The organism is Vreelandella lionensis, assembly GCF_044543515.1.
GTDB classification, from domain to species: Bacteria; Pseudomonadota; Gammaproteobacteria; order Pseudomonadales; family Halomonadaceae; genus Vreelandella; species Vreelandella lionensis.
In genome coordinates this window covers 1-46,663 of sequence record NZ_JBITWC010000029.1, presented here as the reverse complement: position 1 = coordinate 46,663, position 46,663 = coordinate 1, and the positions used below count along the sequence as shown (strand labels likewise).

Annotated in this window: 39 protein-coding genes; 10 read left to right on the top strand and 29 right to left on the bottom strand. The window is 55.3% G+C overall.

Translation table 11 applies throughout. The annotated features are described in order from the left end of the window. Positions 1 to 177 precede the first annotated feature (177 nt). Together pssA and ilvC are read right to left on the bottom strand one after the other, a co-directional pair. Positions 178 to 1,065 carry a CDP-diacylglycerol--serine O-phosphatidyltransferase gene (pssA, locus tag ACIGG6_RS16150; protein WP_399845840.1) on the bottom strand — a complete coding sequence of 296 codons (888 nt, stop codon included), beginning with the start codon at positions 1,063 to 1,065 and terminating at the stop codon, positions 178 to 180. Between the two features lie 146 nt (positions 1,066 to 1,211). Beyond that, positions 1,212 to 2,228, bottom strand: a complete 1,017-nt coding sequence (gene ilvC / locus ACIGG6_RS16145) for a ketol-acid reductoisomerase (RefSeq protein ID WP_044630358.1) — start codon at positions 2,226 to 2,228, stop codon at positions 1,212 to 1,214. 194 nt (positions 2,229 to 2,422) lie between these two features. On the opposite strand from ilvC, the gene ilvY reads away from it, so the two are divergent. Continuing rightward, positions 2,423 to 3,310 (top strand): HTH-type transcriptional activator IlvY, encoded by an 888-nt coding sequence (gene ilvY / locus ACIGG6_RS16140; RefSeq protein WP_399845838.1) that lies wholly within the window; start codon positions 2,423 to 2,425, stop codon positions 3,308 to 3,310. 92 nt (positions 3,311 to 3,402) lie between these two features. On the opposite strand, the gene ilvN is transcribed toward ilvY, so the two are convergent. The 5 genes from ilvN to rluD all read right to left on the bottom strand — a co-directional run bounded on the left by ilvN (position 3,403) and on the right by rluD (position 10,496). Further along, positions 3,403 to 3,894, bottom strand: a complete 492-nt coding sequence (gene ilvN, locus ACIGG6_RS16135) for an acetolactate synthase small subunit (RefSeq protein ID WP_399845835.1) — start codon at positions 3,892 to 3,894, stop codon at positions 3,403 to 3,405. Next, positions 3,894 to 5,618 carry an acetolactate synthase 3 large subunit gene (locus ACIGG6_RS16130; RefSeq protein ID WP_399845844.1) on the bottom strand — a complete coding sequence of 575 codons (1,725 nt, stop codon included), beginning with the start codon at positions 5,616 to 5,618 and terminating at the stop codon, positions 3,894 to 3,896. Before ACIGG6_RS16130 ends, ilvN begins: the two co-directional genes overlap by 1 nt. Positions 5,619 to 6,077: 459 nt before the next feature. Further along, the gene (clpB, locus tag ACIGG6_RS16125) at positions 6,078 to 8,657 is read right to left on the bottom strand and encodes an ATP-dependent chaperone ClpB (RefSeq protein ID WP_399845834.1); all 2,580 of its coding nucleotides are present in this window, start codon (positions 8,655 to 8,657) and stop codon (positions 6,078 to 6,080) included. Positions 8,658 to 8,784: 127 nt separating this feature from the next. Continuing rightward, entirely contained in the window at positions 8,785 to 9,540 is a 756-nt protein-coding gene (gene pgeF, locus ACIGG6_RS16120) for a peptidoglycan editing factor PgeF (protein WP_399845831.1), read from the bottom strand. Next, complete coding sequence (rluD, locus tag ACIGG6_RS16115; RefSeq protein ID WP_399845829.1) at positions 9,537 to 10,496, bottom strand: 23S rRNA pseudouridine(1911/1915/1917) synthase RluD; 960 nt, start codon at positions 10,494 to 10,496, stop codon at positions 9,537 to 9,539. Before rluD ends, pgeF begins: the two co-directional genes overlap by 4 nt. Positions 10,497 to 10,677: 181 nt before the next feature. Here rluD and ACIGG6_RS16110 point away from each other — a divergent pair, with 181 nt between their 5' ends. From ACIGG6_RS16110 to ACIGG6_RS16100, 3 genes are all read left to right on the top strand, one after another. Then, the gene (locus ACIGG6_RS16110) at positions 10,678 to 11,490 is read left to right on the top strand and encodes an outer membrane protein assembly factor BamD (protein ID WP_083023252.1); all 813 of its coding nucleotides are present in this window, start codon (positions 10,678 to 10,680) and stop codon (positions 11,488 to 11,490) included. Positions 11,491 to 11,730: 240 nt separating this feature from the next. Continuing rightward, complete coding sequence (locus ACIGG6_RS16105; protein WP_399845827.1) at positions 11,731 to 13,446, top strand: methyl-accepting chemotaxis protein; 1,716 nt, start codon at positions 11,731 to 11,733, stop codon at positions 13,444 to 13,446. A gap of 194 nt (positions 13,447 to 13,640) precedes the next feature. Then, on the top strand, positions 13,641 to 15,686 hold the full coding sequence (locus ACIGG6_RS16100) for a putative bifunctional diguanylate cyclase/phosphodiesterase (protein ID WP_399845825.1): 2,046 nt from the start codon (positions 13,641 to 13,643) through the stop codon (positions 15,684 to 15,686). A gap of 17 nt (positions 15,687 to 15,703) precedes the next feature. Here ACIGG6_RS16100 and ACIGG6_RS16095 read toward each other — a convergent pair whose 3' ends face one another. Then, entirely contained in the window at positions 15,704 to 17,338 is a 1,635-nt protein-coding gene (locus tag ACIGG6_RS16095) for an NAD+ synthase (RefSeq protein WP_399845823.1), read from the bottom strand. 179 nt (positions 17,339 to 17,517) lie between these two features. Here ACIGG6_RS16095 and ACIGG6_RS16090 point away from each other — a divergent pair, with 179 nt between their 5' ends. Beyond that, positions 17,518 to 17,781, top strand: coding sequence for a PP0621 family protein (locus ACIGG6_RS16090; RefSeq protein WP_083023255.1), 264 nt, complete (start codon positions 17,518 to 17,520; stop codon positions 17,779 to 17,781). Between the two features lie 12 nt (positions 17,782 to 17,793). On the opposite strand, the gene thiO is transcribed toward ACIGG6_RS16090, so the two are convergent. Further along, positions 17,794 to 18,891 carry a glycine oxidase ThiO gene (gene thiO, locus ACIGG6_RS16085; RefSeq protein WP_399845821.1) on the bottom strand — a complete coding sequence of 366 codons (1,098 nt, stop codon included), beginning with the start codon at positions 18,889 to 18,891 and terminating at the stop codon, positions 17,794 to 17,796. Between the two features lie 125 nt (positions 18,892 to 19,016). Between thiO and ACIGG6_RS16080 the strand changes: the two genes are divergently transcribed. Then, entirely contained in the window at positions 19,017 to 19,553 is a 537-nt protein-coding gene (locus ACIGG6_RS16080) for a GspH/FimT family pseudopilin (RefSeq protein ID WP_399845819.1), read from the top strand. A gap of 31 nt (positions 19,554 to 19,584) precedes the next feature. On the opposite strand, the gene trxB is transcribed toward ACIGG6_RS16080, so the two are convergent. Then, positions 19,585 to 20,535, bottom strand: a complete 951-nt coding sequence (gene trxB / locus ACIGG6_RS16075; RefSeq protein WP_253503346.1) for a thioredoxin-disulfide reductase — start codon at positions 20,533 to 20,535, stop codon at positions 19,585 to 19,587. Positions 20,536 to 20,761: 226 nt separating this feature from the next. Here trxB and acnA point away from each other — a divergent pair, with 226 nt between their 5' ends. Then, complete coding sequence (gene acnA / locus ACIGG6_RS16070) at positions 20,762 to 23,509, top strand: aconitate hydratase AcnA (protein ID WP_399845818.1); 2,748 nt, start codon at positions 20,762 to 20,764, stop codon at positions 23,507 to 23,509. A 68-nt stretch (positions 23,510 to 23,577) separates the two neighbouring features. Here acnA and ACIGG6_RS16065 read toward each other — a convergent pair whose 3' ends face one another. Both ACIGG6_RS16065 and ACIGG6_RS16060 read right to left on the bottom strand, forming a co-directional pair. Continuing rightward, positions 23,578 to 25,257: an NAD-dependent malic enzyme gene (locus ACIGG6_RS16065; protein ID WP_058577287.1), complete on the bottom strand. Its 1,680-nt coding sequence runs from the start codon at positions 25,255 to 25,257 to the stop codon at positions 23,578 to 23,580. A 121-nt stretch (positions 25,258 to 25,378) separates the two neighbouring features. After that, positions 25,379 to 26,440, bottom strand: coding sequence for an RNA-guided endonuclease InsQ/TnpB family protein (locus ACIGG6_RS16060; RefSeq protein WP_399845816.1), 1,062 nt, complete (start codon positions 26,438 to 26,440; stop codon positions 25,379 to 25,381). 21 nt (positions 26,441 to 26,461) lie between these two features. On the opposite strand from ACIGG6_RS16060, the gene tnpA reads away from it, so the two are divergent. After that, a complete protein-coding gene (gene tnpA / locus ACIGG6_RS16055) occupies positions 26,462 to 26,878 on the top strand; it encodes an IS200/IS605 family transposase (protein ID WP_044630342.1) in 417 nt (138 codons plus the stop codon). A gap of 127 nt (positions 26,879 to 27,005) precedes the next feature. On the opposite strand, the gene ACIGG6_RS16050 is transcribed toward tnpA, so the two are convergent. The 17 genes from ACIGG6_RS16050 to ACIGG6_RS15970 form a co-directional block, all read right to left on the bottom strand. Next, positions 27,006 to 28,217, bottom strand: a complete 1,212-nt coding sequence (locus ACIGG6_RS16050) for a YeeE/YedE family protein (RefSeq protein WP_287148589.1) — start codon at positions 28,215 to 28,217, stop codon at positions 27,006 to 27,008. A gap of 193 nt (positions 28,218 to 28,410) precedes the next feature. Further along, positions 28,411 to 29,433: a tryptophan--tRNA ligase gene (trpS, locus tag ACIGG6_RS16045; RefSeq protein WP_399845813.1), complete on the bottom strand. Its 1,023-nt coding sequence runs from the start codon at positions 29,431 to 29,433 to the stop codon at positions 28,411 to 28,413. Between the two features lie 64 nt (positions 29,434 to 29,497). Beyond that, a complete protein-coding gene (locus ACIGG6_RS16040) occupies positions 29,498 to 32,089 on the bottom strand; it encodes a DUF7305 domain-containing protein (protein WP_399845811.1) in 2,592 nt (863 codons plus the stop codon). A gap of 7 nt (positions 32,090 to 32,096) precedes the next feature. Then, positions 32,097 to 32,576, bottom strand: a complete 480-nt coding sequence (locus ACIGG6_RS16035) for a PilW family protein (protein WP_399845809.1) — start codon at positions 32,574 to 32,576, stop codon at positions 32,097 to 32,099. After that, positions 32,573 to 33,004 (bottom strand): type IV pilus modification PilV family protein, encoded by a 432-nt coding sequence (locus ACIGG6_RS16030; protein WP_399845806.1) that lies wholly within the window; start codon positions 33,002 to 33,004, stop codon positions 32,573 to 32,575. Before ACIGG6_RS16030 ends, ACIGG6_RS16035 begins: the two co-directional genes overlap by 4 nt. Then, positions 33,004 to 33,408 carry a type IV pilin protein gene (locus tag ACIGG6_RS16025; RefSeq protein WP_253503323.1) on the bottom strand — a complete coding sequence of 135 codons (405 nt, stop codon included), beginning with the start codon at positions 33,406 to 33,408 and terminating at the stop codon, positions 33,004 to 33,006. Before ACIGG6_RS16025 ends, ACIGG6_RS16030 begins: the two co-directional genes overlap by 1 nt. A gap of 64 nt (positions 33,409 to 33,472) precedes the next feature. Then, positions 33,473 to 34,453 carry a 4-hydroxy-3-methylbut-2-enyl diphosphate reductase gene (gene ispH, locus ACIGG6_RS16020; protein ID WP_399845804.1) on the bottom strand — a complete coding sequence of 327 codons (981 nt, stop codon included), beginning with the start codon at positions 34,451 to 34,453 and terminating at the stop codon, positions 33,473 to 33,475. 36 nt (positions 34,454 to 34,489) lie between these two features. Further along, positions 34,490 to 34,933, bottom strand: a complete 444-nt coding sequence (gene fkpB, locus ACIGG6_RS16015; protein WP_044630334.1) for an FKBP-type peptidyl-prolyl cis-trans isomerase — start codon at positions 34,931 to 34,933, stop codon at positions 34,490 to 34,492. Between the two features lie 21 nt (positions 34,934 to 34,954). Beyond that, on the bottom strand, positions 34,955 to 35,500 hold the full coding sequence (gene lspA, locus ACIGG6_RS16010; protein ID WP_399845801.1) for a signal peptidase II: 546 nt from the start codon (positions 35,498 to 35,500) through the stop codon (positions 34,955 to 34,957). Further along, positions 35,493 to 38,324 (bottom strand): isoleucine--tRNA ligase, encoded by a 2,832-nt coding sequence (gene ileS / locus ACIGG6_RS16005; protein WP_399845799.1) that lies wholly within the window; start codon positions 38,322 to 38,324, stop codon positions 35,493 to 35,495. Before ileS ends, lspA begins: the two co-directional genes overlap by 8 nt. Positions 38,325 to 38,331: 7 nt before the next feature. Next, positions 38,332 to 39,366 (bottom strand): bifunctional riboflavin kinase/FAD synthetase, encoded by a 1,035-nt coding sequence (gene ribF / locus ACIGG6_RS16000; RefSeq protein WP_399845798.1) that lies wholly within the window; start codon positions 39,364 to 39,366, stop codon positions 38,332 to 38,334. Positions 39,367 to 39,488: 122 nt separating this feature from the next. Continuing rightward, the gene (murJ, locus tag ACIGG6_RS15995) at positions 39,489 to 41,066 is read right to left on the bottom strand and encodes a murein biosynthesis integral membrane protein MurJ (protein WP_137094893.1); all 1,578 of its coding nucleotides are present in this window, start codon (positions 41,064 to 41,066) and stop codon (positions 39,489 to 39,491) included. Between the two features lie 106 nt (positions 41,067 to 41,172). Continuing rightward, entirely contained in the window at positions 41,173 to 41,439 is a 267-nt protein-coding gene (gene rpsT, locus ACIGG6_RS15990; RefSeq protein ID WP_083024671.1) for a 30S ribosomal protein S20, read from the bottom strand. Positions 41,440 to 41,689: 250 nt separating this feature from the next. After that, positions 41,690 to 42,445, bottom strand: a complete 756-nt coding sequence (locus tag ACIGG6_RS15985) for an amino acid ABC transporter ATP-binding protein (protein ID WP_399845795.1) — start codon at positions 42,443 to 42,445, stop codon at positions 41,690 to 41,692. Further along, a complete protein-coding gene (locus tag ACIGG6_RS15980; protein ID WP_399845842.1) occupies positions 42,442 to 43,110 on the bottom strand; it encodes an amino acid ABC transporter permease in 669 nt (222 codons plus the stop codon). The genes ACIGG6_RS15985 and ACIGG6_RS15980 overlap by 4 nt, the downstream gene beginning before the upstream one ends. A gap of 80 nt (positions 43,111 to 43,190) precedes the next feature. Further along, complete coding sequence (locus ACIGG6_RS15975; RefSeq protein ID WP_399845794.1) at positions 43,191 to 43,958, bottom strand: amino acid ABC transporter substrate-binding protein; 768 nt, start codon at positions 43,956 to 43,958, stop codon at positions 43,191 to 43,193. Positions 43,959 to 44,588: 630 nt separating this feature from the next. After that, on the bottom strand, positions 44,589 to 45,044 hold the full coding sequence (locus ACIGG6_RS15970; RefSeq protein ID WP_399845792.1) for a helix-turn-helix domain-containing protein: 456 nt from the start codon (positions 45,042 to 45,044) through the stop codon (positions 44,589 to 44,591). Positions 45,045 to 45,332: 288 nt separating this feature from the next. Here ACIGG6_RS15970 and ACIGG6_RS15965 point away from each other — a divergent pair, with 288 nt between their 5' ends. Both ACIGG6_RS15965 and ACIGG6_RS15960 read left to right on the top strand, forming a co-directional pair. Further along, positions 45,333 to 46,295 (top strand): Rpn family recombination-promoting nuclease/putative transposase, encoded by a 963-nt coding sequence (locus ACIGG6_RS15965; RefSeq protein WP_399845790.1) that lies wholly within the window; start codon positions 45,333 to 45,335, stop codon positions 46,293 to 46,295. Between the two features lie 50 nt (positions 46,296 to 46,345). Next, positions 46,346 to 46,483, top strand: a complete 138-nt coding sequence (locus tag ACIGG6_RS15960) for a hypothetical protein (RefSeq protein ID WP_399845788.1) — start codon at positions 46,346 to 46,348, stop codon at positions 46,481 to 46,483. Positions 46,484 to 46,663 lie beyond the last annotated feature (180 nt).

Genomic DNA, 46,663 nt, shown 5'->3' with positions numbered 1-46,663 from the left:
CAGCGAGTGAAGCGAGCGATCTAAACGACAACAAGACGGCTCTAACTTCCTGACAAACCAGAGGTTTTTCAACCTCCTTCACCGCTGGTAACGCTGGGCGTCCCCGGCAGCGGATGCGTACTTTACGGATTCGCGGCCGGGTTGGCAAGGGCTAATATGAAAAAGTTTCAAAAAAGTTCAGCGTTTGGGTTTTGCCTTGCGCATAACGGCCAGAACAGGGCCTGAACAGACGTAAGCCGCAAATAGCAGCAGCAGCATGACCGAAGGCTCGACGGAGATCATCACGAACCCAAGCACTACCGCCAACAGCACAACGAAAGGTACGGGCTTTTTGAAGTCTAGATCCTTAAAACTGTAGTAGCGGATGTTACTGACCATCAAAATACCTGCCGCACCTACTACGACGAGCATCAACAGCTTGAAACCAAATGCATCGGCATCAAAACTATGGAACGTCCATACGCTGGCAGCAACCAGCGCCGCTGCAGACGGGCTGGGCAAACCGATAAACCACTTTTTATCGACACTACCAATCTGTACGTTAAAGCGTGCTAAGCGCAGCGCGGCACAAGCCACATACAGAAACGCGACCACCCAACCGGTTTTACCGATATCTTGGAGAATCCAGGTAAAGGCAACCAGGGCAGGCGCCATGCCAAACGAGATCATATCGGCAAGACTGTCATACTCCGCGCCAAACTCGCTTTGAGTATTGGTCATCCGGGCAACTCGGCCATCTAAGCCATCTAGCACCATAGCAATGAAAATGGCGACCGCTGCGGATGTGAACTCACCGTTAATCCCAGCCACAACCGCAAAGAAGCCAGAGAAGAGCGCAGAGGTAGTGAATAAGTTAGGCAAGAGGTAGATGCCTTTACGGCGAATTTTCTTGCCATCTTCGACAGCCTCTTCCACAACTTCCGTTTCGCGCAGAAAAGCGGCCGCTAGGTCTTCATTGCCGACAGCATCATCACTACTTGATGTTTGCTGGGGTGATTCACCGCCGGCCGACGTATCGGAAGGCTGCGTATTTTCGTGCTCTTGGTCGCGAGCATCCTGGGTCATAAGTGTCATCCATTTGAAGTGAAGTCACACGAAAAGTGATCTCTTCTCATTCTACACGGTGATGCCAAGGCAGCCAGCCAATTGCCGTAGACAACGAAAAACGCCCCGAGACAGAGCCTCGGGGCGTTAGCAAATCAGTTAATCGATTAGTTCTTGGACTTATCGACCAGCTGGTTGGCAGCAATCCACGGCATCATACCGCGCAGCTTGGCACCTACCTGCTCGATTTCGTGTTCCGCGTTCAGGCGACGACGTGCCGTCATGGACGGATAGTTAGTGTTGCCTTCCTGGATGAACATTTTAGCGTACTCACCGGTCTGGATACGCTTCAGCGCGTTACGCATCGCTGCACGAGACTGATCGTTGATCACTTCAGGACCAGTCACGTACTCGCCATACTCTGCGTTGTTAGAGATGGAGTAGTTCATATTGGCGATGCCGCCTTCGTACATCAGGTCGACGATCAGCTTGAGCTCATGCAGACACTCGAAGTAAGCCATTTCCGGCGCGTAGCCTGCTTCAGTCAGCGTCTCAAAGCCTGCTTTTACCAGCTCAACTGCGCCACCGCACAGTACCGCTTGCTCACCGAACAGATCGGTTTCGGTTTCGTCTTTGAATGTGGTTTCAATAATACCGCTGCGGCCACCGCCAACGCCGGCTGCGTAGGAGAGCGCCAGCTCTTTAGCACTGCCAGACGCATCTTGATGAATAGCGATCAGATCAGGGATACCGCCACCTTTTACGAATTCAGAGCGAACGGTGTGACCCGGCGCTTTCGGCGCGATCATGATCACGTCGAGGTCTTTGCGCGGCTCAATCTGGTTGTAGTGAATGTTGAAGCCGTGGGCGAACGCCAGCGTCGCGCCCTCTTTCAGGTTCGGCTCAACTTCCTGCTCGTAGATGGCTTTTTGGTTTTCGTCTGGCGCCAAGATCATGACCACGTCAGCGGTTTTGCACGCTTCCGGCACGCTCGCCACTTTTAAACCAGCCGCTTCTGCTTTCGCTGCAGAAGAGGAGCCTTTGCGCAGTGCGACAGTGACATCGACGCCAGACTCTTTCAGGTTGTTAGCATGCGCATGGCCCTGCGAACCATAGCCAACGATGGTAACTTTTTTAGCTTGGATCAGGGACAGGTCGCAATCTTTATCGTAGTAAACGTGCATGGCGAGACTCCAGAAGTCGGTAATATCAAATTTTTATAGCGTATAGGTCAGCGTTGATGGCCACCCGTGCCGTCTTATGCAGCACTGGGATTTGGCGTTGAGGTCACTCTACGATAGAGCAACCGTTGCGTAAAACGCTATGTTTGCAACATACTATTTCATATTATGAAATCACGCTTAGGATGTCGGCCTTTATGGATTTTCGTCTACTCAAACACGTGGTCACCCTGGCCGACACACTGCATTTTGGCCGTGCCAGCGAGCTTTGCCACATTAGCCCCTCGACGCTGAGCCGCTCTATTCAACAGGTAGAGAGCGAGCTAGGCACTCGCCTATTCGAGCGCGATAACCGCCACGTGACGCTAACCCCTCAAGGCATCACGTTCCAACACTATGCCAAAGAGACGCTAGAGCAGTGGGAAACCCAAAAACGCACCCTGGCCGCCACCACAGCGCAACTCAGCGGGGAGATCAGCATTTATTGCTCGGTCACGGCGAGCTACAGCTTTCTGTATGAATTACTCAGCGATGTACGCACCCGTCACCCTGGCATTGAGCTAAAGCTGCATACCGGTGACCCCGCCGATGCGATGTCGCGAGTGCTGGAAGGCGCAGACGATATGGCGATTACTCCTCGCCCGCGTATTCCGCCTAGCGCGCTGGCCTTCAAGTCGCTGACCCGCTCGCCACTGCTGTTCATTGCACCCACCGAGCCCCACGCGTGGCTGCCGCCTCAACCAGAAAGCTCCACCGCGGAGCAGTGGCAGCACGTGCCGATGATTTTGTCGGAAGCAGGCCTCTCCAGGGAATACGCCAACACCTGGTTCAAAGCCATGGGTATTGCACCGCGCATTTACGCCCAGGTAGCCGGGCACGAAGCGATTGTGAGTATGGTCGGGCTTGGCTTCGGTGTTGGCGTTGTCCCCAAGATCGTGCTGGATAATAGCCCGCTGGCAGAGCGAGTACAGGTCCTCAATGTAAAGCCAGAGCTGCCCCACTACGACGTTGGCCTCTGCGTGCTGAACCGGCGGTTAAAGAACCCGATGATTGACGCTTTCTGGGCGGCGGTTAATTCACGTTAACGCACTATTTATCACTAAAGCACAGTACACAAAAAAGCCGCCCAGCGAATGGGCGGCTTTTAGCAATACAAGTACTACTGTAAAGCGAACCTTTACAAGGACAGTACTTTATCGCCCCGGGCAATACCGGATACCCCGGTGCGCGCTACTTCGAGAATACCCACCGGCGCCATGGCCTGTAGAAAGGCATCCAGCTTTGAAGCGTCGCCGGTAATCTGCACCGTGTAGAGGCTAGGCGTCACGTCGACGATCTGCGCACGAAAGATATCCACCGTACGCTTAACTTCATCGCGGGCAGCGCCAAGCGCTTTCACCTTCACCAGCATCAATTCACGCTCAATGTGGTTACCTTCGGTGAGATCCACCAGTTTCACCACATCGATTAGCTTGTTGAGGTGCTTGGTGATCTGTTCAATCACCCGGTCGTCGCCAACAGTAGTGACCGTTAAGCGGGACAGCGACGGGTCTTCCGTTGGTGCCACGTTCAGCGTTTCGATGTTGAAGTTACGCTGGGAGAAGAGCCCGACCACACGTGACAGCGCACCCGGTTCGTTTTCCACCAGAATCGAGATGATATGACGCATCAGGTACGCTCCGTTTTAGACAGCAGCATGTCACGCATAGCACCCAGCGGTACCTGCATCGGATAGACGTGCTCATGGGGGTCGACCTTCACGTCCAGGAAGACCAGCTCATGCTTGTTGGCAAACGCACGCTCAAGCGCCGGCTCCAACTCGTCTAGTGTCGTCACGGTGATCGCGGTGAACCCGTACGCTTCAATCAGCATATGGAAGTCGGGCAACGACTCCATATAGGAGTGCGCATGGCGAGATTTATAGTTCAAATCCTGCCATTGGCGCACCATGCCGAGCGATGCGTTGTTCAGGTTGACGATCTTGACGCCCACGCCGTACTGCTTACAGGTAGAGAGCTCCTGCATCATCATCTGGAAGCTGCCTTCACCGGTGACGCAGACCACATCGTCTTCCGGGAAGTTCTGCTTAATACCCATGGCGGCCGGGAAACCGAAGCCCATGGTGCCTAGCCCGCCAGAGGTGATCAGGCGATTCGGCTTATCGAACTTGTAGTACTGCGCCGCAAACATCTGGTGCTGACCCACGTCCGTGGTGACGTACGCTTCGCCACGGGTCACGCGGCACAGCGCTTCGATCACTTCTTGCGGTTTCAGCACTTCGCCGGGGTTGGAAGGCTCGTAGAGCTTGCCTTCGCGATCGGCACGCCAACCGTCGATCTTCTGCCACCAATCGGTCAGTGCTTCTGGATGCGCAATGGAGTGCCCCTGCACCAAGCTAATCATCTCGTTGATGACGCTGGACGCCGGGCCAACAATCGGCACGTCTGCACGCACGGTTTTGGATACCGAGCTTGGGTCGACATCGACGTGGATGATCTTCGCCGTCGGGCAGAACTTCGACGTATTGTTGGTCACTCGGTCATCAAACCGCGCGCCAATGGCAATAATCAGGTCAGCGTGGTGCATGGCCATATTGGACTCATACGAGCCGTGCATACCCAGCCAGCCCAAACACTGGCGGTCGCTTTGCGGGTACGCGCCAATGCCCATCAGCGTGGTGGTAATCGGGAAGCCAAGCTGCTTCACCAAGTCGGTCAAGCCTTCGCTTGCCTTGCCTGTTACCACACCGCCGCCGGTATAGAACACTGGGCGCTTGGCCTTCAGCATCATTTCGACGGCTTTTTTGATCTGCCCAGTATGGCCACGGGTCACTGGGTTATACGAGCGCATCTTGACCTTTTTCGGGTAAACGTACTCGTAGCGTTCGGTGGGGGCAGTCATATCTTTGGGGATATCGACCACCACCGGGCCAGGACGACCAGTCGATGCCAGATAGAAGGCTTTTTTCAGCACTTCTGGGATTTCGGACGGGTGACGAATCGAGAAGCTGTGCTTCACGATAGGACGCGTCACGCCGACGATGTCGGTTTCCTGGAAGGCGTCGTCACCAATCAAGTGGCTCATGACCTGGCCGCACAGAACAACCATAGGAATGGAGTCCATGTAGGCGGTCGCAATGCCAGTCACCGCGTTGGTAGCGCCGGGGCCAGAGGTCACCAGCACCACGCCGGGCTTGCCGGAAGCACGGGCATAGCCGTCGGCAGCGTGAGTGGCTGCCTGTTCGTGACGCACGAGGATGTGCTTCACTTTATCTTGGCGGAACAGCGCATCGTAAATATGCAGCGCCGCACCACCGGGATAACCATAAATGTACTCGACGCCCTCATCTTGCAAGAAGCGGGCGATCATATCTGCGCCGGAAAGCAGTTCCACTGTGTTTCTCCCCTGGAGGTCTCGAGTGCGATCCGCAGGACATCCTGCGGGGTCGAGTGCGGCGGTATGCCGCTGCCGGCCCATGCCGGCACCTGATGCCAAACCCTGGCAATATGGCCCGGTTAGGGCCTGCACTCTCATCGGGAATGCTCATTTATGGCAACCATAAAGAGCGGTTCCCTTACACGGCGGTTTGCCGTGTCGGGGCGTTGGCCAGGTCAGGCGGTTAGCCTAAGCCCGGAAGTCCTTCGGCGGGTAGAGGCGTGAGCCTACCCTTCGCGCGGGGATCAGGGGTTGCCCGTTGGTTCCGCGCCCGCAAATCAGGAACCCACAAGATTCCATTAGCGCCCTTAGCCTGTCAACCTCCGATCCCTTCAAACGCAACAAAGGTCGCAGTAAGCGCAAAAAAATGCCCCGCCAGCGGCGCTGACGAGGCATTTGCCCTATTTCATTGCGCAATTAACTAAACACTAGTTTGCCTTCATTGGCGCTGATGTGAATGGTATCGCCTGGGACATACTTGCCTGCCAGCAGGTCTTGAGCCAGCGGGTTTTCAATGCGGCTTTGAATGGCACGCTTAAGTGGCCGCGCCCCAAATACAGGGTCAAAACCCACCACCGCTAGCTGCGCCATGGCATCGTCACTAATCTCCAGGCTCAGGTCGTGTTCCGCGAGCCGCCCTTTCAAGCGCTCTAACTGAATACCGGCAATGGCCTGAATCTGCTCTTGGCCTAGCGCATGAAACACCACCACTTCATCGATGCGGTTGATTAATTCTGGGCGGAAGTGATTACCCACTACCTCCATCACCGCGTTTTTCATCAGCTCGTAATCATTATCATCCCCGCCCATGCGCTGAATAATGTCTGAGCCCATGTTAGAGGTCATCACAATCACGGTGTTACGGAAGTCGACGGTACGACCCTGACCATCGGTTAAGCGGCCATCTTCCAGCACTTGCAGCAGGATGTTGAACACATCCGGGTGCGCTTTTTCTACTTCGTCCAGTAGCAGCACCGAGTAGGGCTTGCGGCGCACTGCTTCGGTTAAGTAGCCACCCTCTTCATAGCCGACGTAGCCGGGAGGCGCGCCGATCAGGCGAGCCACGGAGTGCTTCTCCATAAACTCCGACATATCAATGCGTACCATGGCCTCTTCCGTATCGAACAGGAAATTGGCCAGCGACTTACACAGCTCGGTTTTCCCCACCCCGGTCGGGCCGAGGAATAGGAACGAACCGTTGGGGCGGTTGGGGTCGGCAAGGCCCGCCCGGGAGCGGCGCACCGCGTTGGCGACGGCCTCGACCGCCTCGTTTTGGCCAATGACACGCTCGTGCAGCGCGTCTTCCATACGTAGCAGCTTGTCCCGCTCGCCTTCCAGCATTTTAGAGACAGGAATGCCTGTCCAGCGAGAGACCACTTCCGCAATCTCTTCTTCCGTGACGTTGGAGCGCAGTAGCTGGTGGCTGGCGGTATCCGCTTCGCCTTCGCCCGCTTCGCTGATCTTCTTCTCCAGCGCAGGAATTTTGCCGTACTGAATTTCCGACATGCGGGCTAAATCGCCCTGGCGGCGCGCTTGATCAAGATCAATACGCGCCTGCTCAAGCTCCGCCTTAAACTGCGCCGCACCTTGGATACTGGCCTTTTCCGCCTTCCAGATCTCATCCAAGTCAGCGTATTCACGCTCTAAATCGTGAATCTGGTTATTCAGCGCTTCCAAGCGTTTTTTGGTAGCTTCGTCGGTCTCTTTCTTAAGCGCTTCACGCTCCATCTTGAGCTGGATCAAACGACGATCAAGGCGATCCATCTCTTCAGGCTTGGAGTCCAGCTCCATGCGAATCCGCGACGCCGCCTCATCGATCAAGTCGATAGCTTTATCTGGCAACTGGCGGTCGGTGATGTAACGCGTCGAGAGCTTGGCAGCGGCAATAATCGCCGAGTCGGTAATATCGACGCCGTGGTGGACCTCATAGCGCTCTTTCAGGCCACGCAGAATGGCCACGGTGTCGGCTTCAGAGGGCTCATCCACCAACACTTTTTGAAAGCGGCGCTCCAGCGCGGCGTCCTTTTCAATGTACTTGCGGTACTCATCCAACGTGGTGGCACCCACACAGTGCAGCTCGCCACGCGCTAGCGCTGGTTTGAGCATATTGCCCGCATCCATGGCGCCTTCAGCTTTGCCTGCGCCCACCATGGTGTGCAGCTCGTCAATAAACAGAATGACCCGCCCCTCTTCTTGAGAGAGCTCTTTCAGTACCGCTTTCAGGCGCTCCTCAAACTCACCGCGAAACTTAGCCCCGGCTAGAAGCGAGCCCATATCCAACGAAAGCACGCGCTTCTCTTTTAACCCTTCAGGCACCTCGCCGTTAACGATACGCTGGGCCAGGCCTTCGACGATGGCGGTTTTACCCACGCCGGGCTCGCCAATCAGCACTGGGTTATTTTTGGTACGACGCTGCAACACCTGGATGGTGCGTCGGATCTCGTCGTCGCGGCCAATCACCGGGTCGAGCTTGCCATCCAGCGCGCGCTGGGTCAGGTCAAGGGTGTACTTATTGAGCGCTTCGCGCTGCTCTTCTGCATTGGCATCATTGACCTTGGCGCCACCGCGCAGGCTGTTAATCGCCGCCTCTAAGCTTTTACGGCTCAGCCCCGCCTCTTTCATCAATTTGGAGATGGCGCTGTTCATTTCCAGCGCTGCCAACAGCACAAGTTCAGAGGCAATAAACTGATCGCCGCGCTTCTGCGCTTCGCGGTCGGTGAGGTTAATGAGTTTGACGAAGTCTCGAGAAGGCTGAACATCACCATCGAACTGGCTGACTTTAGGTAGATCGTCCATTTGGCGCTGCAGGCCGTCGCGCAGGCGCGAGCTGCTGCCTTCGGCTTTTTCGACCAGCGCTTTAATACCTGTGTCTTTGGTGTCAATCAGCGCCAGCAGCAGGTGCGCTGGATCAAGCTGATTATGGCCGTGGCCTACCGCGAGTGATTGCGCCTCAGCAATGGCGGCCTGTAATTTGGCAGTGAATTTATCAAATCGCATGGAGTGCCTCCTGGGGTAGCCGTGCGTTTGGACCCACGGCGCTTCCCGATAACCTGTCGTTGAACGTGCTAAAGTCGATTAGCTTGACAAGTTAAATGGCGTCATATCCACGTATTTCAAGTAGCCCTTATTTGATCCAGATCACGCTTGCCATGCGGCCGGTATTGCCGTTGTCACGGCGGTAGGAGTAAAAGCGCGACTCACAGGCGGTACAGAAGTGCCCGCCGCTAATATGGTGAATGCCTAATGCCTCTAGGCGAAAGCGCGCTAGCCGATACAAATCAGCCATATAGTGGCCAAGCCGATAAGGGCTGTGATCAAAAGCATCGGCGGTATCAGGATGTACCGCGACAAAAGCGCCGTACACTTCCGGGCCCACTTCAAACTGCGCGTTAGAAATCGCCGGGCCTAGCCATACTAGGATGTCGTCCGGGTCGCAGTTCATCGCGGCCACCGTAGCTTCCAGCACGCCACCTGCCAGGCCACGCCAACCCGCATGAGCAACCGCCACCTGGGTGCCTTGTCGGTTGCAGAGCAGCACCGGCAAACAGTCTGCGGTGAGGACTACACAAGCGTACTCGCTGCTGCTGGCAAGAGCGGCATCCGCTTCCGGCGTGTCACTCTGATACTCCTGCTGCACCCGCGCACCGTGGGTTTGGTTTAGCCACAGCAGCGGACGCTCATCACCGATCTCTTTCTGCATTAGCCGCCGACACAGCGCCACATGGTCAGCGTTATCACCAACGTGGGTTGCCGGGTTGAAGGCAGCAAAGTCGTTCTGGCTTGGCCCGGTTTCACGGGTGGTCACAAAGGCCCGCACGTTGGCGGGCGCGGGCCAATCCGGTAGCAGTAGCGTCGGGCGCAGGTCAATGGCATCGCTCATCGCATGGTCTCGCTATCTTCGCGCAGGTAGTCCAATAACATTAGTAGATCATCGGGCAGATCGGCTTGAAAAGTGAGGGTTTCGCCACTGACGGGGTGCACAAAGCTCAGCTTGCGAGCATGCAGCGCTTGGCGAGGAAACTCGCGCAAAATCTCTTTTAACGGCCCGGCAGCCCCCGGCGGAAGTTTGGCACGGCCACTGTAGAGCGGGTCGCCAATCAGCGGATAGCGGGCGTGGGCCATATGCACGCGGATTTGGTGGGTGCGACCGGTTTCTAGCTGGCAGCGTACGTGGGTGTGAGCACGAAAGCGCTCTACCACGCGAAAATGAGTCACGGCAGGTTTGCCGGACGCCGTGACCGCTTGGCGTTTACGGTCTTTCGGGTGCCGACCAATCGGCGCATCAATGGTGCTGCCCGCCACGGGCTTGCCAATCACCACCGCATCGTATTGGCGGGAAACGGTGCGCGCCTGAAGCTGCTCTACCAACGTCGTTTGAGCGGGCAGGGTTTTGGCGACCATCATCAGCCCGGTAGTATCTTTATCCAAACGGTGGACGATCCCCGCGCGCGGCACCTCCGCCAGTGCCGGATGATGATGCAGAAGAGCGTTTAACAGAGTGCCATCTGGGTTACCCGCGGCCGGATGAACGACCATACCCGCCGCCTTATTAATAACAATCACGGCCTCGTCTTCATAGACGATATCTAGCGCAATGTCCTGGGGCTCAAAACGCGTATCCTCTTCAATGGACGCGTTGAGCGCCAGCACTTCATGGCCGTGCAGCTTGGCTTTGGGTTTTACTTTGACCCCATCGACGGTGAGCTCACCGGCGTTGATCCACGCTTTCAAGCGCTCGCGGGAGTAATCGCTGAACAACTCCGCCGCCGCTTGGTCCAAGCGTGCACCAGCTAATGATGCGGGCACCCGCTGCGTGGCTTCAACAATACGAGACATGAATAACCTCTCTAAGACGCTAACCGCCCAACTGCGTCACATAATACGCTTAACGTGTCGCTAAGCCTGCGTTTTGCGTCTAGGTGTTTTATAGTGGGCTAACTGCGACCTATTCTACCATTTCTACTTATGGCCATCGTCGCTTTTCGGTGATTGAGGCTTGTTTGCAACGAGGATGATGATGCGCGTTTTTTCCGCTGCCAACCGCTTTGGCGCCCTAGCCTTAAGCCTTGCCCTTCTGGCGGGCTGCGCCAGTAACGACACGACCCCGGAAGAGGAAGATGAGTTTGCGGGCGTTCAAGAGCGCGAGCTGTATGAACTGGCACGCACCGCGCTCGATAGCAACCGCTATCCGATTGCTATCGAGCGCCTTGAGGCTCTGGACACCCGCTATCCGTTTGGCCCTCATGCTGAGCAGGCCCAGCTTGAGCTGGTTTACGCTTACTACGAAAACAGTAACTGGGAAGAAGCGCGTGCTGCCGCCAGCCGCTTTATCCGCCTTCATCCAGACCACCCGCAGGTCGATTACGCCTACTACCTACGCGGGCTTTCCGCCTGGCAGGCGGGCCGCTTTAGTCTGGAGCGCTTGCGCCTGATTGATATTTCCAAGCGTGACCTGGGCGCCTCGCGGGATGCCTACAACGATTTCCGCGAGCTAATTCAGCGCTTCCCGCAGAGCCAGTACGCGCCGGATGCCCAGCAACGCATTGTTTATCTGCGTGAGCTATTAGCCCGCCATGAACTGCATGTGGCTGACTACTACCTGCGCCGTGGTGCTTTCTTGGCCGCCGTTGAGCGGGGCCGCTGGGTCATTGAAAATTACCCAGAGTCCAGCGCCACTCGTGATGCGCTAGCCACGATGGTGGAGGGCTATCAAGGCTTAGGCATGGACGACCGCGCCCGCGAGGTGCTCACCGTGCTGCGCGAAAACGCGCCGGATCACGAGCAGCTTCAAAACGGCCGCTTTACACCCAAACATGGCAGCAGCGATTAAGCGTTGAATCAGGCCACTAGCGGCCGCCACGTTTAAGCTGTACAATCCATGCATCAATAAAACCACGCTTCGGCGTGGTTTTTTCGTTTATGGCTAATAAAAACTTATTTAACAGAAGCTTAAAAAAGCCAGACAATACCAATAATCATACACATATTGTACAAATTATTATCCAAGCGCTATTATCACCTCAGCCTAACATAATAAAGCGCCTGCACGGCGCCTAAGGAGCCTCACTGAATGCTGTCCCTGATGAAACGACTCTCTGGAACAAAAATAAGTACCCGCCTTGCCGTCGGGTTCTCTATTCTGCTAGCACTACTTGTACTGTTAACTGCCGCAGGCATTCTCCAGGTCAACCAAATTGACCGAGGATTGACGCAGATCAACGATGTACACGGCGAAAAGCAAGGCTACGCCGTTGATATGCGCGGCAGCGTTCACGACCGAGCAATCACACTACGCGATATCGTGATCACCGCTGGTGATGGAATGCTCAGTGATCTTCAAGCGGATATGCGTCGACTTGAAGACGCCTATCAGGTAGCCACAAGCGGTATGGAGCAAATTAACCAAAACACCACCGCTTCTGCTGAAGAACAGCGCCTACTCTCACTCATCGCTGAACAGGCCACTACCGCTACCAACCTCACGGAGCAAGTGCTTACCGCTCGTGAAGCAAGTAGCAACGTGCAGGCACAAGCACTTTTATTAGAACAAGCAGGGCCGGCTTACACCGAATGGCTCAACCGCATCAACCAGTTTATTGATCTCCAAGAGCGGATTAATAACGCTATAACCGCCGATGCCCGCGCAACAGCCTCTGGCTTCCAGCTGCAAATGCTGGGATTAACGCTATTTGCGCTGCTGATTGGCGGGCTGATTGCCGTATTCTTGTCTCGCCAGCTGCTGCGCGAGTTAGGCGCAGAGCCCTACGAGGTAAAAGCCTTTGCCCAAGCCATTGGACGGGGCGAACTGACCACCAAAGGGCGGCTTAAGAAAGGCGATAAGCGCAGCATTATGGCCTCGCAGGTGGAGATGGCGAAGCACTTACAAGATATCGTGGCGCAAGTGCGCGCCTCAGCAGAAGCCGTAGCTTCCAATAGCGAACAAATCGCCGAAGGCAACAATGACCTCGCCTCGCGTACCGAAGAGCAAGCCAGCGCCCTGGCAGAAACGGCTTCGGCTATGGAAGAATTGAATAGCACCGTCAAGCAGAATGCGGATAACTCCGAGCAAGCCAGCCAAGAAGCATCTAGCGCTTCTACAATAGCCACTCAAGGCGGCGAGGCGGTGAATCAAGTAGTAACCACCATGAATGATCTCAATAAAAGCTCACAAGAGATCGCGGGCATTATTTCCACCATTGACTCGATTGCGTTTCAGACCAATATCTTGGCGCTAAACGCGTCGGTGGAAGCAGCACGAGCAGGAGAGCACGGCCGCGGGTTTGCAGTTGTTGCTGAGGAAGTACGCAAGCTGGCACAACGTAGCGCCGATGCCGCCCGTGAAATTAACAACCTCATTACCAGCAATCTTGAACGTGTGAATCATGGTAACGAGCGGGCTGAAGAAGCCAGCAAGTCCACCGAAGAGATTGTGGCAGCCATCGAGCGCGTTACCCAAATCATGCAAGAGATCAGCAACGCCAGTGCCGAGCAGAGCGCAGGTGTACAGCAAGTGGGCCAGGCGGTAACGGAAATGGACCATGTAACACAGCAGAACGCCTCTCTTGTCAATGAAAGCGCGACAGCTGCTAACAACCTGCGCCAAAACGCTCATCAGCTACTGCATTCCATGGGGGCTTTCAAACTTCCGGCCACTGCGTCAACGGGTGCAGACCGCCGCCGCGTCAACCACGCGACCGAACAGCAATCACATAAACCCCAAAAAGCACCCGCGCTACCGGCTGCCAAACCTTCCACTGCTCCTGAACCCGAATGGGAAAGCTTCTAAATAAAACGTCTTGCCTGCCGTTAACTATTTAGGAGGGCCGTGGCGTGACACGCTGCGGCCCACTGCCTTCCCTTGAGGTTACTATGAAACCTTCCCAAAGCTTATTCATGGTGTTTTTGTTACCGGTATTGATAGTAGTGCTGCCCGTGCTGCTATTGCTGGTGCTAGCTACTCAGGTTATCAAAGAGTAGTCATTGCAGAACTATCAACTGCAATCTGATGACTTGGATACGTTGGTGCAAATGGCCACCTTCGACCGCCAAATGGGTGATCTTCACCAGCGCATGACCGAAGTATTTAGCCGCGCCGAAGAAACCAGCCTAAGTGCAATGCAGCGCTACTCCGAATATGGCCTGATCAATCAAGAGCTGACAGCCATCGGAGAAAGCATTGACCAATTAGCAGCCTCGCCACTTATTTTTGACCTTAGCAAAGGGAGTGCCGACACCCTGCAACGTGCTTTTCACCAGTATCAGCGCTTTGTCAGTATGGCAAACGAATCGGCGACGCTTAATCAAGGCGACCCAGGGTTTTATCTTCAAGAAGCACAGCGCCACTACAATACGTTTAGCCTATTCTCACAGCAGATTTTTGAGGCACTTACCCAGCGTGCCAGCGACCGCCATCGCGAGTCTTACGCAGACCTCATCCACTCACGCGACTCCACGCTATGGATGGGTGTGGGGCTATTTGTACTGTTGATTAGTGCTGCTTTTCTGGCCGCATGGCGGATCAACCAGCGCCTTGTGACGGTAGGTGATGCCATTTTGGCGCTCTCCGATAGCCGCCAGGAACTACCTGATATGCAGGCGATAGAGCGTTTAAGCCAGAAGCACAGCGGGCCACTTAAGCGTATTGCACTTGCCCTGCTCTCTTTTCGTGTTACCGAACAGCAACGTCGCGCTGCGGAGCGCCAAGTACATCAACTGGCCTACTACGACACGCTCACCGACCTACCCAACTGGCGGTTAATGAAGGAGCACTTACAGCACTCCCTGGAAACTAACAGCCAAACCGACACCTATGGCGCGCTGGTGTATGTAGATGTGGATGAGTTCAAACGCATTAACGATGGCATCGGCCACCAAGCGGGGGACGATCTCCTTAAGCAGATGGCAACACGGCTTAAAACCCTTGAACAACAAGGCTGCATCATTGGGCGCTTAAGTGGCGATGAGTTCGTGCTGATTATTGACGGATTAGACAGCGATAAACTGAAGGCCGCCGAGAAAGCCGAATTCTTTGCCCATCAGGTCAATCATGCATTAACCCAGGCTTACTGCCTGGATGGTCATCACCAGTATCTTAACGTTAGCCAAGGGTTAGTGCTGTTTAAAGGCGTCGATGAAAGCGTCGATGATCTTTTCCAGTACGCTAACTCTGCCGTTCACATCGCAAAACGCGATGGTCAGAATAATATCCGCTTTTACGACCCTGCGGTCCAAGCACAGCTGGAGTGCCGCACAGAGCTAGAGCGCGACTTGCGCTTAGCGATTGAACGAGATGAGTTTGTCCTGGTGTACCAAATGCAGGTGGATAGCCAAGGGCGTGCCATTGGTGCAGAAGCACTGATTCGCTGGCAGCACCCCACCCGTGGTTTTGTATCCCCCGGCACGTTCATTCCGCTCGCCGAAGAAACAGGCCTCATCGTGCCTATTGGTACGTGGGTGCTGCATGCTGCCTGTGAACAGCTTGTCATGTGGCAAACAGCGGAGCATACAAAAGACCTAGTGCTGGCCGTGAATGTCAGCGCGAAACAGTTTCAGCAGCCAAACTTCGTGGAAGAAGTAGCCAACGCGCTGGAGCTAAGCGGCGCCTCGCCCCACAAGCTGAAGCTTGAGCTAACCGAGAGTACCGTGATTGGAAAAGTGGAAGATACCATCGCCCGCATGCATCAGCTGAAGGCGCTGGGGATCAGTTTTGCGATGGACGACTTTGGCACCGGGTACTCATCGCTGCAGTACCTGAAGCGCTTGCCGTTGGATCAGATCAAAATCGATCAGTCCTTCGTACGCGACCTTCACCAGGATGAGGACGATATGGCCATCGTCGAAACGATCATTGCCATGGGGCGTTCGCTGGGCCTTAACGTCATCGCCGAAGGGGTGGAAACCATGGAGCACTGGCGCTATCTCAACGAGCACCAGTGCCACGCTTATCAGGGTTACTACTTTTGCAGACCAGTGACAGCGGAAGAGATGGCCAAACACTGCTTGGCCCCTCCTCCGGTACTGTCTTAAGCCAGTGAGCGCTTACATTAATCCCCAGGCTGCCAGCCATTCACTATGGGGTAGCGACGGTCACGCCCGAAACCACGCGGCGTGACCCGCACTCCAACAGGGGCCTGGCGACGCTTGTATTCGCAGCGATCCACCAGCTTGACGACTTTATAGACATCCTCTTCCTCAAAGCCTGCCGCAATAATCGACTCGGCGCTCATATCCCCTTCGATGTAGCGGACCAAAATGGCGTCCAGCACATCGTAGTCGGGTAGCGAGTCGCTATCCTGCTGATCAGGGGCGAGCTCAGCGCTAGGCGGGCGCTCAATGACCCGCTCGGGAATCGCCGGAGACTGAGTATTGCGCCAGCGGGCTAAGCGATAAACCCAAGTTTTATACACATCCTTAATAGCGTTGTAGCCGCCCACCATATCGCCATACAGGGTAGCGTAACCCACTGCCATTTCGCTCTTGTTACCGGTGGTCAGCACCATCAGGCCTTTCTTATTGGAAATGGTCATTAACAGCACACCACGACAGCGCGACTGCAGGTTCTCTTCGGTAGTATCCCGCTCAGTGCCAGCAAAGCTTTCCGCCAAGGTGCCCATAAAGGCTTCCACCATCGGCTCGATGGGCATCACGTCATAGTGCACGCCCAGCAGGTTCGCCTGCTCGGCGGCATCCTGTTTGGAGATATCCGCCGTGTAGTGGTAAGGCATCATCACCGCCTGCACCCGCTGCGGCCCCAACGCATCCACCGCAATGGCCAGCGAGAGAGCAGAATCGATCCCACCAGAAAGCCCCAACACTACGCCCTTGAACCCGCTTTTATTGACGTAGTCACGCAGGCCAGTCACCAGCGCGCAATAGAGGCTCTCTTCCGGCTCGACGTCGGGTTCGATCTCCCCCGCTTGGGGCTCCCAGGTATCCGCGCTGGTTTGCAGCAACTGGATGGGCATCAAGCCCGCCTGCCAATAGGGTGCCAGCACCTTTAACTGCCCACTGGCATCGACACAGCTAGAGCCACCGTCAAACACCAGCTCATCCTGGCCGCCGATGGTGTTGACGTAAACAATCGGCCGCTGCACATCTTGGGCACGCAGCTCTAAAAGGCGCAGCCGCTCGGCGGGCTTGTCCTGATGGTAGGGCGAGGCATTCAGGCTAATCAGCACTTCGGCGCCCGCTTCCCGAGCCGCTTTTACCGGCGCGCCTTCCCATAAATCTTCACAAATCAGCAGGCCAAGCTTGGCGCCTTTATGTTCGTACACCAGCGGCTCAGTGCCAGGGGTAAAGTAGCGCTGCTCGTCAAACACTTGGTAGTTGGGCAGCGCCTGCTTGGCGTATTCTGCCTCCCACTGGCCGTTGTACAGCACACCCGCCAGGTTGTAGCACTTGCCTTCACGCACGCCGGGGTAGCCAATAATCACCAGCACATCGCGGGAGATTTTTTCGGCCATTTTAGCCCGCGCTTCCCGCAGGCGGGTTTCCATGGAGGGGCGCAGCAGCAAATCTTCCGGCGGGTAGCCGGATAAAAAAAGCTCAGGGAAGACAACAATATCCGCCCCATGCTCAATCCTCGCTTCTCGCACAGCCTCAATGGCACGCGCGGCATTGCCGGGAATATCTCCCACCAGAGGGTCGAGTTGGGCCATTACCAGCGTTAAGTCTTGCATGGGCGTTAAAATCTCTTGAGAATCTTCGGAATACGGTGGCATCTATATAGTAGATGCATTGTCCCGCAAGGCATGCCAAGTGGCAAAGGCCACACAGCACTAAGAGGGCTGAAAGCAACGAAAGTCTTGCCGCCAGTCACGCCTTGTAACCGCCTTTCCCACTTGGGGAGCCATTGAGGATGAATCTATTGATCATTCGGCTGATTATATTTGCCGTGCTGTTTTACGTAGGCTTGAAGCTTTACGGTATTTACCGCCAGCGTAAGCTGACCCACCAGCAGCAAACACCCCCTCGCCATGAAGGTGGCAAAATGGTGCGCTGCCGCTGGTGTGATGTCCACGTACCGGAAAACGAGGCGCTGCGCGATGCGGAACAGTGGTTCTGCTGTAGCGCGCACCGTGACCGTTTTTTGCAGGAGCAGGAAGACAACAGCAATCGCTAAGCCTCCCCGCCTTTACGCCAAACGCGCAGCCGTTGGCTGATAAGGCGTAGGATCCATCAGCGGCTTACGCCCAAGCAGCTGATCCGCTAGCAAGTGTGTCGATGCAGGCGCTAGTACTAAGCCGTTACGGTAGTGGCCTGCATTGACAAACACATTCGGAAAACCGGGCAGTGCGCCAATAAAAGGAATGCCTTCCGGCGAGCCAGGGCGCAGGCCCGCCCAATGGTGCGCTACGGGGCAATCTGCCAGCGCGGGGATAATATTCTCCGCGCTCCGCTTGAGCGAGGCCAGCGCCTCTTCATCAGTGGCTTTATCGAAGCCCGCCTCTTCCAGGGTCGAGCCTACCAGCAGTAGCCCGTCGCTACGGGGAATCACATAGCGACCATCCTTTAGCACGACACGTTGCACTAACCCCGGGGGCGCTTGATAAGCAATCATCTGCCCTTTGACGGGACGCACCGGCAGGCGCACGTTTAACCCCTCTAGCAACTGGGCTGCCCAAGCACCGCCGCATACCACCAACTGCTCGGCTAGCTGCTCGCCTTGGTTGGTATCAACACCCACCACGCGGCCTTGGCGCTGAATAAACCCCTGCACGCTGCACTGCTCTACGAGTGTGACGTTGGGCATGTCGGCTAAGCGCGCCCTTAGCGCTTGGCCCAAGCGCGGGTTGCGCACGCTGCCTAGAGTGGGCATCCAGAGCGCGCTGCCTTCTGGCGCAGCCGCTTCGGGCTCTTTTTGATGCACAAAAGAGGCGTCTACCCGCTCCAATGGTTTGCCTAGCTGGCGGGCCCATCGCAGTGCCGCGCCATCGTCATCCACGTTTAAGTAGAGCAAGCCCTTTTGGCGATACTCCGGGTCGATGCCGGTCTCTTCCAGCAGGCGCAGTGCCAGCGTCGGATAGACACCCTCCGACCAGCGGGAAAGTTGCGATACTGGCTCGCCGTACCGCCATGGGTAGAGCGGCGACACAATACCCCCGCCTGCCCAAGAAGCCTCTTTCCCGCATACCCCACGCTCCACCAGCGTGATATTCTGACCTGCATCTGCCAGTTGCAGCGCGGTCATCATGCCAATAACACCACCGCCTATAATTAAGAAATCGCTCACAAATATTGCCCACTATTGCTAATAGAGTCGCTAAAAGAGCCGCTAACAGAGTACCAGCGCATTGGCGGCATAAAGAGAATGAGCATAGTGATGCGTTTCAACAGGTCAAGCTACTGAGAGAGACTATGGCACAGCCTCACCACATCGCTAGGCGAAACAACACGGGCTTTACACTGCTTGAGTTGCTGGTGGCACTCGCCTTAATGGGCATGCTGGCGGCCTGGGGTTTGCCCAACTTTCAGGCACTAGGCGAGCGTTCTGCAGTCACCAGCGAGGTGAATCGGCTACAGACAATCCTTACTCTGGCACGCAATACCGCGATTACCCAGCAGAGCGATATAACAGTCTGCCCGGCTAACGAAGGGAAAAACGCCTGCTCAGATGACTGGAACAACCCTGTCATTATTGTCCAAGGAGACAAAACGACGAGCATTAGTGACCAAGATATTGTGCGCGTCTTCGCACCCACTAAAGGCGTTCACGTTACTAAGAATGGCAGATCAAGAATTAAATACGATTCGATAGGATATACGAGAGGTTATAACAGCACTTACACTATTTGTCCTGGCAATGATCAAACAGCCACCTCGGGCGCAACCCTCGTTTTAAGCAACCTCGGACGAGCTTCGACGGGAGAAGCCCCCACTAGCTGTGCTGACTAATGGGAGCTCTCACCAACAAACGTATGGCTAATTAAGCAATACCATCCAGATAGCGCTCGGCATCCAGCGCGGCCATGCAGCCGCTACCTGCTGAGGTAATTGCCTGGCGATAGATATGATCCATCACATCGCCACAGGCAAACACACCCGGCACGCTGGTCGCCGTTGCGTTACCTTCACTGCCCGATTTCACTTTGATATAGCCGCCGTTCATTTCCAGCTGGCCTTCAAAGATGCCGGTGTTGGGGCTATGGCCGATGGCAATAAACAGCCCCGGCGCATGAATCTCTTTGGTGGAGCCATCTTTGGTAGATTTCACCCGCACGCCGGTCACGCCGGTGTTGTCGCCCAGCACTTCCTCTACTTCGTAGAACCATTCCAAAGCAATCTTGCCCGCCTCGGCTTTCTCGAAGAGTTTGTCTTGCAGAATTTTTTCGGCGCGTAGGGTATCGCGGCGGTGTACCAGCGTCACCTTAGAGGCGATATTGGAAAGGTACAGCGCTTCTTCCACGGCGGTGTTGCCCCCGCCTACAACAATCACTTCCTGGTTGCGATAGAAAAAGCCATCGCAAGTGGCGCAGGCAGAAACACCCTGACCCATAAACTGCTGCTCAGTGGGCAGCCCCAAGTAGCGTGCGCTGGCACCGGTCGCAATGATCAGCGCATCGCAGGTATAAGTACCGCTATCGCCTTTTAAAGTGTACGGCTTTTCACCTAAGCTGACTTCATTGATATGATCAAACAGCACTTCGGTATTAAACCGCTCGGCGTGCTGCTTCATGCGCTCCATCAGCTCGGGGCCTTGGACGCCTTCGGCATCGCCGGGCCAGTTATCCACATCGGTTGTAGTGGTCAATTGGCCACCTGCCTGTATACCGGTAATCAGCAGCGGCTTTAAGTTAGCCCGTGCTGCATACACCGCTGCGGTATACCCTGCAGGGCCGGAACCAAGAATAATCAAACGTTCATGACGCGTTTCCATGACACCACCTTTGTCACAATATTGAGCAGATAACGTTGCAAGAGAGTCTGCCTGAAATGGCGCCAAGTACAAGCTATTACAAGGGTTAGTCTACGCTATTAGGCAAAGATGCCTTGAAACTCTATGGTGAAACACCCATGTGCTATTAATAAGCCATACTATTGATTCGCCATACCAAGAAAAGCAGTGACCGTCGCGTAACGCCAAGCAATCAGAGGAGAATGGAATGAGCAAGATACCCAACACGCTTCATACCTTAACGGCAGGAAGCCAAGAGTATCACTACTACAGCTTGCCCACGGCGGCTGAAACGCTAGGCAACATCGACCGGCTACCCAAGACGCTCAAAATCCTGCTCGAAAACCAGCTGCGCTTCGCTGACGATGAGAGTGTCGACCAGGAAGACATGCAGGCCCTGGTGGATTGGCAGAAAGAGGGCAAATCCAGCCGTGAAATCGGCTACCGCCCCGCCCGCGTGCTGATGCAGGACTTTACCGGTGTACCCGGTGTAGTAGACCTTGCTTCCATGCGGGCCGCCGTAGAAAAGCTCGGTGAAGACCCTGCCCGTATCAACCCGCTCTCTCCGGTTGACTTGGTGATTGACCACTCGGTGATGGTCGATAAATTCGGCAACGCGGCGGCGTTCCAAGAAAACGTCGATATCGAAATGCAGCGCAACGGCGAACGCTACGAGTTCCTGCGCTGGGGCCAAAAAGCCTTTGATAACTTCAGCGTTGTACCGCCCGGCACCGGTATTTGCCACCAGGTGAACCTAGAGTACCTGGGCCGCACGGTATGGACCAAAGAGGAAGATGGCAAAACCTTTGCCTATCCCGACACGCTAGTGGGCACCGACTCCCACACCACCATGATTAACGGTCTCGGCGTACTGGGCTGGGGCGTGGGCGGTATCGAAGCCGAGGCCGCCATGCTGGGTCAGCCGGTTTCCATGCTGATTCCCGAGGTGATTGGCTTCAAGCTGACGGGCAAGCTGCAGGAAGGCATTACCGCCACCGACCTCGTGCTGACCGTCACCGAAATGCTGCGCAAGAAAGGCGTGGTAGGTAAGTTCGTCGAGTTTTACGGCGATGGCCTGAAAGACCTGCCGCTGGCGGACCGCGCCACCATTGCCAACATGGCCCCGGAATACGGCGCCACTTGCGGCTTCTTCCCGGTGGATGACGAAACGCTCAACTACCTGCGCTTAACCGGTCGCGAAGATAGCCAGATCGCGCTGGTGGAAGCGTACAGCAAAGCCCAAGGGCTGTGGCGTGAGCCGGGTGACGAGCCTGTGTTCACTGACACACTCAGCTTGGATATGAACGAGGTGGAAGCCAGCCTAGCAGGCCCCAAACGTCCGCAGGACCGCGTTGCCCTCAAAAATATGGCCAGCGCCTTTAGCAAAGTGATGGAAGAGGACGGCAAAGCACGTCCCACCACCGAGAAGGGCAAACTTGCTTCGGAAGGTGGCCAAACAGCGGTGGGTATTGAGCGTAGCTACGAGCACGACTTCAAACACAGTGACAGCCAGTCCGTCACCATGGGCGAGCAGGACTTCAGCCTTGACCCCGGCGCGGTAGTCATCGCCGCCATTACTTCGTGCACCAACACCTCCAACCCAAGCGTAATGATGGCGGCAGGCCTGCTGGCCCGCAACGCCCGCGAAAAAGGCTTGACCACCAAGCCTTGGGTAAAAACATCGTTGGCCCCCGGCTCTAAAGTCGTCACCGACTATCTCGCCGCCGCCAATCTTAACGATGACCTAGACGCCCTAGGCTTCAACCTAGTGGGCTACGGCTGCACTACCTGTATCGGTAACTCTGGGCCGCTGCCGGAAGAGATTGAAAAAGCCATCAACAACGGCGACCTCACCGTGGCCTCGGTGCTCTCTGGCAACCGTAACTTCGAAGGCCGCGTGCATCCGCTGGTGAAAACCAACTGGCTGGCCTCGCCGCCCCTGGTGGTCGCCTATGCATTGGCGGGCAACGTACAGCGCAACCTAACCACCGACCCGCTCGGCCAGGATAGCGACGGCAACCCGGTTTATCTGAAGGATATTTGGCCTTCACAAGCGGATATCGCTAGCGCCGTCGAGAAGGTCAATACCGAGATGTTCCGCAAAGAGTACGGCGCGGTCTTTGAAGGTGACGACACTTGGAAGTCGATCAAAGTGCCGGAAGGCAAAGTGTACGAGTGGCCGGAATCAACCTATATTCAGCACCCGCCCTTCTTTGAAGGGATGCAGCGGGAGCCAGACGCCATCGAGGACGTGAAGAACGCCCGCGTACTGGCGATGCTGGGTGACTCCGTCACCACCGACCATATCTCGCCTGCTGGCTCTATCAAGCCGGATAGCCCCGCCGGGCGCTACCTGCAAGAGCACGGCGTGAAGCCGGTCGACTTCAACTCCTACGGCTCACGCCGGGGTAACCATGAAGTGATGATGCGCGGCACCTTCGCCAACGTGCGCATCAAAAACGAGATGCTCGACGGCGTGGTAGGCGGCGAAACCCGCCACGTGCCGAGCGGCGAGCAGATGGCGATTTACGATGCCGCCATGAAATATAAAGAGGAAGGCACGCCGCTGGTGGTGATTGCTGGTAAGGAGTACGGCACCGGCTCCTCGCGGGATTGGGCTGCCAAAGGCACCCGTTTGCTAGGCGTGCGCGCAGTCATTGCCGAATCCTTCGAGCGTATCCACCGCTCTAACCTGATCGGTATGGGCGTGGTGCCGCTACAGTTCCCGGAAGGCGAAAGCCGTGAAAGCCTGGGATTAACAGGGGATGAGGAGATCTCGATTGCCGGTTTGAGCGACTTAAGCCCCGGCGGCACCGTTCAAGTCGTGATTAAAAATAGCGACGGGGAACGTACCGTTGATGCCAAGTGCCGAATTGATACCGTCAATGAGCTGGCGTACTACCGCCACGGTGGTATCCTTCACTACGTGCTGCGCAAGATGATCGGCGCAGCCTAGAGGTACGACCTCCCAATGCTTGCATAGCCCCCACCTCGGTGGGGGCTTTTTTTTGCCAGCGCGCCAGTTTAGAAGGCGCGACGACGATAGAAGCGGTACTCCGGCGACCAGCAAGCTTTTTCGATACGCTCGCGCAGCGCTGTACCACTGGTTTTCAACGCAACGCCATTCTGCTGGGCTTGTGCGGCCACCTCAAAAGCAATCGACTTGCTGATATCACGAATCCGCGAAAGCGGCGGCAGCAGTGCGCCTTTGCCTTCTTTGACCAGCGGTGCTTCACGCGCCAACGCCCGCGAGGCGCTCATCAGCATCTCATCGGTAACGCGGTTAGCGTTCGCTGCAATCACACCCAAACCAATGCCGGGGAAGATATAAGCGTTGTTGCACTGGGCAATCGGATAGGTGCGGCCGTTATAGACCACCGGTGCGAACGGGCTACCGGTGGCTACCAGCGCTTGGCCATCGGTCCAACGAATCACATCCTCTGGCACCGCTTCCGCCTGGGAGGTCGGGTTCGAGAGCGGCATAATCACCGGATGTTCGCAGCCTGCGTGCATGGTACGTACCACCTGCTCGGTGAAGATACCGCGCTGGCCACATACGCCAATCAAGATCGTCGGTTTGATTTGGGCAATGGTCTCTTCCAAGCCCTGGCCGTTCCACTCCGCCACTAGCGAAGAGTCATGGGCCAAACGGCGCTGGAAATCCCGCTGCCACGTTTGATCCGTGGTCATCAAACCGTCACGGTCGACGATAAAGATGCGCGCCCGCGCTTCCGCTTCGGTCAGGCCTTCCGCCTCCATGGCGACCACGACCTGCTCGGCGATACCGCAACCGGCAGAGCCACCGCCAACAAACACCACGCGCTGCTGGGCAATGGTTTCTTCGCGGGCCTGGCAGGCCGCCATCAGCGTACCTACCACCACAGAGGCCGTGCCCTGCACGTCATCGTTGAAGCAGCACAGTTCGTTACGGTAGCGCTCCAACAGCGGCACGGCGTTGGCCTGGGCAAAATCTTCAAACTGCAGCAGCACGTTCGGCCAGCGGCGCTTCACGGCAGCAATAAACTCCGCCATAAAGGCATCGTACTCTTCCTGGCCTACCCGTTCATGGCGCCAGCCCATGTACATCGGGTCATCCAGCAGCGCTTGGTTATTGGTGCCTACGTCGATCATGATCGGCAGCGTATAGGCTGGGCTAATCCCGCCGCAAGCGGTATAGAGCGCCAGCTTACCGATAGGAATGCCCATGCCGCCGATACCCTGGTCGCCAAGGCCGAGAATCCGCTCGCCATCGGTCACCACGATCACTTTCACGTTATCTTTGGTGGCGCTACGCAGGATATCGTCCATATGCTCGCGGTCCGGGTAGCTGATAAACAGCCCCCGGTGATTGCGGTAGATATTGGAGAACTCCTGGCACGCCTGGCCAACCGTCGGCGTGTAGATAATCGGCAGCATCTCTTCCAGATGCTCAGAGACGAGACGGAAATAGAGCGTTTCGTTGTCATCCTGAATGGCACGAAGGTGAATATGGCGCTCTAAATCGCTATGGCACTGCTGGTACTGGCGGTAAACACGCTCAAGCTGATCATCAATGGTTTCGACTTTTTGCGGCAACAAGCCTATCAGGTTAAATGCTAGCCGCTCCTCCTGAGTAAACGCGCTACCTTTGTTCAATAGCGGCATTTCAAGCAGCGAAGGACCGGCGTAAGGAATGTACAGGGGGCGTTTACTCGTCGTAGACATAGGCACTCTCTTTTTATGTCAATTGCTGTTGCAATGCAGCAACACTGGGCGTTGGCGGCGTTTAGGCGTAATGTAACATGCTAGTACGACAAAGGTGGCAGAGACTTGACGTCCTCCCCGCCTAAAGGGCGGGGATTCCAACTTCTTGAGGGCAACGTCCTGCCCCGAGACTGAGGATATTCCGGGCCGCATTCACGTCCCGGTCGTGGAGTACACCACACTCCACGCACTCCCAGCCCCTTACTCGCAACCCGTTGACGCCCTGCGGCCCGCTAAGCGAGCCGCACGACGAACAGGCGCGGGTGGTGTTGGTTTCGCGAACGACCTTGAAGACGATGCCTGCGTGAGCGCATTTATATTCCAGCATCGTTTTCAGTTGTGACCAGCCAGCGTCGTAAACGCTTTTGGCCATCTTGGTCTTCGCGAGCTTGGTTGAGGAAACATCGCCCACGACGATTTCGCCGTACTGGTTGACGAGTTTCCGGGAAAACTTGTGCTGAGCGTCCTGGCGACGGTTCTTGATCTTGGCGTGAATAGCCTTTACCCGCCGCTTGTTACGGGCACGTTGGGCTGTCGCCAACTGGTCTTCCATGCGGCGGTAGAAGCGGCTGTTTTCCAGCCTTTCTCCATCGCTACAGGTGGCCACATCCTTGAGCCCAAGGTCGATGCCAACGGCGCCCTGCCCAAGCGTCGGTTGAACGTCCACCTCGACCGCAACATTGAAATACCACCGGCCCCGGCTATCTTCGTTGAAACTGCCGGCACGGAACTTGTATGTCGACAGGCCGTAGCTATCCCACACCTTGAAGTAGGTGCCGTTGTGAAATACCTGCCCGTTCTTCCACTTGGCCGCGCCGGTATTGACCGGAATCCAGCCAAGTGAGCGGCGCACACCGCCAGACTTGCGCCAATTCAAGCGGGGCTTTTTGAACTGCTTGCGGCGGGCAACGTATTCAGCAGCAATGCATTGCAGCGTTTGGCTGTGCAGGCCGAGGTCCTTGCCAGCACCCTTGGTATAGGGGTGCATGTCGTAGGCAGACAGAAACAGACCTTTCTCCCGAATGGCTCGGGAAGACAGTTCGTTGAGGTAGTTCCAAACAAAATTCACGCTGCGGGCCATGCGGTTAAGCTCGGCGGCGTGTTTGTCCTTCACTCGAACCTTGAGGGTCTTGGTCTGCTTCATGGCTTCGAATATACTTGGTCTATGGAAACCAAACAAGCTATCAGAACAGGAAGGCACTGCGTTTTTGAACTCCATGTCCATTTGGTCTTTGTCACCAAGTATCGGGGCAAGGTGTTTACCGGCGCGCATCTCAACTCCCTCGAATTGCTTTTCGACCGTGTGTGTCGGGACTTCGAGGCGGAGCTGCAGGAGTTCAACGGTGAAACCGATCACGTCCATTTGCTTGTCAACTTTCCACCCAAAGTGGCGGTATCCAGGCTGGTGAATAGTTTGAAGGGGGTATCCAGCCGGCGGATGAAGTTACTACACCCTGAACTGGTGCAGCCCGCCTACCGGAAGAACTCGCTGTGGAGTCCAAGCTACTTTGCGGGAAGTGTCGGAGGCGCCCCCCTGAGCATGGTCAAACAGTATATTGAGCAACAATCGAGGCCGGACTAGGGGCGCTCTCACGCCCCTCGCTATCCATCCTCGCACTAGAAGAAGTACGGGTTTTTTCGCGATGTTCGATAAAAAAACGCCTTGGCGTTAACCAAGGCGCTATGACGCAGTTTGAACGGCGGAACGTTTAGCAGCTTTTCGCTACCGGCTTGCGCCCTGCTTCGCCATCAAAAAATAGCGGGCGCAGCTTAACGCCTGCCATGTTGCCAGCGAAGGCCGCTGCCATCCACACCCAGCCATGCAGGCTGCCGGAAGCAATGCCGCTAAAGTAAGCGCCAATGTTGCAGCCAAAGGCCAAGCGAGCCCCGTAGCCCAGCATAATGCCGCCAATCACCGCCGCCAGCACAGATTTAAGTGGAATACGGAAGTTAGGGGCAAAGCGCCCGGCCAGGTTTGCCGCTGCCAGCGCGCCCAACATAATGCCAACGTTCATCACCGTGGTAATGTCTCCCCATACGCTGGCTTCCAGCGCGGCGGCATTGCCGGGTGCTTGCCAATAGCCCCACTGGCTCACATCGCCGCCTACCAGTTCAAAACTCTTGGCGCCCCACAGCGCAAACGCCGAGGTGATCCCCCAGGGGCGGCCAGCCAGTGCCAGCGTGGCAAAGTTCAGCAGTGCCAGGGCGACCGCACCGGCTACCAGCGGCCACGGGCCGGATAACCAGCGCTCGGCTCCAGGCTTATCCACCAGCGGGGCTTGCTCTAGATGACCGTGGCGGCGTTTCTCCATAATTACGGTAAAGACCGCAATCGCAGCAAACAGCACTAAGCTGATCCCAATACCGCCGCCAACTCCGGCTACATTGACCAGCGATACCGGCTGGAAAGCGGGCAGGCTCTGCCACCAGGCAAAGTGCGCGGTACCAATCACCGACCCCACAATAAAGAACACCAGCGTAATCAGCATGCGTGCATTACCGCCGCCTGCGGTGAACAGGGTGCCAGAAGCACAGCCACCGCCTAGCTGCATGCCTACCCCGAAGATAAACGCGCCCACTAATACAGAAATACCGATGGGAGAAACGAAGCCGCGCACTTCAGTACCAAACAGGCTGCCCGCGCCCAGCGCCGGGAAGAACAGCACCACGGCAATCGCCAGCATGACCATTTGCGCCCGCAGCCCACGCCCACGGCGCTCGGTAATAAACACCCGCCATGCCGCTGTAAAGCCAAACGCCGCATGGTACAGCACCATACCCAGCAGGCCACCTACGATCATAAGTAAGCCGATATTGGCGCTAAACAGCACACCAATCACCAAGGCACCCAGCACAATGGCCGCAGTTGCCAATAGAGGCACTCGATAGTTAACCGGTGCTACCGTAGAGGTCGTCGCCATAATTCACCTTTAAGAAACGCCAAAAGCGCCTGCGAACAGCAGGCGCTTGGCTAAGTTAAACACACGTTCTTTGACAGAGGCTCTTGGGCAATAGCTCTTGGATAAGAGCTCTTATACAGTACTTATAAGCCTAACGTTGGCCGTAGAACGCTGGAAATTCTTTATTTAGCAGTATTTATGCCTTTAAAGAATATTAAACAAAGCGCCCAAGGCCGACGGCAGCGCGTAATCGATCCATGGTAACAGCAGCCTCTTCCCGGGCACGCTCAGCGCCTTTTTGCAGGACTGCTTCAATATGGGCCGGGTCTTCCATCAGCGCGTTATACCGCTCACGAGGGGCGCTTAGGTGGGCGTTGACGTACTCAAATACGCGGTCTTTTGCTTCGCCCCAGCCAATGCCCTCTGCGTACTGCTGGCGCATAGCCAACGCTTCGGATTCACTCGCGAAGGCTGAGAAAATCTGGAACAGGGTGCAGGTATCCGGGTCTTTCGGCTCGCCGGGTTCCAGCGAGTTGGTTTTGATTTTACGTACCAGTTTCTGCAGCTTTTTCTCGCTCACAAACAGCGGGATTGTATTGTTGTAGCTTTTGGACATCTTGCGCCCATCCAGCCCTTTCAATACTTCCACTTTTTCATCCACGACGGCTTCAGGCTGTACAAAGTACTGGCCTTTAAACAGGTGGTTAAAGCGGCCAGCCATATCTCGCGCCATTTCGATATGCTGAATCTGGTCGCGGCCAACCGGCACTTTATTCGCATTGAACATCAAAATATCGGCGGCCATCAGTACCGGATAGCCGAACAGCCCCATGGTGACGCCTTTATCCGGGTCTTGATTACCGGCCTCTTCATTCTCTGCCACGGCGGCTTTATAAGCGTGGGCACGGTTCATTAGCCCCTTGGCACACACGCAGGAGAGCATCCACATCAGCTCGGGGATCTCGATAATATCCGACTGGCGGTAGAAGATCGCGTTGTCGGTATCTAGGCCAAGCGCCAGCCACGTCGCGGCGATCTCCAGGCGGGAAGCCTGCACACGCTTAGGGTCCTGGCACTTGATCAGCGCATGATAGTCAGCAAGAAAGAAGAACGGTTGTACGTTCGGGTCTTGGCTTGCCTCAATGGCAGGCTTAATGGCGCCAACATAGTTACCAAGGTGCGGCGTTCCAGAAGTGGTAATCCCGGTCAGCACACGGGTTTTAGCTGTCTGACTCATGATGTTCTAGCTCTTGGGCAAATAGGCCTATCATAACGTTTTGCCAGACGGGTGGCGAACAGCTTCAACGCCAATCGCTTAGATACCAGGTCAACTCGCCATCACCAGACGCGGGTGGGGCATTACAACTCCCCCAACTGGCCTGCTCTTCGTCATCCAGTAAATTAAAGGCAGTACGCAGCGCCGCTTCATCATAATTAAAATCATTGCTTCCGCCTCCGCTAAACTCAATATTCGCCTCAGTGAATTTTAGGTCATTGACATTATAAGGCGCGACTAGCAAAGCGCCGTTTAAGTCTCTTCCTCCGCCGCCCTTTTGTGAATAGTTACCCAACACAATAATCAACCCATCAAAACTGGGATTTCCTCCAGCATTGTAATTACCATCAATCACTAAAATACCGGCACCGGAGATGTTATTTTTGTCGACATCACCTGTAATATAAGTAATTTCCTCTTTGCCATTGCCTTCCTCTCCAAAAGGATCTTTAACCTTAGAGATATCACCCAAGACATTATCTGCATTATCTTTTAACATACGGATAAAAGCATGAAATTTTTCAGCACTTTCACCACGACTAAATACCCCATCAGGAATGCCTCCCTGGATATTATCGTTGGCGGCGTTAGCGCCGGAGAACCTTTCAAGATCGCCTTGGGTCACCGTAATATCAGGAACACTGTCTTTACCATTAAACTCTGCTTGAGAATTTGGAAGAGATAAGTTACCGACAGGGCTTGCGACGGTTAAAGGGGATAAATCATCAAAGCTGCACCACTCGGGGCTTGGCTCGCCACTATTTTCGCCAAACGCATTGGCTAATAGCTCGTCATACACAACTTTAGCGCCACCAACCACCGTTACTTTCCTCGCTTTTACACTACCAAAAAGACTGCCGCCTGAATTAACACTTACCTGCGTAAAAGGGGCGTAGACATTGGCAACCACTCGGTTGCTCGCATTAATATCAATACCTACACTATTGCTCTCATAGCTGGAAAATATTGAAAAAGTCGGTTTACCAGTAGCACTCAATGTATTCGTGGTCGGCATCTTCACGTTGCTATTCAACTTCACCTGCCCCTCCACAAACACCATCAAACTACTATCTGGGTCAATAACTAAGCCAGCTCCACCACCCCCCATAGAGAATTCACCACCTATTACTAGCGCCACGTCGCCGCCTTTGATATGCAGCTTAGAAGTACTAGCCATCTGCAAACTATCAACGTAATAGATAGAGGCATCTTCTCCAAAAACAGCAGCCACTTCCGGCTCGGCCCCATTAATGTGACCGTGATTATCACTACCAACAACTGATACACGACTTGGTGTCATTGTTATATCTACAACACCATTATTAACTACCACATTACCAATGGACCGATGATCATTTTGATAGCGAGCCACCTCCTCTTTCAACGAATTACCAAAAAAATCGAAAGTGTCACAGGGCTGTGGTTCTAAACTCTCAATTTCAGCTATTGAAACAGAAGTATTTGAGTAAAAATTATCACGGTATGCTTGGTCTACATGCCCTTCTGGAGGGTTATATGGAGGATTTCTAGGGCTATAAATTTCACCCTGTGCATATATCCCCTGGCCTACACTCGCACTCCAATTATTTAAATTAACGTCACCCTTGGACCTCACAACCCCATTAACGCGACCGCTACTAGAAAAAATAACGTTTGCAGCGCTTTCAACATCACCCTCAACTTTTGAGCCACCATTATCTAGTGTGGCATCACCCTCTGAAAAGATACTTCCTTTAACCGTTGCGGAGCCCATATAAACTGCACCTTTACTATAGACATCTCCATGAACAAGGTTATTTTCATTTAAATTCACATCCATATTCGAGTGAATATCACCATAAACCTGAGAAGAACCATTGAGAGCAACCGTTCCAAGTGCAGCTATGCCACCGTGAATTTTTTCACCTCCTCCAATTTCAACATTTGCATTTTCTGACGTTGTGCTAATTAGAGGGACATCACTGGTTGCAAAACTTCCTGGCTGGCCGCTCCATGGACCATCACTAGAGCGATAGCTACTGATCGTAGAGCCACCGGCTACCGAAATGCCCTCGCAACCTACAATCGCGGTCTCGAAAGGTGAGCTTTGTTCAGCGGCACCACTATAACGATAGGAGTAAACCAACGCCGAATCACGTGCGGCACTATTGCGCAGCCCTCGGTCCCAGGAGGTGATCGTGACCGTTTGCTCATCAGTATTCACTTCAAATTGAAGCTGCAAGTTAGCCAGCAGCTCTTCTTTTATACGATTTTGCTCATCTATTTCTAGCTCGTCAAAATTGGCAGGAAGCAGATCTTCAATAAATTGATCCAAGGTACCTGCTTGAAGTAGCTGAGCGATCTCATCACCCGTTAGCTTTCCTTCCGTCTCTTCAAGCAGTTGCGGATTTGCCACTAACTGTCCTAAAAAATCGTTGCGACTTGCAGTATTGACAGGATTAACTAACGACGACAAGGTATTTTCAGAGGTCATTTGCGCTTGAACAGAAGAGCGAAAGTTCCCTGCCAGCCGCTCATCGACAAGGGAGGACTGCATAGTGCTCATACCCACCACCATGGAGGCCGATAACAAGGCCATGACAACAAAGAGTGCCGCGCCTTTTTGCTGCTTTTTCATTGTTACCTCACTCGGGGTTGGTGGTTGTTACGATATCTCGTTTGGTGACATGGAATATTAGCGACTCACCACCCTTCATAATCGGAACGCTGATTTCGTAGTGGTGATCTTGTACTGATCTCACCAATGGCTCGTCGCTACACTCCGCATCGCTAATAACGTGGCTTTCTTCAAAATCTTTATAAAAATTTATGACTGGTTGATTATCTTCGTCGGTATCGCTAATTGTGCAAAGACACTGAGCATCCGCTATAGAGCAAGAAAGCGCATAGCGATCAACATCGTCTTCCTTTCGCAGTTCTTCCGCTAAAATTTGCGTTAAAAACACCGCTACTTCTTGCTTCCGGCTTAGCTCATCCACCGCGCTAAACGTCGAAAAGGTAGATAAAAAGAGTTGGCCCGCCCCTAGCGCAATCACCGTACCAATCGCCATCGCCACCATTAACTCAACCAAGCCAGCGCCCAGCTGTTGCTTCACTACTTTCATAGGGCACCTGCCGTGTTCGGGAGGATGAAACTGTAGAGGTACTCCTCCTCGCTGTTGCTAGAGACGCTATTTAGGGCTATCACAATTGTAAACTCGCACCCTTCGGACATCCTCACATCGCTGTTGTCCCAGTTAGCGCCCCGTAGCGGGTTGGCGTTTGTATCTTCTGACCAGTGCTCTATCCAATCATCTTCAAGGGCACTCACCGCTGACGCCTCTATGGCTTCGCAATTAGAGTCGCTGGCTAATAGATTCCAAATTCTCTCTTGGGCATCGACCGCCGCCACCACGGCTATAGAGCGCTGATACCCTTCGGTCGCGCTTTGCAGGGCTTTCATCTGCATGGCGGCCACCCCCATCAGGCCAAAGGCAAGCACTACCAGCGCGATCAGCACCTCAATGAGTGAGAACCCTTGCTGATGCTTCATTACCAGCACGCCTCTGGGGCACGTACCCCTTTTGCATTTAAGGTGAGATCTTCATCACAGCCGTCTGAGCGTTGGGTCGTCGCGGTTAATACGTAGCCGCCGTCGCTTTGGCTTCCGGTATCGGTTGAGATGGCGTAATGGCCGCTCGGAGAGTCGGTCATATCCAAATCGCACTCTTCATAGGTGTAGTCACGGGAATAACAACGCTCCATTTCTGAAGCCGCTTGCAAGAGTGCCGTTTGGCCATCAGAGCGAACGGAGCGTTCGACGTAGCGGGTGTAGCTGGGGTAGGCGATGCTGGCGATGATCCCAATAATGACCACCGCAATCAGTAACTCGATGAGGGTAAAGCCGCGCTGGTGCTTACTAACGTCACCCGCACGGCGATCAAAAACATAAGACACTAAGCGATGCTCCCATATCAGTTCACTCATACTTTGAGTATGTCGCAAACTGATACCGTTTGCATTACCCGCTTACAATCACTTGCTCCCGCAGCTCTTTCGGCATGGAGAACGTAATATTTTCTTCACGCCCCTGCAGCTCAACAGGTGCCGTAGCCCCTAATGCCTGCAACTGATCAATCACGCCTTTTACCAGCACCTCGGGGGCACTTGCGCCAGCGGTGACGCCAATACGTTTTACGCCTTCCAACCACGAAGGCTCGATTTGCTCGGCGTTATCGATCAAGTAAGCGGGGGTCCCCATACGCTCAGAAAGCTCACGTAGGCGGTTCGAGTTCGAGCTGTTGGGGCTGCCAACCACCAGCACCAAGTCGCTATCTGCTGCCAATTCACGCACCGCATCCTGGCGGTTTTGGGTGGCGTAGCAAATATCGTCTTTGCGCGGCCCCTGAATCTCGGGGAATTTCTCTCGCAACCCGTCGATCACTTTGGCAGTGTCATCCATGGAGAGCGTGGTTTGGGTCACGAATGCCAGCGCCGTGGGGTCATTGACAACCAGATTGGCAACGTCCTGCTCATCTTCTACCAAATAGATCTTGCCGCCGTGGGAGGTGTCGTAGCGCCCCATGGTGCCTTCTACTTCCGGATGGCCTTCGTGGCCAATCAGAATGCACTCCTGGCCGCGCTTGGCGTAGCGCAGCACTTCCATATGCACTTTGGTGACCAGCGGGCAGGTGGCATCGAACACTTTCAGGCCACGCTGCTCGGCATCTTGCTGCACCGCCCGGGAAACGCCGTGGGCAGAGAAGATGACGATCACATCGTCGGGCACTTCATGGAGCTCTTCCACGAAGACCGCGCCGCGTTCACGCAGGGTTTCTACTACAAAGCGGTTGTGCACCACTTCATGGCGAACGTAAATCGGCGGGCCGAAGACATCCAGCGCGCGGTTGACGATATCAATCGCGCGGTCAACACCCGCACAAAACCCGCGCGGGTTGGCTAGCTTGATCTGTACGGGCTGAGATGACTCTGATGACTGCATAAAAGCGCCTTGATGCAACCTGCATCGCTCAGGAAATTAGTGTGTGGTGATCGGCGTGACGTTGAGCACTTCAACCTCAAACGTCAATGTACGCCCTGCCAGCGGATGGTTGAAGTCAACTTCTACGCGGTCACCGTCAATAGTTTTGACCACGCCAGGCAATTCCGTTCCTGCTTTATCAGCAAACGACATCACCATACCGATTTCAGGCGCTTCATCACCAAAGTCGGCCCGCTTCAGGGTTTGAATATTCTGCGGGTTGTGCTGGCCAAACGCATGTTCAGGGGTAATGTGAAACGTTCCACTCTGGCCCGCTGCCATGCCTTTAATGGGGTGTTCAAACCCCGGTGGCAGATTGCCGTCGCCATACTGAAACGTGGCTGGGGCCTTCTCTTTGGTGGAGTCGACCACCGTGCCATCTTCCAGCTTCAGCGTGAAGTGCAGGGTAATTTCCATACCGTCGTCAATTAGGTAATCCATGGTGCCTCACTCATTGGCGTGTTAAGAAGATGGTGACTGAGCGGCTTTTTTCCGCCGCCGCTCACCCATAATCGACTCCCAAATTAAGCCCACGGCCCCTAGGGTAATGCCGATATCCGCCACGTTAAAGGCGGGGTAGTACCAGCCCGCCGCATGGAAAGATAGAAAATCCACCACATAGCCATGAATCAGGCGGTCGTATAGGTTACCCAGCGCCCCACCGATAATGAGCGGCAGGGCAATGGCGAGCAGCTTCTCATCCGCACGCACGCGGGATAGCCACACAGTGAGGCCAATGCTGGCACCAATGGCAATCGCGGCAAAGAACCAGCGCTGCCAGCCGGGGTGTTCGGCCAGAAAGCTAAACGCCGCGCCGGTGTTGTGCAGCAGCGTGAGGTTGAAAAACGGCAAGACTTCAACCGGCTGTGCATAGCTTAAAAAGTGGCTAGCGGCATACTTCGTCGCAAGATCCAACACAATGACCGCCACGGCTAGCCATAGCCAGCGCAGCGGCCGCCGCATGGGCGGCCGCTGAGGTGCTTTATGAGCAGGAGAAGAGTTAGGCATAGTAACGAATCTCACCGCTGCCTTCGGGTAAGTTGCTCACACAGCGGCCGCACAGGTCGGGGTGCTCGGCAACGCTGCCCACGTCCGCCCGGTGGTGCCAGCAGCGCTCGCACTTGGCATGTTCACTGGCGCTCACCGCAACCTTCAAGCCTTCAAGCTCGGTGCTTTCGGCATTGGCGGCATCCGCCAGCGGCGCTAGGTGCACTTCGCTGGTGAGCATCACGAAGCGCAGCTCGTCACCGAGCTTCGCCAGCGTCGCGTGCAGCTCGTCATTGACGAACAGCGTCACTTCCGCCGCCAAGCTACCCTTGATCACTTTGGCGTTACGGGCGTCTTCCAGGCACTTGTTCACCGAGTGCTTCACTTCCAGCACCTGCTCCCAGAACGCGCGGCCCATCTCGGCGCCCTCATCCAGCGTGGAAAGCCCAGTGTAGTAGGTCTCCAGCAGCACGCTATCGCCACGCTCGCCGGGGATATGTTCAAAGATCTCCTCGGCGGTGAACGACAGAATCGGGGCCACCCAGCGGCTCAGCGCTTCCACCACATGGTAAAGCGCGGTTTGCGCGCTGCGGCGGGCCCGCGAGTCGGTTTGGGTGGTGTACTGACGATCCTTGATCACGTCCAGGTAGAAGCCGCCCAATTCCCGCGCGCAGAAGCCGTGCACCTGCTGGTACACATCCAGGAAACGGTACTCTTCGTAGGCGGTTTCGATGCGGCCCTGCAGCTGTGCGGCGCGGTCCACTACCCACTGGTCCAGCGCCAGCATATCGCCAAACGCCACTTGGTCCCGCTTGGGATCAAAGCCGTTCAGGTTGGAAAGCAGGAAGCGCGCGGTGTTGCGGATACGACGGTACACATCAGCAGTGCGCTTGAGGATTTCATCCGAGACGGCCATTTCGCCGGAGTAGTCGGTAGACGCTACCCACAGGCGCAGAATATCGGCACCCAGCTTATCCATCACGCTTTGCGGCGCGACCACGTTACCGATGGACTTGGACATCTTGCGGCCCTGGGCATCCACCGTGAAGCCGTGGGTCAGCAGCTGTCGATACGGGGCATGGCCATCAATCGCCGCACCGGTGAGCAGCGACGAGTGGAACCAGCCGCGGTGCTGATCAGAACCTTCCAGGTACAAGTCAGCTCGCGGGCCGCTTTCATGGCCGTGGGGGTGCGAGCCGCGCAGCACGTGGCGGTGGGTGGTGCCCGAGTCAAACCACACGTCCAGCGTGTCGGTGACTTTTTCGTAGTCAGCAGCTTCTGCGCCAAGCAGCTCGGAGGGTTCGAGCTTGAACCACGCCTCAATGCCCTCTTGCTCCACGCGCTTGGCGGCTTCTTCCATCAGCGACACGGTGTTCGGGTGCAGCTCACCGGTTTGCTTATGCAGGAAGAACGGAATCGGCACGCCCCAGTTACGCTGGCGAGAGATACACCAATCCGGGCGGTTGGCGATCATGCTGTGCAGGCGCGCTTGCCCCCAAGCAGGAGTAAACTCGGTCGCTTCGATACCGGCCAGCGCGCGCTCGCGCAGGGTTTTGCCATCTTTACCCTGAATATCCATACCGACGAACCACTGGGCCGTGGCGCGGTAGATCACCGGCGTTTTGTGGCGCCAGCAGTGCATGTAGCTGTGCTTAATAGGCGTATGTGCCATCAGCGCGTTTACGTCACGCAGCTTCTCGATGATGTTCGGGTTGGCTTTCCAGATCATCTGGCCGCCGAAGAACGGCAGGTCATCCGCGTAAACGCCGTTGCCCTGCACCGGGTTCAGCATGTCGTCAAAGCTCATGCCGTGCTCGCGACAGGTGACAAAGTCATCCATACCGTAAGAAGGCGCAGAGTGAACGATACCGGTACTGCCGACTTCAGACTCCACGTAATCCGCCAGATAAACCGGCGAGAGGCGGTCGTAGAACGGGTGGCGGAAGTTGATCAGATCCAGGTTTTTGCCCTGAGTCGTCGCTACCACCTCGCCTTGTAAACCAAAGCGCTCTAAGCAGCTCTCGACCAGTTCTTCGGCCAACAGCAGCAGGCGCTCGCCGGTATCCACCAGCGCGTAGGTAAAGTCCGGGTGAACGTTCAGCGCTTGGTTGGCGGGAATGGTCCACGGCGTGGTGGTCCAGATCACCACGGCGGCGGGCTTTGATAGCTCGCTTAAGCCAAACGCTGCCGCCAGCTTGTCGGCGTCTTCCACGGGGAAGGCAACGTCGATGGCATCGGATTTTTTATCGGCGTACTCGACTTCCGCCTCGGCCAGCGCCGAGCCGCAGTCGAAACACCAGTTCACCGGCTTCAGGCCTTTAAAGACGTAGCCCGCCTCGACCATATCCGCCAGCGCGCGGATCTCGCCCGCTTCGTTGGCGTAATCCATGGAGCGATATGGATGATCCCAGTCACCGATGATACCCAGGCGCACAAAGTCCACCAGTTGGGTTTCGATTTGGGCACCGGCGTACTCACGGCACAGCTCACGGGCTTTATCCGCCGGAAGGTGCTTGCCGTGGGTGGTCTCGACCTTGTGCTCAATGGGCAGGCCGTGGCAATCCCAACCCGGCACGTAGGGCGCATCAAAGCCCGCCAGGTTTTTGGACTTAACGATAATATCTTTGAGAATTTTATTAACGGCGTGACCGATATGGATACTGCCGTTGGCGTAGGGAGGGCCATCGTGCAGTACAAACAGCGGCGCACCCGCACGGGCTTCGCGCATGCGCTGGTATAGGTTCATATCCTGCCACTGGGAAACACGCCCTGGCTCCTGCTTCGGCAGCATGCCGCGCATGGGAAAGTCGGTTTCTGGCAGGTTTAGCGTGTGCTTATAGTCCATAGTCCGGTCAGCCGTCGTTAGTATCGGCGTCATCCGCCGAAGTGAAATCAGAAGAAGCGGTCTCACGCCCAAGCGGGGCCGAGGCCAGCGGAAGAGAGGTCGTTAGATCAGCGTCGGCGGTCGCAAAGTAGCGGCGCGCCTTGGCTTGGTCCTGGTGAATCTGTGCTTTTAGCGCGTCAAAATCGTCAAACTTCACTTCCCCCCGCAGCCGTGTGCAGGGGTAAACCGTCAGCCGCTGGCCATACAGATCGCCAGAAAAATCCAGCAGGTGCACTTCCAGCGTAGGGCGTTTAGACCCTACCGTAGGCCGAAACCCGACGTTCGCTACGGCGGGGTGGCGCTCGCCATTCGCCAATTCGGCCACCACCGCAAATACTCCCCGTAGCGTCAGCGGCTGGGGCAATAGCGGTAGGTTCGCGGTCGGTACACCAATAGTGCGCCCCAACTGCTGGTCGCGCACCACGCGGCCATGCAGCGAATAAGGCCTGCCCAACAGGCGGGCGGCCACTTCAAAGTTACCGCTGGCCAGCAGCGTACGCACTCGGGTGCTTGATACCCGCTCGTCATCGACTTTGAAGGTGCGAGTATGCTCTACGCCAAAGCCATGAGTGCGCCCCACGGCTTCTAACAAACTGAAATCGCCACGACGATCACAGCCAAAACGGAAGTCGTCGCCCACCACTAGATGCTTAACGCCCAGCCCATCAATCAACACCTGATCGATAAACTCGCGCCCGGTGAGGCTGCGCAAGGCATCGTTGAACGGCAGGCAAAGCACTTGCTCGGCACCGTGGTCGCGCAGCAGGCGCACTTTTTCCCGCAGGCGCGTTAAGCGCGGCGGCGCCTGGTCACCGGCAAAAAACTCGCGGGGCTGAGGCTCAAACACCACCACGGTCAGCGGTACGTTCAGGCGCGCAGCGTGCTCGCGGCACTGCTGTAGAATCGCCTGATGGCCGCGATGCACGCCATCGAAATTACCAATGGTCGCCACGCAGCCACGATGGGACGCTGTCAGATTGTGCAGACCTCGAATGACGTGCATGGCACCCCTGTTTAAAAGCATTAGGTTTTAAAAGCGTTGGCCGTTTTCAAAGCGTTTGATTATAACGAACGCGCTGCTCTGGTGCAGAAGAAGATAATAGCGCTCACGCGCCTGCCCCTTTCCTAGCCGTTCATTTTAAAGTGGCGAAGCCGCAGGCCAAGCGCCGTTAACCAGATAAAGTAGAGCCCGCCCCCGAGCACTACTAGCCCGGCCACCCAGCGGACGCGCTGCCATAGCCCAAACTCTAACCACACCTGCCAATCAGGTGAGACTAACATAAGCGCCACGCTCATCAGCACGCTGCCGCCGACTAACTGCACCGCGTAACGCCCCCAACCCGGCTGAAACACCAGCACCTGCTGGCGGTAAAGCAGATACCCCAGCAGCCCCGCGTTTAAAAATGCAGATAGCGCAGTGGCCAACGCCAAGCCCGCGTGGGCCAGCGGCCAAATCAGCAATAGGTTGAATACCATGTTCGCGACCATGGCGATAATGCCTACCTTCACCGGTGTTTTGGTGTCCTGGCGGGCGAAGAAACCAGGCGCTAGCACCTTAATCAGCATAAAGGCCACCAGCCCAAAGGCATAGGCACGCAGGCTCATGGCCGCCATCTGAATATCGTTATCGGTCATCGCCCCATAGTGGAACAGGGTAATCAAAAACGGTTCAGCCAGTATCGCCAGCGCTAGGGCTGCGGGCACGCCCAACAGCAGCACCACACGAATCGCCCAATCCAACATGGCGGAAAAGTGCTCGGTGGACTGCTCCGCATGACGTTTGGAAAGCGCTGGCAGAATAATGGTGCCAATAGCCACGCCAAACACGCCAAGCGGCAGCTCTACCAAACGGTCAGAGTAGTAAAGCCATGAGACGCTGCCCGCGGCCAACAGCGATGCCAGCACCGTATCCAGCAGCAGGTTGATCTGGGATACCGAGACCCCAAACAAAGCCGGCACCATCAGCTTCAAAATGCGCTTCACACCATCGTGGGCGAAGTTAGGCCACGGCGTCGGCAGCAGCCCCAAGCGCAGCAAAAACGGTACTTGGAAGGCGAGCTGAGCGGCCCCGGCAATCAATACGCCCCAGGCCAGCGCCATGGCAGGCTCTTCCATTAGCGGCATTAACAATAGCGCCGCGCCGATCAGCGAAATATTCAGCAGCACCGGTGTAAATGCGGGCACTGCAAAGCGGTTCCAAGTGTTTAGCACGCTGCCGGAGAAGGCAGTTAACGAAATCAGCAGCAGGTAGGGAAAGGTGAGCCGCAGCATATCGGCGGTCAGCGCCAGCTTTTCCGGGTCTCGGCCAAATCCAGGAGCAAACAGCCATACCAGCCAGGGTGCGCCCAGCATCGCCAACGCGGTGATTAGCGCCAGCAGCGCGGTTAGGCTCCCCGCTACCGCATTCAGCAGTTCACGGATCTCCTGCTTGGTGCGCTGGGTGGAGTACTCAGAGAGCACCGGCACAAATGCCTGGTTAAACGCCCCTTCTGCAAATAAACGGCGCAGAAAATTGGGAATTTTAAACGCCACAAAGAAGGCGTCTGAGCCGTTGCCCGCGCCCAGAAACGTTGCCACGACCACATCGCGCACCAGCCCCATCACCCGGGAGAGCATGGTCATCGCGCTGACCACCAACCCCGAACGCATTAGCCCGCGGCGTGGTGGCGGCATATTGGCATGCTGTGGTGTATCGGCGCTCATCAGGTTATTCCCTACAGGCTAAATAGAGATGCACATATCGCCCGGTAGGCGAAGTTCAGGCACAAAAAAACCGGCCGCAGCCGGTTTTTTTATGGCGCCTGCCGGCTTACGCCGCCAGAGCCTTAATGCGCTTGTTCAAGCGGCTTTTCAGACGTGCAGCTTTCTTCTTAGAAAGAACGTCTTTATCAGCAATACGGTCAACGACCGGCTGCATTGCCTTGAACTCTTCCATCGCTTTGCCATGGTCGCCAGTGTTGATCGCTTTGATCACACGCTTGATGTAGGTGCGGACCATGCTGCGCTGGCTGGCTTTCAGGACGCGACGAGTCTCGGCCTGGCGGGCGCGCTTGCGTGCTTGCTTGCTGTTCGCCACAGGTATCTCCTTGGAGAATAAGGGCTGCCTAAAAACGGCAACGAATTTACTATGTGTTTGTCGGATGGCATTGCCAAGTCACGACATTTCCTTAACAACCAATTGATTCAGCAGCGTTTCTAACTCTGCCAAATAGTGTAACGAGCAGTCTTATGGCTGCCCGCTCACGGGTCTTGTCTGAGAGGATGGCGTAGTCTATCACGCGTAAAGCGGGCTTGCTAGCCGCTGTCAATCCTTTTCGAGCGCGCCGCTAAGGCAATGCCTGCCCAGTGGGCGCCAAAATCTTGCGCAAAAAGCGCCGCGTACGCTCATCCTGTGGATTCGTGAACAGCTGCTCGGGAGGGGCCTGCTCGACAATCTGGCCTTCATCCATAAACACCACGCGGTCGGCAACGTCTCTAGCAAACTGCATCTCGTGGGTCACCACAATCATCGTTTGCTGCTCGGCGGCTAACTGCTTCATGAGGCCAAGCACTTCTTCTACCCACTGCGGGTCAAGTGACGAGGTCGGCTCATCAAACAAAATGACATCGGCATTCGCCGCCATGGCACGACCAATGCCTACCCGCTGCTGCTGGCCGCCGGAAAGCGATGCGGGGTAGGCATCCGCTTTATCTGCCAAACCAATGCGCTCCAGAATCTCCCTTGCTCGGGCATGGGCCTGCGCCTTGGGCAGCTTATCCACCACAATCATGCCTTCGCTAATGTTCTCCAACGCCGTTTTGTTGGCGAACAGGCCGTAATTCTGAAACACAAAGGCAGTGCGGCGGCGCAGCGCCAAAATATCCCCACGGCTGGCTTTACGCGCATCAACGCGCAAATCACCGACGGTGATATACCCTGCCTCTGGGCGCTCTAGAAAATTGATACAGCGCAGCAAGGTGGACTTACCGGTGCCCGATGGCCCAATAATGACGATGATTTCACCCTGTTCAAGGTGTAAATCAACATTGGTAAAAACCGGCTGCTGACCAAACTGCTTACTGACAGACTCAAGCGTAATCATCGCTGGTACGCCTTATTCAGATACGTTTCTAAGCGGCGCTGGCCCCAAGAGAGCGCTTCCACCACCACCCAATAGATAATCGCCACCAGCAAGAAAGCTTCTAAGTATAAAAAGCTGCCCGATGCCTCTTTTTGGGTCGCGCCCATCAACTCCGTCACGCCCAGCGTGAAGGCCAGCGAGGTCGCTTTAATCATATCGATGAAGTAGTTCATCAGCGTGGGCGTGGCAACGCGAGTGGCCTGGGGCAGTATAATCCGCCGCATCAGCTGCGACTGGGTCATACCAATCGAGAGCGCCGCTTCGGTTTGGCTACGGTCGATACCCACAATCGCTGCACGAATGGATTCCGCCATATAGGCAGAAAAGTGCAGCGTCAGGCCCAATACCGCAGCGGTGACGCCATTGATGGAAATCAGCGCATTAATCAGTTGAGGCAGGCCGTAGTAAAACAGAAACAGCTGCACGAGCAGCGGCGTGCCGCGAAAAAACGAGATAAACAGCAGCGCCGCGCCGTTCAAGACAGGGATTTTCGATACCCGCACGACCGCTAATAAGCAGGCAATAACCAGAGCAAACACCATGGCAATACTCGCCATCTGCAGTGTCAGCGGTAAATAACTGAGCAGGACCGGCAACAGGCCCCACATATACTCCACATTTAGCATCATCGTATCGCTTATAAGCAAAACGGCCGTGGCAATGCCACGGCCGCCATCATCAGGAGTTAGCCGTGCTTATGGCTGGTTTATTGCTGCGTGATGTCAGTATCGAACCATTTTTGAGATATTTCACCCAGCGTGCCGTTTTCACGCAGCTCCTCAAGTGCGGCGTCAACACGGTCGCGCTGCGCTCGCCCTTCTTCATCGTCACGGAACGGTAGCGCATTTTCGATGGTGGTAAACGGCTGCCCCGCCAACGCCAGCGGCAAACCGCGCTCGCTGATCACTTGGCTGGCACTCACTCGGTCCATCACAAATGCATCAACACGGCCTAGCGCCACATCCTGCTCGACGTTGGATTCGTAGGTGCGGATATCGATCTCGTCGGCATTCGGCTGCTCGCGCAGCAGCTGCTCGTAGTTAGACCCTAAGTTCACTGCCACGCTTTTACCGGACAAATCCTCAACGCCGTTGATGGTGTCGTTACCTGCACGCACGACCACTTGGGCACCGTCGTACACATAAGGCGCGGTAAAGGCATATTTGGCTTTGCGCTCATCAGTAATGGTGATTTGGTTGGCAATAGTATCAATGCGGCCAGATTCCAACATGCCTGCCAAGCCCGAGAAGCTAGCGGTCACGAACTCAATCTCGTCGCCGGTGATCTCCCCTACCGCATTCATCACATCGACTTCGAAGCCTTTCAGTTCATCCTGCTCGACATAAGTAAACGGGAAGTAGCCACCGGACATGCCCACCCGCAGTGTGTCGGCCTGGGCAGCCACGGAGACTAACCCTGCAACGCCTATGGAAAGAGCAACGACAGTTTTTTTCAAACGGCTCAGATTCGCCATATTTTTTCCTCTTTCGGGGTCGATACACCCAGCTTGAAGGTGGAAACGCCGATGCAGGCGTTCCTCAGCCTATTACCGGCGCAATGGTGACAAGATAGCAGCAAAAAAGAAATAACCGAGGTATGGAAGGAGTTCCAGCGAGAAAGTAGAAGACGCTAGCTTATGGGCTAGGGCTCAGCATCCCCATTGTATGCTCACGCTGCTGCTTGATAGCGCTGTCTAAAATATCCAACAGTGCCTGGTAATCATCCGGTAGACGATGTCACTCATTGCCATGCCGACGGGCTACACCCAGGCAAGGACTTGGAGCAGACGCTAAAACGCTACTGTTGGCTGTACAATCACCATATACCTATGAAGATGCTGCACCATTAGTCGCCGCTTTCAGCGATGAAGGATGGTAGGCCAAGCAGCCAACTATGCAGGACTCGACTCTTAAAGCAAAATCTCAAACGTCTTCAAAGCATTAACTGTTTCAGGCAGCTTCTGGTTTAGCAGTAAACCAAGGTAATCATTGGCATTGAATGGTGGTTTTTTAAGGCTTTTACGGTGATTCTGAACGGCTTGAATGATATGTCCTGGACTCAACGACAGCATATCGGCAATAAACAACCGTATAGAAGGAACTCATTAATAGCCCAACCCCAGCGCCTGATCAAGCTCAGACAGCTCATTGAGTGCCTGTAGCCGCTTGTTATCTATTGCCTGCTTATAGTGCATTACATCTTTGTACTTTACCTTTCTACGGTTCCCTGAGCGATGATACGGAATATGGCCTTCATCTAATATCTTAATCAGCGTAGGACGCGACATCCCCAGCATATCGGCTGCTTCTTGGGTGGTCATTTCAGCATGAACGGGAATGAGCTTCACGGTATTGCCATCACCAAGCTCTGTCAGGATATCCACCAAGAGGCGCAAGGCGCTGACAGGGACTTCCACTTGGTGAAGCCGCCCCTCTTTGTCAGATATAGCGACCTGCTGGGAAGAGGCAGCGGTCTCAACGTAAGCGGCCAGCTCTCGGCTTGATAATTTTGCTAATGTCGCTTCCTCTTCACTGGGAAGCAGTGTCGACATGGCGGACATAACTTCTCTCCTTTCGGCATGTGTGTTGTTGTCACAATACACACAGGCTGAAGGTTATTCGAATTATTCGAATAAGGATATGGCCGAGGTTATCTTCTCCTCCTGGTACAAGCATGCTCGGACTGCTCAGCTCACTCTATACCGACACTCTATACCGACCCACTTGGTAGGCGTCACGTTTCCCAGCGTTAAACGGCAGATTGTCGCGTTTGACGTGGAGACGCTTTAAGTTAGGTTTAGCCAGCAATGAAATAGTGGTAAAACATGCGTATTGAGACAGGAGTAGGCATGGCCAACAACCAGCACGACACCGGCTACAAGGAGCTGTTCAGCTACCCTGAGTTCGTTCAGCAGTTAATGGAAGGGTTTGCACCTCCAGAAATCGCCCAACTGATGAATTTCTCTACGCTCAAAAATCACAGCGGCAATTACATCACGCCCCTGTTCGAGGAGAAATTCGAAGACGTGGTGTGGTCGGTGGAGGTCACCTGGGAAGGCCTCACACAAGAGGTTTATCTCTACATCCTGCTAGAGTTTCAGTCGACCGTTGATCGCACTATGCCGATCCGGCTGATGCACTACGTCGCCTGCTTTTACGACCACCTGCTCAAAAATGGCACCACCACCCCGAGCAAAGGGCTACCACCCATTCTTCCTATCGTGCTGTACAACGGCTCTGAGCGCTGGACGGCACGCCAGGATATCTACGACATGGTGTACCCGGAACCACCAGCTTTTCTTCAAGTCTATCAACCACACCTACGGTATTACCTTGTGGATGAAGGGCGCTATACTGATGAAGAGCTGGGGTTACGCCCAACACCGCTGAGCGGCGTGTTCAGTATTGAAAAGGCGTCTGCCGACAGGAAAGGGCTGCAGCAAGCCGTTGATCGCATTGTTGCCATCATACAAGCCTCCCCTGATAAAGAGCGGATAGACAACATTATCACCCGCTGGCTCAAACGATATCTTCAACGGTTGGGAGCCAAGGCAAACCTAGACCAGCTCACAAGCTTGATGGAGGACAAAGACATGTTGGCAGAGAATCTTGAAAACTGGGCGCAGCAAGAGCACCAAGCGGGCATTGAAAAGGGCACAAAGCTGGGCATTGAAAAGGGCACAAAGCTAGGCATTGAAAAAACTGCTCGCAACTTGCTGAAGCTTGGAGTGCTTAGTAACGAGCAGATTGCCGAGGTAACAGGGTTAGCAATAGAAGACATTTCCAAGTTGCAAGCAGAGACACAACACTAACGGGCTGTTAACAAACCTAGTTCAGTTCCCAAGCTTGGGAGGACAAAGACATGTTGGCAGAAAATCTTGAAAACTGGGCGCAGCAAGAGCGCCAAGCGGGTCGTCAAGAAGGCCTGCAAGAGGCGGAGCACCGTGCGCTGGAAAGTAACGCAATGCCACTCGTAAACTCATTGCACTTACCGAAATGAGCGAACAGCTTATCGCAGATATTGAAGAACTGCCTGTGGAAGGAATTGAGAAGCTACGCGCCGAAATCAAACATTAAATACATTCTGAACCGTACCGGGATTCCCGGAGGCTCCAAACCTTGAGAGGATGGAGCCATGAGCAAATCAAATCGATATTCCCCTGAAGTTCGCCAGCGGGCG

What these genes read in the sequence shown, in the direction of transcription:
- ACIGG6_RS16035 (WP_399845809.1), bottom strand. Translation starts at nt 32,576, where the DNA reads ATGAAAGTAGTGAAGCAACAGCTGGGCGCTGGCTTGGTTGAGTTAATG.
- ACIGG6_RS16060 (WP_399845816.1), bottom strand. Translation starts at nt 26,440, where the DNA reads ATGAAGCAGACCAAGACCCTCAAGGTTCGAGTGAAGGACAAACACGCC.
- tnpA (WP_044630342.1), top strand. Translation starts at nt 26,462, where the DNA reads ATGGAAACCAAACAAGCTATCAGAACAGGAAGGCACTGCGTTTTTGAA.
- ACIGG6_RS16065 (WP_058577287.1), bottom strand. Translation starts at nt 25,257, where the DNA reads ATGTCTACGACGAGTAAACGCCCCCTGTACATTCCTTACGCCGGTCCT.
- ACIGG6_RS16040 (WP_399845811.1), bottom strand. Translation starts at nt 32,089, where the DNA reads ATGAAAAAGCAGCAAAAAGGCGCGGCACTCTTTGTTGTCATGGCCTTG.
- lspA (WP_399845801.1), bottom strand. Translation starts at nt 35,500, where the DNA reads ATGCCTAACTCTTCTCCTGCTCATAAAGCACCTCAGCGGCCGCCCATG.
- ACIGG6_RS15980 (WP_399845842.1), bottom strand. Translation starts at nt 43,110, where the DNA reads ATGCTAAATGTGGAGTATATGTGGGGCCTGTTGCCGGTCCTGCTCAGT.
- clpB (WP_399845834.1), bottom strand. Translation starts at nt 8,657, where the DNA reads ATGCGATTTGATAAATTCACTGCCAAATTACAGGCCGCCATTGCTGAG.
- rluD (WP_399845829.1), bottom strand. Translation starts at nt 10,496, where the DNA reads ATGTCTCGTATTGTTGAAGCCACGCAGCGGGTGCCCGCATCATTAGCT.
- ribF (WP_399845798.1), bottom strand. Translation starts at nt 39,366, where the DNA reads ATGCACGTCATTCGAGGTCTGCACAATCTGACAGCGTCCCATCGTGGC.
- ACIGG6_RS16110 (WP_083023252.1), top strand. Translation starts at nt 10,678, where the DNA reads ATGCGCGTTTTTTCCGCTGCCAACCGCTTTGGCGCCCTAGCCTTAAGC.
- fkpB (WP_044630334.1), bottom strand. Translation starts at nt 34,933, where the DNA reads ATGGATTACCTAATTGACGACGGTATGGAAATTACCCTGCACTTCACG.
- ACIGG6_RS15985 (WP_399845795.1), bottom strand. Translation starts at nt 42,445, where the DNA reads ATGATTACGCTTGAGTCTGTCAGTAAGCAGTTTGGTCAGCAGCCGGTT.
- trpS (WP_399845813.1), bottom strand. Translation starts at nt 29,433, where the DNA reads ATGAGTCAGACAGCTAAAACCCGTGTGCTGACCGGGATTACCACTTCT.
- pssA (WP_399845840.1), bottom strand. Translation starts at nt 1,065, where the DNA reads ATGACCCAGGATGCTCGCGACCAAGAGCACGAAAATACGCAGCCTTCC.
- ACIGG6_RS15960 (WP_399845788.1), top strand. Translation starts at nt 46,346, where the DNA reads ATGTTGGCAGAAAATCTTGAAAACTGGGCGCAGCAAGAGCGCCAAGCG.
- ispH (WP_399845804.1), bottom strand. Translation starts at nt 34,453, where the DNA reads ATGCAGTCATCAGAGTCATCTCAGCCCGTACAGATCAAGCTAGCCAAC.
- ACIGG6_RS16105 (WP_399845827.1), top strand. Translation starts at nt 11,731, where the DNA reads ATGCTGTCCCTGATGAAACGACTCTCTGGAACAAAAATAAGTACCCGC.
- ACIGG6_RS16050 (WP_287148589.1), bottom strand. Translation starts at nt 28,217, where the DNA reads ATGGCGACGACCTCTACGGTAGCACCGGTTAACTATCGAGTGCCTCTA.
- ilvN (WP_399845835.1), bottom strand. Translation starts at nt 3,894, where the DNA reads ATGCGTCATATCATCTCGATTCTGGTGGAAAACGAACCGGGTGCGCTG.
- ACIGG6_RS15965 (WP_399845790.1), top strand. Translation starts at nt 45,333, where the DNA reads ATGGCCAACAACCAGCACGACACCGGCTACAAGGAGCTGTTCAGCTAC.
- ilvY (WP_399845838.1), top strand. Translation starts at nt 2,423, where the DNA reads ATGGATTTTCGTCTACTCAAACACGTGGTCACCCTGGCCGACACACTG.
- pgeF (WP_399845831.1), bottom strand. Translation starts at nt 9,540, where the DNA reads ATGAGCGATGCCATTGACCTGCGCCCGACGCTACTGCTACCGGATTGG.
- ACIGG6_RS15975 (WP_399845794.1), bottom strand. Translation starts at nt 43,958, where the DNA reads ATGGCGAATCTGAGCCGTTTGAAAAAAACTGTCGTTGCTCTTTCCATA.
- ACIGG6_RS16030 (WP_399845806.1), bottom strand. Translation starts at nt 33,004, where the DNA reads ATGAAGCATCAGCAAGGGTTCTCACTCATTGAGGTGCTGATCGCGCTG.
- ileS (WP_399845799.1), bottom strand. Translation starts at nt 38,324, where the DNA reads ATGGACTATAAGCACACGCTAAACCTGCCAGAAACCGACTTTCCCATG.
- murJ (WP_137094893.1), bottom strand. Translation starts at nt 41,066, where the DNA reads ATGAGCGCCGATACACCACAGCATGCCAATATGCCGCCACCACGCCGC.
- ACIGG6_RS16095 (WP_399845823.1), bottom strand. Translation starts at nt 17,338, where the DNA reads ATGCAAGACTTAACGCTGGTAATGGCCCAACTCGACCCTCTGGTGGGA.
- ACIGG6_RS16090 (WP_083023255.1), top strand. Translation starts at nt 17,518, where the DNA reads ATGAATCTATTGATCATTCGGCTGATTATATTTGCCGTGCTGTTTTAC.
- ilvC (WP_044630358.1), bottom strand. Translation starts at nt 2,228, where the DNA reads ATGCACGTTTACTACGATAAAGATTGCGACCTGTCCCTGATCCAAGCT.
- trxB (WP_253503346.1), bottom strand. Translation starts at nt 20,535, where the DNA reads ATGGAAACGCGTCATGAACGTTTGATTATTCTTGGTTCCGGCCCTGCA.
- acnA (WP_399845818.1), top strand. Translation starts at nt 20,762, where the DNA reads ATGAGCAAGATACCCAACACGCTTCATACCTTAACGGCAGGAAGCCAA.
- ACIGG6_RS15970 (WP_399845792.1), bottom strand. Translation starts at nt 45,044, where the DNA reads ATGTCCGCCATGTCGACACTGCTTCCCAGTGAAGAGGAAGCGACATTA.
- ACIGG6_RS16080 (WP_399845819.1), top strand. Translation starts at nt 19,017, where the DNA reads ATGGCACAGCCTCACCACATCGCTAGGCGAAACAACACGGGCTTTACA.